50 protein-coding genes and 6 pseudogenes (2 of these 56 running past the window's edge) are annotated in these 56,140 nt (G+C 71.0%); 34 read left to right on the plus strand and 22 right to left on the minus strand.

Translation table 11 applies throughout. The features are described 5' to 3' along the window. The 4 genes in view from RNB18_RS03200 to RNB18_RS03215 are tightly spaced (at most 4 nt apart) and all read left to right on the plus strand, a layout consistent with a single transcriptional unit that may run on beyond the window. On the plus strand, positions 1-170 hold the end of the coding sequence (locus RNB18_RS03200; protein WP_311712589.1) for an FAS1-like dehydratase domain-containing protein. 283 nt of this gene lie to the left of the window's left edge; 170 of the gene's 453 nt are visible here — the last part of the coding sequence; its start codon lies beyond the left edge, outside the window; its stop codon occupies positions 168-170. Next, positions 167-589, plus strand: a complete 423-nt coding sequence (locus tag RNB18_RS03205) for a MaoC/PaaZ C-terminal domain-containing protein (RefSeq protein WP_311712590.1) — start codon at positions 167-169, stop codon at positions 587-589. The genes RNB18_RS03200 and RNB18_RS03205 overlap by 4 nt, the downstream gene beginning before the upstream one ends. A 4-nt stretch (positions 590-593) precedes the next feature. Beyond that, positions 594-2,066, plus strand: a complete 1,473-nt coding sequence (locus RNB18_RS03210) for a class I adenylate-forming enzyme family protein (RefSeq protein WP_311712591.1) — start codon at positions 594-596, stop codon at positions 2,064-2,066. Continuing rightward, on the plus strand, positions 2,056-3,183 hold the full coding sequence (locus tag RNB18_RS03215) for a serine hydrolase domain-containing protein (protein ID WP_311712592.1): 1,128 nt from the start codon (positions 2,056-2,058) through the stop codon (positions 3,181-3,183). The genes RNB18_RS03210 and RNB18_RS03215 overlap by 11 nt, the downstream gene beginning before the upstream one ends. A 15-nt stretch (positions 3,184-3,198) precedes the next feature. Here the strand turns inward: RNB18_RS03215 and RNB18_RS03220 are convergent. Together RNB18_RS03220 and RNB18_RS03225 are read right to left on the minus strand one after the other, a co-directional pair. After that, positions 3,199-3,850 (minus strand): annotated as a pseudogene (locus RNB18_RS03220) (IS5 family transposase); the annotation flags it as partial. A gap of 222 nt (positions 3,851-4,072) precedes the next feature. Continuing rightward, positions 4,073-5,482 carry a DHA2 family efflux MFS transporter permease subunit gene (locus RNB18_RS03225; RefSeq protein WP_311712593.1) on the minus strand — a complete coding sequence of 470 codons (1,410 nt, stop codon included), beginning with the start codon at positions 5,480-5,482 and terminating at the stop codon, positions 4,073-4,075. 64 nt (positions 5,483-5,546) lie between these two features. On the opposite strand from RNB18_RS03225, the gene RNB18_RS03230 reads away from it, so the two are divergent. After that, positions 5,547-6,134, plus strand: coding sequence for a TetR/AcrR family transcriptional regulator (locus RNB18_RS03230; protein WP_311712594.1), 588 nt, complete (start codon positions 5,547-5,549; stop codon positions 6,132-6,134). Positions 6,135-6,175: 41 nt separating this feature from the next. Here RNB18_RS03230 and RNB18_RS03235 read toward each other — a convergent pair whose 3' ends face one another. Then, positions 6,176-6,526: a hypothetical protein gene (locus RNB18_RS03235; RefSeq protein WP_311712595.1), complete on the minus strand. Its 351-nt coding sequence runs from the start codon at positions 6,524-6,526 to the stop codon at positions 6,176-6,178. A gap of 226 nt (positions 6,527-6,752) precedes the next feature. Next, positions 6,753-7,361: a sigma-70 family RNA polymerase sigma factor gene (locus RNB18_RS03240; protein ID WP_311712596.1), complete on the minus strand. Its 609-nt coding sequence runs from the start codon at positions 7,359-7,361 to the stop codon at positions 6,753-6,755. 163 nt (positions 7,362-7,524) lie between these two features. Here RNB18_RS03240 and RNB18_RS03245 point away from each other — a divergent pair, with 163 nt between their 5' ends. The 5 genes from RNB18_RS03245 to RNB18_RS03265 all read left to right on the plus strand — a co-directional run bounded on the left by RNB18_RS03245 (position 7,525) and on the right by RNB18_RS03265 (position 12,524). Then, a complete protein-coding gene (locus RNB18_RS03245) occupies positions 7,525-8,526 on the plus strand; it encodes a MerR family transcriptional regulator (RefSeq protein ID WP_311712597.1) in 1,002 nt (333 codons plus the stop codon). 134 nt (positions 8,527-8,660) lie between these two features. Beyond that, the gene (locus RNB18_RS03250) at positions 8,661-9,017 is read left to right on the plus strand and encodes a hypothetical protein (protein ID WP_311712598.1); all 357 of its coding nucleotides are present in this window, start codon (positions 8,661-8,663) and stop codon (positions 9,015-9,017) included. After that, positions 9,014-10,249 carry an FAD-dependent oxidoreductase gene (locus RNB18_RS03255; RefSeq protein ID WP_311712599.1) on the plus strand — a complete coding sequence of 412 codons (1,236 nt, stop codon included), beginning with the start codon at positions 9,014-9,016 and terminating at the stop codon, positions 10,247-10,249. Before RNB18_RS03250 ends, RNB18_RS03255 begins: the two co-directional genes overlap by 4 nt. Then, a complete protein-coding gene (locus RNB18_RS03260) occupies positions 10,246-10,974 on the plus strand; it encodes a class I SAM-dependent methyltransferase (RefSeq protein ID WP_311712600.1) in 729 nt (242 codons plus the stop codon). Before RNB18_RS03255 ends, RNB18_RS03260 begins: the two co-directional genes overlap by 4 nt. Continuing rightward, positions 10,971-12,524, plus strand: coding sequence for an FAD-dependent oxidoreductase (locus tag RNB18_RS03265; RefSeq protein ID WP_311712601.1), 1,554 nt, complete (start codon positions 10,971-10,973; stop codon positions 12,522-12,524). Before RNB18_RS03260 ends, RNB18_RS03265 begins: the two co-directional genes overlap by 4 nt. A gap of 73 nt (positions 12,525-12,597) precedes the next feature. On the opposite strand, the gene RNB18_RS03270 is transcribed toward RNB18_RS03265, so the two are convergent. From RNB18_RS03270 to RNB18_RS03295, 6 genes are all read right to left on the minus strand, one after another. Beyond that, entirely contained in the window at positions 12,598-13,602 is a 1,005-nt protein-coding gene (locus tag RNB18_RS03270; protein WP_311712602.1) for a DUF5914 domain-containing protein, read from the minus strand. Continuing rightward, on the minus strand, positions 13,599-14,594 hold the full coding sequence (locus RNB18_RS03275; RefSeq protein WP_311712603.1) for a phytoene/squalene synthase family protein: 996 nt from the start codon (positions 14,592-14,594) through the stop codon (positions 13,599-13,601). The genes RNB18_RS03270 and RNB18_RS03275 overlap by 4 nt, the downstream gene beginning before the upstream one ends. Continuing rightward, a complete protein-coding gene (locus RNB18_RS03280) occupies positions 14,581-16,152 on the minus strand; it encodes a phytoene desaturase (RefSeq protein WP_311712604.1) in 1,572 nt (523 codons plus the stop codon). Before RNB18_RS03280 ends, RNB18_RS03275 begins: the two co-directional genes overlap by 14 nt. After that, complete coding sequence (locus RNB18_RS03285) at positions 16,149-17,291, minus strand: polyprenyl synthetase family protein (RefSeq protein ID WP_311712605.1); 1,143 nt, start codon at positions 17,289-17,291, stop codon at positions 16,149-16,151. The genes RNB18_RS03280 and RNB18_RS03285 overlap by 4 nt, the downstream gene beginning before the upstream one ends. A 169-nt stretch (positions 17,292-17,460) precedes the next feature. After that, positions 17,461-18,642, minus strand: a complete 1,182-nt coding sequence (locus RNB18_RS03290; protein WP_311712606.1) for an amidohydrolase family protein — start codon at positions 18,640-18,642, stop codon at positions 17,461-17,463. Between the two features lie 110 nt (positions 18,643-18,752). Next, positions 18,753-19,556 (minus strand): FadR/GntR family transcriptional regulator, encoded by an 804-nt coding sequence (locus tag RNB18_RS03295; protein WP_311712607.1) that lies wholly within the window; start codon positions 19,554-19,556, stop codon positions 18,753-18,755. A gap of 177 nt (positions 19,557-19,733) precedes the next feature. Between RNB18_RS03295 and RNB18_RS03300 the strand changes: the two genes are divergently transcribed. Beyond that, positions 19,734-20,573, plus strand: a complete 840-nt coding sequence (locus tag RNB18_RS03300) for an enoyl-CoA hydratase-related protein (RefSeq protein WP_311712608.1) — start codon at positions 19,734-19,736, stop codon at positions 20,571-20,573. After that, entirely contained in the window at positions 20,570-21,160 is a 591-nt protein-coding gene (locus tag RNB18_RS03305; RefSeq protein ID WP_311712609.1) for a DUF2889 domain-containing protein, read from the plus strand. Before RNB18_RS03300 ends, RNB18_RS03305 begins: the two co-directional genes overlap by 4 nt. A gap of 171 nt (positions 21,161-21,331) precedes the next feature. On the opposite strand, the gene RNB18_RS03310 is transcribed toward RNB18_RS03305, so the two are convergent. The 3 genes and pseudogenes from RNB18_RS03310 to RNB18_RS03320 form a co-directional block, all read right to left on the minus strand. Further along, positions 21,332-22,021: a TetR/AcrR family transcriptional regulator gene (locus tag RNB18_RS03310; protein WP_311712610.1), complete on the minus strand. Its 690-nt coding sequence runs from the start codon at positions 22,019-22,021 to the stop codon at positions 21,332-21,334. Between the two features lie 98 nt (positions 22,022-22,119). Further along, positions 22,120-22,548, minus strand: coding sequence for a hypothetical protein (locus RNB18_RS03315; protein WP_311712611.1), 429 nt, complete (start codon positions 22,546-22,548; stop codon positions 22,120-22,122). A gap of 131 nt (positions 22,549-22,679) precedes the next feature. Beyond that, positions 22,680-22,977 (minus strand): annotated as a pseudogene (locus tag RNB18_RS03320) (IS5/IS1182 family transposase); the annotation flags it as partial. A 322-nt stretch (positions 22,978-23,299) separates the two neighbouring features. Here RNB18_RS03320 and RNB18_RS03325 point away from each other — a divergent pair. Further along, positions 23,300-23,755 carry an NAD(P)H-binding protein gene (locus RNB18_RS03325; protein ID WP_311713009.1) on the plus strand — a complete coding sequence of 152 codons (456 nt, stop codon included), beginning with the start codon at positions 23,300-23,302 and terminating at the stop codon, positions 23,753-23,755. Further along, positions 23,704-23,916 (plus strand): Rossmann-fold NAD(P)-binding domain-containing protein, encoded by a 213-nt coding sequence (locus RNB18_RS03330; protein WP_311712612.1) that lies wholly within the window; start codon positions 23,704-23,706, stop codon positions 23,914-23,916. Before RNB18_RS03325 ends, RNB18_RS03330 begins: the two co-directional genes overlap by 52 nt. Before the next feature lie 159 nt (positions 23,917-24,075). On the opposite strand, the gene RNB18_RS03335 is transcribed toward RNB18_RS03330, so the two are convergent. Then, positions 24,076-25,437 carry a 6-phospho-beta-glucosidase gene (locus tag RNB18_RS03335; protein WP_311712613.1) on the minus strand — a complete coding sequence of 454 codons (1,362 nt, stop codon included), beginning with the start codon at positions 25,435-25,437 and terminating at the stop codon, positions 24,076-24,078. Further along, positions 25,434-26,363 (minus strand): DeoR/GlpR family DNA-binding transcription regulator, encoded by a 930-nt coding sequence (locus RNB18_RS03340; protein WP_449657633.1) that lies wholly within the window; start codon positions 26,361-26,363, stop codon positions 25,434-25,436. Before RNB18_RS03340 ends, RNB18_RS03335 begins: the two co-directional genes overlap by 4 nt. A 189-nt stretch (positions 26,364-26,552) precedes the next feature. Here RNB18_RS03340 and RNB18_RS03345 point away from each other — a divergent pair, with 189 nt between their 5' ends. The 4 genes from RNB18_RS03345 (at position 26,553) to RNB18_RS03360 (ending at position 30,735) form a co-directional block, all read left to right on the plus strand. Next, complete coding sequence (locus RNB18_RS03345; RefSeq protein WP_311712615.1) at positions 26,553-27,833, plus strand: ABC transporter substrate-binding protein; 1,281 nt, start codon at positions 26,553-26,555, stop codon at positions 27,831-27,833. A 124-nt stretch (positions 27,834-27,957) separates the two neighbouring features. After that, the gene (locus RNB18_RS03350) at positions 27,958-28,842 is read left to right on the plus strand and encodes a carbohydrate ABC transporter permease (RefSeq protein WP_311713010.1); all 885 of its coding nucleotides are present in this window, start codon (positions 27,958-27,960) and stop codon (positions 28,840-28,842) included. Beyond that, a complete protein-coding gene (locus RNB18_RS03355) occupies positions 28,839-29,708 on the plus strand; it encodes a carbohydrate ABC transporter permease (protein ID WP_311712616.1) in 870 nt (289 codons plus the stop codon). The genes RNB18_RS03350 and RNB18_RS03355 overlap by 4 nt, the downstream gene beginning before the upstream one ends. Positions 29,709-29,736: 28 nt before the next feature. Then, on the plus strand, positions 29,737-30,735 hold the full coding sequence (locus RNB18_RS03360) for an alkaline phosphatase family protein (protein ID WP_311712617.1): 999 nt from the start codon (positions 29,737-29,739) through the stop codon (positions 30,733-30,735). A 24-nt stretch (positions 30,736-30,759) separates the two neighbouring features. On the opposite strand, the gene RNB18_RS03365 is transcribed toward RNB18_RS03360, so the two are convergent. From RNB18_RS03365 to RNB18_RS03375, 3 genes are all read right to left on the minus strand, one after another. Beyond that, positions 30,760-31,959 (minus strand): SPFH domain-containing protein, encoded by a 1,200-nt coding sequence (locus tag RNB18_RS03365; RefSeq protein ID WP_311712618.1) that lies wholly within the window; start codon positions 31,957-31,959, stop codon positions 30,760-30,762. A 2-nt stretch (positions 31,960-31,961) separates the two neighbouring features. Next, positions 31,962-32,219: a hypothetical protein gene (locus RNB18_RS03370; protein WP_311712619.1), complete on the minus strand. Its 258-nt coding sequence runs from the start codon at positions 32,217-32,219 to the stop codon at positions 31,962-31,964. 155 nt (positions 32,220-32,374) lie between these two features. Further along, positions 32,375-33,601, minus strand: coding sequence for an acyl-CoA dehydrogenase family protein (locus RNB18_RS03375; protein ID WP_311712620.1), 1,227 nt, complete (start codon positions 33,599-33,601; stop codon positions 32,375-32,377). Positions 33,602-33,714: 113 nt separating this feature from the next. Here RNB18_RS03375 and fabG point away from each other — a divergent pair, with 113 nt between their 5' ends. The 7 genes from fabG to RNB18_RS03410 all read left to right on the plus strand — a co-directional run bounded on the left by fabG (position 33,715) and on the right by RNB18_RS03410 (position 42,899). After that, positions 33,715-34,461, plus strand: a complete 747-nt coding sequence (gene fabG / locus RNB18_RS03380) for a 3-oxoacyl-ACP reductase FabG (protein ID WP_311712621.1) — start codon at positions 33,715-33,717, stop codon at positions 34,459-34,461. Positions 34,462-34,483: 22 nt separating this feature from the next. Beyond that, positions 34,484-35,734 carry an acetyl-CoA C-acetyltransferase gene (locus RNB18_RS03385; protein ID WP_311712622.1) on the plus strand — a complete coding sequence of 417 codons (1,251 nt, stop codon included), beginning with the start codon at positions 34,484-34,486 and terminating at the stop codon, positions 35,732-35,734. A 1-nt stretch (position 35,735) separates the two neighbouring features. Next, positions 35,736-37,172: an OB-fold domain-containing protein gene (locus RNB18_RS03390; protein WP_311712623.1), complete on the plus strand. Its 1,437-nt coding sequence runs from the start codon at positions 35,736-35,738 to the stop codon at positions 37,170-37,172. Beyond that, complete coding sequence (locus RNB18_RS03395) at positions 37,172-38,380, plus strand: acetyl-CoA acetyltransferase (RefSeq protein WP_311712624.1); 1,209 nt, start codon at positions 37,172-37,174, stop codon at positions 38,378-38,380. The genes RNB18_RS03390 and RNB18_RS03395 overlap by 1 nt, the downstream gene beginning before the upstream one ends. Positions 38,381-38,396: 16 nt before the next feature. Next, on the plus strand, positions 38,397-39,191 hold the full coding sequence (locus RNB18_RS03400) for an SDR family NAD(P)-dependent oxidoreductase (protein WP_311712625.1): 795 nt from the start codon (positions 38,397-38,399) through the stop codon (positions 39,189-39,191). Positions 39,192-39,324: 133 nt separating this feature from the next. Beyond that, a complete protein-coding gene (locus tag RNB18_RS03405) occupies positions 39,325-40,902 on the plus strand; it encodes an APC family permease (protein ID WP_311712626.1) in 1,578 nt (525 codons plus the stop codon). Further along, on the plus strand, positions 40,899-42,899 hold the full coding sequence (locus RNB18_RS03410) for a primary-amine oxidase (RefSeq protein ID WP_311712627.1): 2,001 nt from the start codon (positions 40,899-40,901) through the stop codon (positions 42,897-42,899). The genes RNB18_RS03405 and RNB18_RS03410 overlap by 4 nt, the downstream gene beginning before the upstream one ends. A 16-nt stretch (positions 42,900-42,915) precedes the next feature. Here the strand turns inward: RNB18_RS03410 and RNB18_RS03415 are convergent, their stop codons facing one another. Then, complete coding sequence (locus RNB18_RS03415) at positions 42,916-45,645, minus strand: branched-chain amino acid ABC transporter permease/ATP-binding protein (protein ID WP_311712628.1); 2,730 nt, start codon at positions 45,643-45,645, stop codon at positions 42,916-42,918. Positions 45,646-45,774: 129 nt separating this feature from the next. Between RNB18_RS03415 and RNB18_RS03420 the strand changes: the two genes are divergently transcribed. The 5 genes and pseudogenes from RNB18_RS03420 (at position 45,775) to RNB18_RS03440 (ending at position 50,984) form a co-directional block, all read left to right on the plus strand. Further along, the gene (locus RNB18_RS03420) at positions 45,775-47,019 is read left to right on the plus strand and encodes an ABC transporter substrate-binding protein (RefSeq protein WP_311712629.1); all 1,245 of its coding nucleotides are present in this window, start codon (positions 45,775-45,777) and stop codon (positions 47,017-47,019) included. A gap of 96 nt (positions 47,020-47,115) precedes the next feature. Then, positions 47,116-47,757: pseudogene (locus RNB18_RS03425) on the plus strand (ABC transporter ATP-binding protein); the annotation flags it as partial. Positions 47,758-47,767: 10 nt separating this feature from the next. Further along, entirely contained in the window at positions 47,768-49,108 is a 1,341-nt protein-coding gene (locus tag RNB18_RS03430; protein WP_311712631.1) for a phenylacetate--CoA ligase family protein, read from the plus strand. Continuing rightward, positions 49,108-50,496, plus strand: coding sequence for an acyl-CoA reductase (locus RNB18_RS03435; protein WP_311712632.1), 1,389 nt, complete (start codon positions 49,108-49,110; stop codon positions 50,494-50,496). Before RNB18_RS03430 ends, RNB18_RS03435 begins: the two co-directional genes overlap by 1 nt. Before the next feature lie 110 nt (positions 50,497-50,606). Beyond that, the gene (locus RNB18_RS03440) at positions 50,607-50,984 is read left to right on the plus strand and encodes a DUF6537 domain-containing protein (RefSeq protein WP_311712633.1); all 378 of its coding nucleotides are present in this window, start codon (positions 50,607-50,609) and stop codon (positions 50,982-50,984) included. 36 nt (positions 50,985-51,020) lie between these two features. Here the strand turns inward: RNB18_RS03440 and RNB18_RS03445 are convergent, their stop codons facing one another. Genes RNB18_RS03445 through RNB18_RS03455 form a run of 3 tightly spaced genes read right to left on the minus strand, consistent with a single transcriptional unit; the run spans position 51,021 to position 52,781 of the window. Further along, the gene (locus RNB18_RS03445; protein ID WP_311712634.1) at positions 51,021-51,317 is read right to left on the minus strand and encodes a nuclear transport factor 2 family protein; all 297 of its coding nucleotides are present in this window, start codon (positions 51,315-51,317) and stop codon (positions 51,021-51,023) included. Then, on the minus strand, positions 51,286-52,212 hold the full coding sequence (locus tag RNB18_RS03450; protein ID WP_311712635.1) for a helix-turn-helix domain-containing protein: 927 nt from the start codon (positions 52,210-52,212) through the stop codon (positions 51,286-51,288). Before RNB18_RS03450 ends, RNB18_RS03445 begins: the two co-directional genes overlap by 32 nt. After that, positions 52,209-52,781: an MmyB family transcriptional regulator gene (locus tag RNB18_RS03455; RefSeq protein WP_394817575.1), complete on the minus strand. Its 573-nt coding sequence runs from the start codon at positions 52,779-52,781 to the stop codon at positions 52,209-52,211. The genes RNB18_RS03450 and RNB18_RS03455 overlap by 4 nt, the downstream gene beginning before the upstream one ends. A 64-nt stretch (positions 52,782-52,845) precedes the next feature. Between RNB18_RS03455 and RNB18_RS03460 the strand changes: the two are divergent. From RNB18_RS03460 to RNB18_RS03475, 4 genes and pseudogenes are all read left to right on the plus strand, one after another. Then, positions 52,846-53,133: pseudogene (locus tag RNB18_RS03460) on the plus strand (FAD binding domain-containing protein); the annotation flags it as partial. Between the two features lie 92 nt (positions 53,134-53,225). Continuing rightward, positions 53,226-54,054 (plus strand): annotated as a pseudogene (locus RNB18_RS03465) (XdhC family protein); the annotation flags it as partial. Between the two features lie 119 nt (positions 54,055-54,173). Beyond that, positions 54,174-55,019, plus strand: coding sequence for an SDR family oxidoreductase (locus RNB18_RS03470; RefSeq protein ID WP_311712636.1), 846 nt, complete (start codon positions 54,174-54,176; stop codon positions 55,017-55,019). Between the two features lie 197 nt (positions 55,020-55,216). Continuing rightward, positions 55,217-56,140, plus strand: a pseudogene (locus tag RNB18_RS03475) (PQQ-dependent sugar dehydrogenase) (it continues 191 nt past the right edge of the window).

A 56,140-nucleotide genomic window follows, 5' to 3' on the forward strand; every position in this document is an offset into this window, starting at 1 on the left:
ACGCGCACAACAGCACCGGACGCAGCTGGGAGAAGCAGGGCCGCACCGGCCGCCTGCTCTTCAGTGAGCGCATCACCGAGTACCGGGACGCCGACGGCGAACCGGTCGTCAGCGCCGTGACCGTGGCCGTCGTCCCCGAGGGCCCGGCGACCCCGAAGGACGCCCGATGAGCCTGAGCCCGGACGACATCAAGGTCGGCGAGGTGCGCGAGAGCGTCCTCGTCGACGACCTCAAGCGCACCCGGATCGTGCAGTACGCGGGCGCCTCCGGCGACTTCAACCCCCTGCACACCGACGAGCGGTTCGCCGTCGAGGCCGCGGGCTATCCCGGCGTCTTCGCCCACGGCATGCTGACGATGGGCATGACCGGCCGGGTCCTGACCGACTGGGTCGGCACCGAGGCACTGCTGCGCTACGGCGTGCGCTTCAAGGCCCAGGTCTGGCCCGGAGACACCCTCACCGCCACGGCCACCGTCGAGTCCATCGAGGACACGCCGAGCGGCCCGGTCGCCCACTTCACCCTGCGCACCGTCAACCAGGACGGCGCCGAGGTGGTCAGCGGCACCGCGGCGGCCCGCCTGGAGCCCTGAGCCGATGGCCGCCGCGCAGGAAGGGATGCAGGCGGCCACCTGGACCGCCATGGTGAGCCGCGCCTACGACCATGCCCGCCCCGCCGTCCGTTTCGGCGACCTGACCTGGACCGGACGCGAACTCCTCGACCGGGCGGCCGGCGCGGCCGACTGGCTGGACACCCTCGGCCCGGAGCCGGGCGAGCCGGTGCCCGCGCTGGTCGCGACCTCCGCCGACGCCCTCGCGCTGGTGATCGGCGGCGCCGGATCCGGCCACCCGCTCGCACCGCTGGGCGTGCGGATGACGGCGTACGAGATCGCCGCCGTGGTCAAGGAGACACGGACCCAAGTCCTGCTGGCGCAGCCCGAGTTCGCCGACCTCGGCAGGCAGGTCGCCGAACTGTCCGGCCGACGGATCGCCATCGTGCCCGAACTGGCGCCCGGCGGAAGGCGGTTGACTGCCGGACCCGACGACCTCGCCGCCGTCCTGCACACCTCCGGAACAACGGGCCTGCCCAAACCCGTCCCCATGAGCCAACGGCGCCTGGCCGCCCGGGCCCGCGTGAACGGGCGGCTGTGTGAGCTCGGCCCCGACAGCTTCTACGGCGGCAGCGCGCCCTTCCACCACATCGCGGGCCTCGGCAATATCGCCGTCGCCCTCGCCGCGGGTGCGTTGATCACCGGCCTGCCCCGCTTCACCGTCGAGGGCTGGACCCTGCTGCGGGACCTCGGCACCACGCACACCAGCATGGTCCCCGCGATGCTGGAGACCCTGCTGGCGGCCGGACAGGCGCGCCATGAGTCGCTGCGGACCCTCCAGTACGGCGGCGCTCCCGTCCGCCCCGGCACCCTGCGCCGGACGTACGAGGCGATGCCCGGCGTCCGCATGCTCAACATGTTCGGACAGACGGAGGGCTCGCCGATCAGCGTGCTCACCCCGGAGGACCACCGGGAAGCGGTCGCCGGACGCACTGAGTTGCTGCGGTCGGTGGGGCGGCCCGCCCCCGGCGTCGAGCTGAAGGTCCACGACCCGGGGCCGGACGGCGTCGGCGAGATCCACGCCCGCGCCGAGCACCTCTTCCGGATCGACGCCGAGGGCTGGCTGCACAGCGGCGACCTGGGCCGCGTGGCCGAGGACGGCTATCTCTACCTGCTCGGCCGACGCACCGACATGATCATCCGTGGTGGCGAGAACGTCCACCCGCTGGAGGTGGAGACGGTCCTGTCCGCGCACCCCGGGGTGGCGGACGTCGCGGTCACCGGCGTGTTCGACGAGCGGCTCGGCCAGACCGTCGTCGCCTTCGTCGTCCCCACCGATCCCGACGCCCCACCGCAGCCCGCGGCACTCACCAGCCACACCCGCGCCCGGCTGTCCGGGTTCAAGGTCCCCGTCCGCTGGTGGTTCTTGGACGACCTGCCGCGCAACGCCAACGGCAAGGTCGTACGCCGAAGCCTTCGGGAACCCACCGCGCTCGAAGGAGAACCACGTGACGCTTGACCACTCGGTCGTCGCCCCGGAAACCGTCGGCGTCGACCCGCACCGGCTGGATGTGCTCCTGCGCCGGATCCGTCTGGAGGTCGAGCACGGACCGCTGCCGTCCGCGCAGGTCGCCGTGGCGCGGGGCGGAAGGCTGGTCGCCTTCGAGACCTGGGGGGACGCCGAACCGTCCACGCGATACGTCCTGCAGTCCGTCGGGCGGTCGATCGTCGCGGGCGCGGTCTGGAAGCTGATCGGCGAGGGCCTGCTGGACGTGGCCGAGCAAGTCGCCGCGATCATCCCGGAGTTCGCGCCCAACGGGAAGGAGGAGGTGACGGTGGAGCAGGTGCTCACTCACACCGCGGGCTTCCCCTTCGCGCCGCTCGGTTACCCGAAGATGCTCGACCGCGAGCAGCGCCTCGCCGCCTTCGGCCGCTGGCGGCTCGACCATCCGCCGGGCAGCCGCTTCCAGTTCCACCTCACCTCGGCGGCCTGGCTGGTCGCCGAGATCGTGGAGCGGCGTACGGGCCTGGAGTTCGCCGACTACCTGCACGAGCGGATCGCCGTACCCCTCGGCCTGTCCTCGCTCGAACTCGGCGTCCCGGTGGACCGCCAGGCAGGCTCCGTCGCCCCGATGACTGCCACCGACCGCACGAGCGACGAGCAGGAGCCCGACCCCTGGGGCCCCTGGTACCTGTCCGACCCGCGGGTACTGGCGGCCGGGGAGCCCAGCCACGCCCTGGTCGCCACGGCCGCCGACGTCGCCCTGTACTTCCAGGCGCTGGAACACTCGGGGCTGTGGAAGCCGGAGGCCGTGGCGGAGGGCACCCGGATCCGGCTGACGGACCACCCGCACGGGGAGCAGATCTACGGGGGCGGCTCCAGCCGCCGTACCAGCATGGGCCTGTTCGTCACCGTGGCCGGCCCGGACGCGGGCAGCAACCTGCCGTCCACCGGTTCGCCCGCCCTCTTCGGCAGCGCCGGAGCCGCCTACCAACTCGGCTTCCTGGACCCGGAGACCGGCCTGTCCTTCGCCTGCCTGAGCAACGGCTACCCCCTCGCCGGCTACGACCACTCCCGGCGCGGCACGGCACTGCTCACCAACATCGCTAACCTGGCGGCGGATCTCACGGGCTAGAGCCTGTCTCCTCGATCACGAGCGGAGCCAGATGAGGAGGGCCGCGGCGGTGACGGTTGCGAGGAAGACGTACGCCCTTTTGTCCTAGCGCGTTGCGACGGCTCTGAACTGCTTGAGCTTGTTCACGGCCCGTTCCACCGTGTTCCGCGCGGCATAGCGTTCGGTATCAAAGCCCGGTGGCCGCCCGCCGCGTGAGCCCCGACGCTCACGGGCAGCGATGGTGTCGCGCTTTTCCGGGATCGGATGGCTGATTCCCCGGCCTCGGAGGTAGGTGCGGATCTTGCTGTTGCTGTAGGCACGGTCCGCGCTGACGCTGTCCGGCAGCCGCCGTGGCCGGCCCGAACCCACGCGCGGGACGCGGATCTTGTCCAGGACGGGGATGAACTGAGTGGAGTCTGCCCGCTGCCCCGGGGTGACGAGCAAGGCCAGCGGACGGCACTGCCCGTCAGAGGCCAAGTGCACCTTCGTGGTCAACCCGCCGCGCGAGCGGCCCAGGGCCTCACCGGGTGCGCCACCGCCTCCCGGCGGCTGCGGCGCATGTGCGTGCGCACCTGAACTGATCTTCGCGCGGCCCCCTTTGCCCAGTCGGCAAGGCCGGTGGCGGCACCTTCGGTGCACCGGCCGCTTGCTGATGTGCGCGGATCGAGGTGGAGTCGACCGGGCACGTCATCCGCCGTGACCGGCCGAAGCAGCACCTGTTCCCCCCTCAGCGACGGCTTGCTGCGGAAATTCGGGCGTGAAGCATTTCGAACGTGATCAACCATGGCCGCATTGTGTCCGGCCGACCCGCCCGACGTCCTCCTGATAGTCGCCGCAGGAACCCGTCATCGGGGAGACAGGGCCTGGTTGCAGGAACGACGTTGCGCCCGCAGGCGGGGTTCGACGGGCGTCAGAGGCGCGTTGCGGTCCTTGGCGTGGCCGCCGGTTGCGTACGGCGTCGCGCGGGGACTCCCGTGCAGGGGATGAGGGCGGCCAGGGTCAGGCCGATGCTCCAGAAGAAGGCAGTGTGGAATCCGGCTGCAGAGCCCACCGCATCCGCGATGGTCGCCAGCAGCGCGGTGCCCGCAGCTCCGCCCAGTTGCTGGACGAGGCGGACGAGGGCCGAGCCGGCCGGGACCTCCTCGCGGGAGAGGTCCGAGAAGGCTCCCACGGTGATGGCCACGTTGACGGCGCTGAGAGCGCCACCACGAACGACCAGCGCAGCCCCCAGGAGTACCCAGCTGGTGCGAGTGGTGGCGATCGCGAAAGGGACGGTCGCTGCGGCGCACAGGAGGACGCCGACGACGGCGATGAGCCGGGCTCCGATGCGGTCTACGACGCCACCGACCCACCGGGTCAGCAGCGAGCCGACACCTTGCAGGGCGAGCACCACTCCCGCGGTCAGGGCGGTGAGGCCGCGCTGCTGCTGGAAGTAGAGCGGTATCAGGAACAGGGCGCCATAGAGGGCCACGCCGGTGAGGAACAGGGTCGCGGTGGCTGAGCCGAACGCCTTGTGCGCGAGCAGTCGGACCGGAATCGCCGAGCGCGTCCCGCGTACGAGGCTGCACGCCACGAACCCGGTCGTCAGCACCACGCCGGCGACCAGAGGTGTCCACACACGCACGCCTGCGTTGCCGTCCTGGGTGGCTGCATCGCTGAGCGCGTAGAGCAAGGCAGCGGTTCCGGTCCCCAGAAGGAGCACACCGGGGAGATCGAGCCGCTGCTCCGCCTGTGCCGGCGCGCTGGGCACGAAGCGCAGGGCAAGCAGGATCGCGGCTGCGCAAAGGGGCAGGTTGATCACGAACACCCACCGCCAACTGCCCGCGTCCACGATGGCACCCCCGACGAGAGGACCGGCGATCGGCGCGACGGTGCTGACGAGCATCACGACCGTGAGCACACGGCCGGTCCTGCTCGGCCCCGCCGCCCGGACCAGGATCGTCTGGAGGACGGGCAGCATGATCCCCGCCCCGGCACCCTGTAGGGCACGGAAGGCGACGAGCGAACCGAAGTCCCACGTCAGGGCGCACAGGCCGGAGCCGATCAGGAACAGCGCGAGACCGGCGATCCACAGGCGCCGTGAGCCGAAGCGGTCAGAGGCCCAGGCGGTGACCGGCACTGTCACGGCCAGGGCCAGCAGGTAGGCGGTCGTCACCCATTGGATCGCCTGTGTGTCGACATGGACGTCGCCGCTCATCGCATGCAGCGCGACGTTGACCACCGTGGTGTCCACCAAGGGGGCCACCCCGCCCACGACGACCACCAGAGCCAACCGGATCAGCGGCCACCCCAACGGCTCCAACTCGTCTCCGTCCGCCATTCCAAACCCCTTAAAGAGACACGTGTATCTTATCGCCATTAAGGTACACGTGTATCCTCTGGGTGTGGAAAAGGAAACCGATGCTCGCCCCGCTCGGCGTCGTCGTGGACACGCGCTGGACGACGCTCTGCTCGAGGCCGCGTGGGAGCAGCTGCAGCGCACGGGCTATGCGGCGTTCACCATCGACGCCGTGGCCCGGGCTGCGGGCACGAGCCGCGCGGTGATCTACCGCCGCTGGCCCGGCCGTGCCGCTCTCGTACACGCCGCCGTGCGCGCCCATACCGGTACGGTCATCGAGGACGTCCCCGACACGGGGAGCCTGGCCGACGACGTGCTCGCACTCGTGCACCGGCTCGCCGAGCGGATCGACCAGATCGGCATCGACGTCGCCACCGGCCTGCTCAGCGAACTGGAAGAGATCCCCGACGACGCCAAAGCTGTCGTCCCCGGTGTCTTCCAACAAGTGATCGACCGAGCGAGGGTCCGTGGCGAACTCGGCGACTCGCCCATCCCCGACGCCGTGCTCTCGATGCCCGGTGCACTGATCCGGTACAGCATGATCGCGGAGCGTGCGACACCATCCGATCGGGTGCTCGAAGACATCGCCAACCAGCTCTTCTTGCCCCTCGTGCGCCACCACGCCGCACTCTGACGGTCGGCAACAGCCGCGATTCCGCGGGGAGAAGCCCGTTTTCAGTCGTTCCGGCCCGCATGACCTGCCGAACGGTCCCGGCTCCACCACCAGATGAAGGCGACGCCGGCGAGGAGGCCGAGCGCGTAACGGATCGTCCGACCGTGGAGGCCGTGAGCCGGCTTCACGGGCGGTGCTGCGGGAATCTTCTCCCTTGCGGACAACTCCTCTGTGATGTGCTGCCATACCCGCTCTGGAGGGGCGGCCGGTAGATCTGACTCCTCAACGCCACGGGCGGAGACAACGACCCGCGTGATCTGGCTCAGTTCCTCCCGGCACCGGTTGCAGGCGGCGATGTGCTGCAGGGCGCCGGGGTCGTTGCTCGAGATGTCGTTTCCCAGTGCCAGTTCCATCAGGTGTGCGGGCTCGACATGTGGCACCGTCACCCTCCTGTTCCCGTGCTGTGCTTCAGGCCGCGAGTGGTTCGGCGGTGACGATCAGGTTGGCCTGGTAACCGCCCTTCGCCGGGCGGAACGGAGGCGCACACGTGACGAGGGTGAGGACCGGGGGGCCGCTCCGGCGGCTGTTTCGTGCGCCGGCGCCGCCCTGGATGCGCGCGGCGGCGGTTCCGGCGCGTGCCTACGCGGTGTTCTCGGCGGCGCGGCCTCGTTCGATCCCCTCACGCAGCCGATGCAGGCCACGTCGGGTGTGGCTCTTCACGGTGCCCAGGGGGATGCCGGTGTGCTCGGCGATCTGGGCCTGGGTCAGGTCCTCGTAGAACGCCATGCACAGCACCTCGCGTTGATGGCGCGGCAGCCGGGACAGGGCGTCGACCAGGAGCACCCGGTCCAGGACGTCGTCCGGGGCCGCCACCTCGTGGCGGTGCACGTCGGCGTCGGACACCATCGAGTCGATCAGCGTGAGACGCCGCGTCCTGGCCGACAGTGCGTCGATGATCTTCCGGCGCGCGATGCCGACCAGCCAGGCGCCCAGCGGTCCCCGCTCCGGGCGGTAGCCGTCCCGTCCGCGCCAGGCGCCGAGGAACACCTGCTGGGTCACGTCCTCGGCCTCATGGGCGTCACCGAGCGAGCGGGTGGCCATGGTGTGGACGAGTGCGCCCCAGCGCCGGTAGACGGCCGCGAACGCGGTCTCGTCCGCGGCGCACAGGCCGCGGGCCAGTTCGTCATCGCACGGCGTCTCCTCCGCAGCCTCGGTGCGAACACCGGCGGATCGCGTGTTCGTGGTCATGGGCTTGTCCCTCCTGCCGTGCGTCCCGTGTCGGGGCCGGAAAGCCGCCTGCCGAACCGGTCCGGTCGGCGGGCGCCGTAGCGGCCGAGCGCTTGCATGCCAGTCTTGTGAGCTGGAACGACGCATACAACATGCGTCGTTTGTGCGTCGTACTATGGGGAGTATGAGCCGGGACAGGGACGACGGTGATCACCAGGACGTGCCGCGTGTCGGCGGCGGGCTGACCACCGGTGAGGTGGCGAGGCGTCTGGGGGTGGCACCGACCACGGTCCGCTCCTGGGACCGCCGCTACGGTCTGGGCCCCACGGCGCACACCGGTGGCCGGCATCGTCGCTGGACCGCCGTGGACGTGGCGCGGCTGGAGCGGATGTGCGCGCTGACGGCGACCGGGTTGCCGCCCGCCGAGGCCGCCCGTCTGGCGCTGGACGAGGCGGGTCCGCAGGCGCCTGCCCCTCAGGTGGATTCCGTTCGGTCCCCATTGCCCGCGGCTCGCGGCCGGAGCCGGGCCGGCACCGGTCTTCGCCTCGGCGACGTGCGCCAGGAGTGCAAGGGAGTCGCCCGCGCCGCCCTGCGTCTCGACGCCGTCGCGCTCGACGGGTTGCTGAGCGCCGCGATCGAGGAACACGGCCTGGTCGCGGCGTGGTCGGAGGTGATCATGCCGACTCTGCAGGCGGTCGGCCGCAAGTGGGAGAGCTCGGGCGAGAGGTACGTCGAGGTCGAGCACTTCCTGTCCTGGCACGTGTCCGGTGTGCTGCGGCGCCATGCCCCGCCCGTGGTCGCCGACCGGCCCGGCGCCACGACGGTCCTCGCCTGTGTCCCCGCCGAGAACCACACGCTGCCGTTGGAGGTCCTGGCCGCAGCCCTGTCCGAACGGGGCCTGCCGGTACGCATGTTCGGTGGCGCGCTGCCCGTCGAGTCACTGGTGGCCGCGGTCCGCAGAACCGGTCCGGCCGTGGTGGGGCTGTGGGCGCAGTCGCGTACCACAGCGAGCCGGCCGCTGGCTCAGCACGTGGCCGCGATCGAATGGGGAGTGCGGGGTGCTCGCAGGAAGCCGGTCGTCCTGACGCTCGGGCCCGGCTGGGCCGGACAGACCGTGCCGGGGTCGCCGCATCCGCCCGGGCTGGCACAGGCGCTCACGGCGGTGGAGTCCATCGCGCTCAGGTGACGTGGTGCGTCCGTGAGGACAGCGCCAGGTCCACTCCGGTTGGTCTGTGTCCCGCGCATCCGCCGGCGGCCGGTTCACGGAAGAGAGGACAAGGAGAGGAAAGCCGTCGGCCTGCCTGCGATCAGGAGTGAGACGTGGACATCAGCGTCGCCCGGGTACTGGGGCCCGCCGCCACCCGCGGCGGCCTGTTCGACGCGTACGACCTCGCGTCCCGCGGCCTCGCTGCGGTGACGAGGCCGCCGACAATCCGATGGCCGTCGCCTGTCTCGCGCCCGCCACGGACTGTCGTCATACGGTGCCTGGCCGTCCGGCCCGGACACCGGGACGGAGGCTTCGCCGACCGTTCGGTCGCGGACACGGCTCCGCCGACGCCCGGGGGAGGCGATCCGCGCCAGAACGTCGGGGCCGTCGCCGACACGATGACGGCGGACACCGGACCGCCGCGCACGGCTCCGGACGGGGCACCCGCCGCCGAACGGCGTGCCCGGTGAGCCGACGTCCCGAAGCGCCCGGCGAAACCAACGACGACACCTGCGACGTGGTCATCGTCGGCGGCGGCGCGTCCGGGCTCAGTCTCGCGCACCACCTGGCGGCGACCGGTTCCTCCACCGTCACCGTGGTGGAGGCGCCGGACGGTCCGCGGCGTCCGCCCGAGCGGACCTGGTGCTACTGGGAGCGCGGATCAGGCGACTTCGCCGAGGCGGTCAGCGCCTCCTGGTCCCGGCTCCGCGTGCACGGCACCGACGGCCGGGCGAACACCGTGGACCCGTCTCCGCTGCGCTACCGCATGCTCCGGTCCACGGTGTTCGAACGGCTGGTGCATTCCCGGCTGGCCCGCTCATCCGGCTCGCGCGTCCTGCGCGCCACCGCGGACACCGTGCACGACACGGCCGACGGCGCGGAAGTCCACTGCACGACGCCCGACGGCCGGACGCTGACACTCCGCGCCCGCCATGTGTTCGACTCCCGCCCGCCGCGCTCCCTGCCACCGGCCCGGACACAGCTGATGCAGCACTTCCGCGGCTGGTTCGTGCGTACCGATGCGGACCGGTTCGACCCGGCGGTCGCCGATCTGATGGATTTCCGGGTGCCGCAGCCGCGCCACGGGCTCGCCTTCGGCTACACGCTGCCGCTGGCGCCGGACCGGGCGCTCGTCGAGTACACCGAGTTCTCCCGTGCTCCGCTGACCACGACGGCGTATGAGGCCGCACTGGCCCACTACTGTCGCGACATCCTCGGCCTCGGGGCGTTCACCGTCGAATCGGCGGAGCAGGGCGTCATTCCCATGACCGACGCACGCTTCGCCTGCCGGACCGGGCCCGCCGTCTTCCGGATCGGGGCCGCGGGCGGTGCCACCCGCCCGTCGACCGGCTACACCTTCGCTGCCGTGCAGCGGCAGAGCAGGGCCGTCGCCGCCGCCCTGCGCGACGGCCGCGCGATCGTGCCCGCACCGCACGGGCGCCGGGCGCTGGCCATGGACGCCGTGCTGCTGCGAGCGCTGGACACCGGGCGGATCGACGGTCCCGGCTTCTTCACCGGCCTGTTCCGACGCGTTCCGCCGGAACGTCTGCTGCGCTTCCTCGACGGTGACACCTCGCTCAGCGAGGAGTGGGGCATCGGCCTGTGCACCCCCGTGGGAGCCATGCTCCGGACCGCCGTCGAACTCCCCTTCCTGCCCCGGCGTTCCCAGCCCGACCCACGAATCGGAGAGAGCCCCCGATGACACTGCTGCGCGACGACGATCTGGCACGCGCCTTCGACCACGCGTCGCACGCCTACGACCGCCTCACGGCTCTCAACCCCGGCTACCGCACCGACCTCCTGCGCTCGGCCCGACGGCTCCGGCTGCCCCGGGACGGGGCCGGCCTGCACCTCCTCGACCTCGGTTGCGGCACAGGCGCCTCCACCAGGGCCCTCCTGCGGGCCGCGCCCCGCGCCCGGATCACGGCAGTCGACGCCTCGTCGGGGATGCTGCGGCGCGCACTGGCCAAACCGTGGCCGGCCCATGTGCGCTTCCTGCACCTGACCGCCGAGGAGGCGGCGGCCGGTGAGGAACCGTACGACGCGGTGTTCGCCGCCTACCTGTTCCGCAACGTCACCGACCCGGACGGCGTCCTCGGAACCGTCCGGTCGCTGCTCCGGCCGGGCGGACGGCTCGCCGTCCACGAGTACAGTCTCAGCGGCTCGCCCGCGCACCGCGCCGTGTGGACGGCCGTGTGCCGGGGGGTGATCATCCCGGCGGGCACCCTCAGCGGTGACCGTGCCCTCTACCGTCACCTGTGGCGAAGCGTCCTCGACTTCGACACGGCCCCCGCCTTCAGCGCGCGGCTGACCGACGCCGGTTTCACGGGCGTGCGCGCGGCACCCGTCGCCGGATGGCAGACCGGCATCGTGCACACCTTCCTGGCCCGCAACGGCTCCGCCGCGGCGGCGGGGGACGCCCGGTGAGCACACCGCCGCGAGCAGCCCGGCGGGGCCGGGACCGCAAGGCCGAGATCGTGCTGCCCGCGCCGGGCCGGGATCGTTTCGACCCTGCGGACGCGCCGGGCGTCGCCGTGGTCGGCGGAGGGATCGCCGGTCTCGCCGCGGCCACCCTGCTGGCCGAACGCGGCGCCCGCGTGACCCTCTACGAACATGACGAGTCGCTCGGCGGCCGGCTCGCGGGGTGGCGCACCCGCCTCGCCGACGGTTCCGAGGCGACCATGAGCCGCGGCTTCCACGCCTTTTTCCGCCAGTACTACAACCTGCGCGGCCTGCTGCGGCGTACCGATCCCGGCCTCGACCGTCTCAGGCCGCTGCCCGACTATCCGCTGCGCCACAGCGGCGGGCTGACCGACAGCTTCGCCCGCGTCCCGCGGACACCGCCGTTCAGCGCGCTCGGCTTCGTCGCCCTCAGCCCCACCTTCGGCTGGCGCGACCTCGCCGCGATGCACGCCCGGGCCGCGCTGCCCCTCCTGGACGTACGCGTGCCCGAGGTCTACGAACGCTTCGACGGCATGAGCGCGACGGCCTTCCTGGAGCGCGTCCGCTTCCCCGAAGCCGCGCACCATCTGGCCTTCGAGGTGTTCTCGCGCAGCTTCTTCGCCGACCCGAGTGAACTGTCCGCCGCGGAACTGCTGCTGATGTTCCACATCTACTTCCTCGGCTCCTCGGAGGGCCTGCTCTTCGACGTGCCGAACGAGCCCTTCCCCCAGGCCTTGTGGGAGCCCCTCGGCGACTACCTCCGCAGCCTCGGGACGGAGGTCCGCACCGGCACCCCCGTGCACGGCGTCCACCCGTGCGACGGCGGGGGAGTGGAGGTGCGGACCGACAGCGCCGCCGACCGGCACGAGGCGGCCGTACTCGCACTCGACCCCGGGGCGCTGCGAGGGGTCGTCGCGGCGTCACCCGGCCTGGGCACCCCCGCCTGGCGCGACGACATCGCCGCCCTCGTCACCGCCCCCGCCTTCCTCGTCTCCCGGCTCTGGCTGGACCGGCCGGTCCGCGCCGACCGCCCCGGATTCCTCGGCACCAGCGGCTACGACGGCCTCGACAACATCAGCGTCCTCGAACGCTACGAGGGCGAGGCCGCCCGCTGGGCCGACCGTACCGGCGGCTCAGTGGTGGAACTGCACGCCTACGCCGTCCCCGCCGGGACCGCACCGGAGGCGATGCAGAACCGCCTCGCCGACAGTCTGCGCCGGGTCTACCCGGAGACACGGCACGCACGGGTCGTGGACGCCCGGCACGAGTGGCGCTCCGACTGTCCGTTCTTCCCGGTCGGCTCCCACTCCCGGCGGCCCACCGTGGTGACGCCCCACCCCCGGGTGACGCTGGCCGGTGACGCGATCCGCTGCGACCTGCCCGTGGCCCTGATGGAGCGCGCCGCCACCACCGGCTTCCTGGCAGCGGGGGCCTTGCTCGCCGCCTGGGGCGTCCGGGGACAGGTGCTGTGGACGGTGCCCCGGACGGGCCGTTCACCCGTGCTGCGCGCACTCGGCGCGACCGGGAGACGCTGACCCCCTGGCCGGCACCGGCCCTTCCCGGCGCTCAACGCCCCACCGGCTGCCGGGGTGACCGTCCGCACCGCGCTCACCCCGGGAACCGTCCCGTGCTTCGCAGCGTCCAGCGCCGCTCCGCGTACGTCAGGTCGTCGCGCCACAGTCGGCCGGCCGTCCGCCGCATCAGGGGGCGCAGTACGGGCGCGGCGGCCCGCGCGAGGGCGAAGCCGCGCCGGTTCGAGGCGGCGACGACCGCCTCGACCACCGCGGTCCGTGGCCGCTCGTCCGCCTCGCGGGTCAGCGGCGTGGCATGAGTCTCCACCACGGACGTGGACCCCTCACCCTCGGTGATGCGCATGACGACCGTACGCGGCCCGGGCGCCGTGAACTCCGCCCGGACCGGCACCACCAGACGGCCGGTCACACGGAAGGAGACGTCGACGACGAAGGTGTCGTCCTCGCCCGTCGGCGGCCGGGCCACTGTCAGGTCGACGAACGAGTACGGGTGGAACCACGAGCCGTGCCACGGGTCGAGCCGGTTGGCGACCACGTCCTGCGGTTCGCACCGCCCGACCGCCGTGAACACGGCGTCGACCCCGCGGCCCGCCGCCGGCCGTTCCGCCACCACCGGACGCTCGGACGGCTCCTCGCCGCCGACCGCGTCCAGCCGGACCCACACCAGGACCCCGTCGTCGTGGGCCGGATAGGGATCCCAGCCGGCGAACGACCCACCGTCCAGGGCGAGTCCGTGCCAGTGGCACACCAGCGTGCCGCACACCACCCGGCTGTCACGCAGGGGCGCACCGAGGTGGGGGCAGGCGCCCGGGCCGGCGTGCAGCGCACCGGTGTCCGACCGCCACAGCACCACCTCGACACCGCCCACCGTCCTGCCGTACGGGCGGCCCCCGGCGCGTACGTCCCGGGAGGCACCGACGACGAACCAGTTTCCGGACCGGCGGGCCGACGCCCGTTTGAGCGCGTCGGCGATCAGCGCCGGACGTGCCTCCCGCCAGGTGGGCGTCTGCGTCGCCCAGTCCGACCGCCGGCACCGCCGCAACGGCGGTGTCCAGCCGGTTCGTTCCGCTCGGTCACTCATCGCGCCGGTCCTTTCGTCGGGATGGCCGCGCCATCCGCCCGGGGTGCTCCGCGCGCGGGGCGGGCACACCACCGAGCGGCCGCGATCTGTACGACTCCGGCGGCAGCCGTGGCCGCCCGGCGCCCGCGGGACACCACCGCACGCCGGTGCAGCACCGTGTAGTCCTGATCCGCGATCGCGTCGAGAATGCCGCCGTACAGGGTGAACGCGGTGCGGATGCAGGGGCGTGTCCGCGGGTCGAGCATGGCGATGCCGGGTTCCGCCGCCCGGTACACCTCTCTCGTCATGGCCTCGGCGGCGATCAGCGCCGCGCGGATCCGCGGGTCGCCGCGCCCGGTGCGGCGGCTCCACTCCAGCAGCGGCCGGTCCACGCCGTGGGCGGCGAGCAGGTCGGCCGGCAGGTAGACGCGGCCGCGGTCCAGGTCCTCGCCCACGTCCCGCAGGAAGTTCGTGAGCTGGAACGCCACTCCGAGGTCAGCCGCGTGGGGGGCGGCCTCCGCGCGGGGTACGACCGTGCCGAGGACGGGCAGCATCTGCAGTCCGATCACCGCGGCCGAGCCGTGCATGTAGGCCCGTAGGTCGGCGCAGGTCGGATAGTCCGTGACGTGCAGGTCGCTGCGCATCGAGACCAGGAAGTCCGCGAACAGCGCGGCCTCGACGCCGTACCGGTCGGCGGTGTCGGCCACGGCCCGGACCACCGGCTCGTCTCCGCCGCCGGTACGCAGCCCGTGCGCGAGATCGCTCTCCAGGCGGCGCAGCAGCCGGTCGCGCTCCGCGGGCGTCCGGTGCCCGTCGATGTCGTCCACGATGTCGTCCGCCCAGCGTGCGAAGCCGTACAGCGCGTGCACCGCCGAGCGGCGCTCCACCGGGAGCAGACGCGTGGCCAGGAAGTAGGTCCGGCCGTGGCGGGCGTTGAGCCGCCGGCAGTGCGTGTACGCGGCGCGCAGGGAGGGGTCGGTGATCCCGGCGGCGTCCAGTTCACGACGGGTCATGGGGGCCTTCCGCGGTCGAGGGGGTGGGGACATGTGCTGCGCGCGGCGCCGGGCGGGTGCGGGCGGAAGGGTGTCGATCGCCCCCCGTGATGCGCGCCGCGGCGAGTTTGCCGCTGATGAGCACGGTCGGAACGCCGACGCCGGGGGTGGTGCCGCAGCCGGCCAGTACGACGTTGTCGACGGCGCGCACCAGATTGCGCGGGCGGAACGGGCCGGTCTGGGCGAAGGTGTGGGAGACGGAGAAGGGGCTGCCCGCCGCGTGACCTTGGGCCGCCCAGTCCAGCGGGGTCACCAGCAGCTCCTCCTGGACGCTGTTGGCGAACCCGTCCAGGCCCCGGCGTTCCAACTCGGTGACCAGGCTCTCCCGGTAGCGCGGCCCCAGGTCGCGCCACGCGTCGGCGGAGGGGCCGACGTCGGTGTTGGGGCAGGGGGCCAGCACGTAGTGGAGGTGTCCGCCCGGCGGCGCCAGGGCGGGATCGTGGGTCGTCGGCCGGGTGATCAGCAGGGACGGGTCGCTCATCAGCCGCCCCGAGCGGGTCAGCTCGTCGAACGTGCGCTCCCAGGCCCCGCCGAAGGACAGGGTGTGGTGGGCGAGGCCGGGCCAGGTGCGGTCGGTCCCCGCGTGCAGGACCACGGCGGACGGTGAGTGCCGCAGCCCCACCGGGCGCCGGGGCGCGCGCCCCAGCAGCCGGTGCGCGGCGGACAGCTCGCAGGAGAGCACCACCGCGTCGCAGGCGATCCGCTCGCCGGAGGCCAGCCGCACGGCACGGGCCCGTCCGGCCGAGCGCTCCAGTGAGGTCACTTCGGCCGACCAGCGGAACTCGGCCCCCGCGTCGGTCGCCGCGTCCGCCATCCCGCGGGGCAGCGCGTGCATGCCGCCCTTGGGGAACCAGACGCCGGCCACGGTGTCCATGTAGGCGATCACCGCGTAGGCCGCGAGGGCCCTGGCCGGGGCGACTCCGGCGTACAGGGACTGGAAGGAGAAGACCCGGCGCAGGCGGGGGTCGGCCAGGAAGCGGGCGATGCTCCGGTCCAGCCGCCCGAAGCCGCCCAGAGTCGCCAGGCGGGCCAGGTCCGGGTGGAGCAGCTGGAAGGGCGAGTCGAAGTTCGTGTCGATGAAGCGTCGCATCTGCGCCCGGTACAGTCGCTCCAGCCAGTCCCGCAGTCCGCGGTAGCCGGCCGCCTCGGCCGCTCCGGCGAACCGTTTGACCTCCGCCTCCATCGCCTCGCCGTCGGTGTGCACGTCGAGGGATGTCCCGTCCGCGAAGCACGCCCGGTAGGCGGGGTGCAGGGCAGTCAGCTCGACGTGGCGGTCGAGGCTGTCGCCGACGGCCGCGAAGGCTTCGTCGGCCAGGTGCGGCATGGTCAGGACCGTGGGCCCGGTGTCCACCTCGTAGTCGCCGAGGCGTACGCGGCCGGCCCGGCCGCCCGGACCGGCGTCCCGTTCGACGACCGTCACCCGGCGGCCGGCACCCAGCAGGTGCAGGGCACAGGCGAGGCCGGACAGCCCCGCGCCCACCACGACGACATGGTCCGTCGGCCCCGGCACGGTCCTCACGCGGCCTCCCCGGCGCGCTCCAGTGCCACGCCCGCCGCCCGTTCGACGAGGGTGGCGAACTCCCGCCGTACGAAGGGCTCCGCGCCGGTCCGGTCGAAGTGCCGCAGACTCGTCGCCCCCAGCTGCGTGATCTTCGACTCCACGACGGCCCGCGCCCCGGTCCGCTCCAGCGCCGCCCGCATCCGCGCCACGGCCTCGTCCGACGGGAGGGGGGTGCCCGGGGCGAGCGCGTCGGCCGATTCCTCGTCACCGGAGGCGCCGGCGAGCCTGACACCGACGGCGAGCAGGTAGGTGAGCTTGCGCGTCCGCAGGTCGTCGTCGGCCGGCTTGCCCGTCACGGCCGGGTCTCCGAAGGCGCCCAGGAGGTCGTCGCGGAGCTGGAAGGCCAGACCGGCGCACCGTCCGGCGGAGCGCAGCGCGTCCAGGGCGGAAGCGTCGGCTCCGGTCAGTGCCGCACCGAGGGCCAGGGGCCGCTCGACCGTGTACAGGGCGCTCTTGAGCGTGGCGATGCTCACCGCCTCGTCGAGTCCGGATGTCCCGGTGGCCTGGGCGTGGATGTCCCGGTACTGCCCGGCGACCATCTCGCCGCGCATGGCCTGCCACTCGCGGTGCAGTGCAGGGCCGTGCGGTGAGCCGAGGGCCGTCTCGGTCAGCAGATCGTCCGCCCAGGCCAGGGCCAGGTCGCCGGCGAGCACCGCGGCGGACGTCGCGAACGCTTCGGGCGGGCCCGTCATCCGTGCCGACCGGTGCATGCGGGCGAGGTCCACGTGCACCGCCGGTGCGCCGCGGCGCAGGGGTGATCCGTCCATCACGTCGTCGTGGATGAGGGCGCACGCCTGGAGGAGTTCGAGGGCCGCGCCCGTACGCAGGACCGCTGTGACGTCGCCCGATCCGCCGGTGGCCAGCCATCCGCACCACGCGAACGCCGTGCGCAGCCGCTTTCCGCCGCGCCGGACGAAGGCGGAGACACGGTCGGCGACATCGCGGGCGAACACCGGATCGGTCTCCCGGGCCCGGCACATGCGTTCGTCGAGAACACGCCCGAGCTCCGCCTCGACGGCACGGACAGCCTCATGGGCCGTGAACGGCCGGTCGACCGACCCGGCCGGTTCGGCCGCCGTGGGCCGCGGTCCCCGCATGCGCCACCCCTTCTCACTCCCGGTCACCTGCACACCCATGCTTCTGCCGAGCGCCCCTGTACGGATGCGCCGATTCACCGCTGGGTGTGCGGGCCGTTTCGGGGGCGGCCACAGCACTGAGCCCGGTACCGAATCCGGTACCGGGCTCCACGTTTCTCTCCCGCGGCGCTCAGCGGGTGATCAGCTGCTGGGCGTTGTTGTACATGATGTCGTCCTGGGCGGACTCGTCGAGCTCGGCGATGAGCTTGCGGAAGTCGCCGGGGTTGGCCAGGCCCTCAGCGTGCGGGAAGTCGGAGCCCATGACGATGGACTCGTGGTAGCCGAGGCGCTTGACGACGTTCACGATGTCATCTTCGGGATAGGGCACCACGCGGACGTGCTTGCGGAAGACCTGGCTGGGTCGCTCGTCCAACTGCCCGCCGATCCAGGGGCCGTTGCGGCCCATGCCCCGGCTCTTGTCCATGTGACGCACGAAGTGCGGCACCCACTCGGAGCCGAACTCGGACACCAGGACGTTGATGTCGGGGAAACGGCCGAAGAGGTTGTCGAAGATCAGCGCGGACAGCGTCTCCTCGACGGGGCGCTGGCCGTAGGTGTTCTGCCACTGCCAGGCCGACATCCGGAAGTGGATGGGGTTCGGGTCGTAGCCCCAGGAGGGCGCCACCTGCGAGTTGTAGTAGAACTCGCTGATGTGGTAGCAGACGCTCGCCTTGGCTTCGTTGACCAGCTTCCAGAACGGGTCGAAGTACGGGTCGCCCGGCGAGCGGCCGTACACAGGGCCGGTGGGCAGCAGGATGAAGCGGGCGCCCTGGTTGAGGACGTACTCCAGCTCCTTGACGGCGCTGGGCAGATCGCGCAGTGACAGCAGCGCGGGGGCGTAGATGCGGCCCTGGTGGTTGAAGCCCCAGACCTCGTTCATGTACCGGTTGAAGGAGTGGTAGTTGGCGTAGAGCGGCTCCACGCCCTTCACGTACTCCTCGGCGACCAGCGCCCAGCCGCCCGGGTAGATGATCGTCTGGTCCAGACCCTGCTCGTCCATGACCCGCAGCCGGGCCTCGCGGTTCTGGTACGACTCGTGCATCGGCTCGAACTGGTAGGTCTCCTCGGGATTGCCCGAGGCCATCGCCTTGAGCATCTCCTTGAGCGAACCGGGACGGTAGACCTGCCCGAACTCCGGCTCCAGGCATACGACGATGCGGTCCCCGGCGAGGATCACCTCCCGCCCGTCCGGCAGGGTCACCGGGGCGACCGCCGAACCGAGGAACTCCTTCGGAAGGTAGCGGGTGAAGGAGTCCCGCTCCTCGTACATGTGCTGGTCGCAGTCGAAGATGGGCTTGCGCTGTTCGGCCATGGCGTCGCCTCCGGGCCCCAGGAACTATTCAGTACGCCTTCTATAATTATCTAACTGATTAGAGAGCGCAAGGGGGGAGTGGAGGCGGGTCCGCCGCGAGGTCGGGCCGGTCAGTCGAGGAGTTCGAGCACCGTCTTGGGTCCTGCGGCGTTGACGACGTCGTCCGCACTGGCGATGTGCCGCTGCCACAGCTTCTCGGCCTCGTCCGCCTTGCCGGACTCGATCAGGCCGACCATCCGCACATGCGCCCGGTGTCCCTTGAGGGCCTGCGTCTTCTGTGCCTCGGCATCGGCCGCGCCCGCCGTGTACGAGGCGTTGGCCCGGTCGATGATGTTGCGCAGCATGCCGCACAGCAGGATCAGGGTCTGGTTGCCGGTGAGCTCGATCAGCAGGGCGTGGAAGGCGTCCTGCGCGTCGACCAGGGCGAGCGGGTCATCGAGGACGGACTTCTCGGCCGCCACCGCGTCGCGCAGCCGCTTGATGTCGTCCGCCGTGTGCTTGGTGGCGAGCTGGCGGGCGCAGGGCGGCTCGATGAGGGCCGCGGCGCGATAGATATCGCCCAGGGTGGCGCCGCGGTACTCGAGGATCAGGCCGGCGAAGCGGGCGGCGACGTCCGCGTCCGGAGCGCTCACCCGGGCGCCGCCGTGGGCGCCGCGGCGCACCGTGATCAGGGACTCCGACTCCAGCACCCGGAACGCCTCGCGCAGCGTGGGCCGCGAGATGCCGAACTGCTCCATCAGGCCCGACTCCGGGGGCAGCGCGTCGCCGGGCTTCAGCTCGCCCCGTACGATCTGGCGACGCAGGTGTGCGGCGACCAGCTCGGCGGTCTTCGGTACCCGCACCTGACGTCCGACGCGGCTGCGGGCGGGGACGGGCACGGTCGCCGTTTCTGCGGTGCGGGCTGCCTCGGCCACGGTGGCTCCTCGTATAGCTAAATGAATCGTCTTAGTGCATCGAGGGTACCAGGTCAAGCCATCGGTGATCTTCTCCTTGCGCGACCTGATCTGGTGCCCTGGCGGTCGTTTGGTATATAGATGATTCATCTATCTATAAAGCCGGTCCAGCCGACGGATACCGCGGGAGTGACCTCGATGACCGAGAACCCGGCCCCGGAGATCCTCACCGATCTCACCGACGACGGGGTCATGCTGCTGACCCTGAACCGGCCCGAGCGGCACAATGCCTGGACGCTCGGGATGGAGCTGCTCTACAACGAACTGTTCGACCGGGCGGAGCACGATCCACGGGTGCGGACCGTCGTGCTCACCGGCGCCGGGCGCAGCTTCTGCCCGGGAATGGACATGAGCGTCCTGGACGCCGCCTCGTCGGGCGCCCGCCCCTGGCCGACGGACCAGCTGCCCCCGCGCACCCGACCCATGTCCTTCCCGAAGCCCGTGGTGGCGGCCGTCAACGGCGCCTGCGCCGGCATCGGGTTCAACCAGGCGCTGATGTGCGACGTCCGGTTCGCCGTACCGCACGCCAAGTTCGCCGCCGCCTTCAGTGCCCGCGGGCTGGTGGCCGAGGACGGCGTGTCCTGGATCCTGCCCCGGCTGATCGGCTACGGCAACGCCGCCGACCTGCTGCTGTCCTCGCGCCGGATCACCGGGACGGAGGCCCTGGCGATGGGGCTGGTCAACCGCCTGGTCGAGCCGGCGGAGCTGCTGCCGGCGGCCATCGCGTACGCGACCGAACTGGCCCGCTCGGCCAGCCCGTACGCGATGTCCCTCATCAAGCGGCAGCTCGCCGACGACCAGGCGAGGACCTTCACCGAGAGCCGCGACCACGCTGCCGCCCTGCTGGCCACGGCGAAACGCGCCCCGGACTACCGCGAGGGCGTGCGCAGCTTCATCGAGCACAGGCAGCCGGAGTTCGCCGGGCTGGGGGAGACTCCGGCCGTGGTACCGGCTCTTGCGCAGGACACGTCGTCATGACGCGCTCCGAACTCCCGCTGCACCGTCGCACGATCACCGTCACCGCGTACGCGGAGGGTGGCGACGAGATCTCGGTCGAGGCGGAACTGAGCGACGTGCGCCCCTGGGCGGAGCCGTCGGCCGACGTCGTCCACCGGATGGTGCTCGCCGTGCGTGTACGTCTGGCCGACATGGTCATCGTGCACGCCGACGCGGACATGCGGACCTTCCCGCACGCCGAGTGCCCGTTGATCACCCCCGTGTTCGACGGGCTGACCGGGCTCAGTGTCGCCGCCGGGTACAACCGGGCCATCCAGGAGCGGTTCCGTGGGGTGTCCGGCTGCTCGCACCTCCACGAGCTGGCCCGTGTCCTGGGCCCCGCGGTGGTGCAGGCGGCCATCTCGGCGAACGCGGGGCTGCGTTACGCCGGCGAGCAGTCCCACGACCCGCGCTCCACGGCCGGTGTGCTGAACAGCTGCCACATCTGGGCGCCGGACGGCGTGGGTCTGCGCAAGCTGGACACGGGCTGGGTCCCGGGCACCGGCCCGCGTCCGGTGCCGCCGCTCAGGACCTTCGAGGGGCGTGACCCGGGGACGACCGACACCTGAATGCTTTGCCGTGCGACGCCTGCATCCTCGCGGGCATCGCGTCGACGAGCGTATCTGTCCGGTTCGCGGCGGAGTGTGCGTCGCGCCAGGGTCATCGTCGACGACGCCTCCCTCGGCGGAGCGGTGGTCGAGACCTTGCCATCGCAGCCACCGTCGTAGCGCGGTGCTGGATCAGCGTCGCAGCCACTCGTCGAGAAGCGCGGCCTCGGCTTTGCTGAGACCGGGCAGTTCCGGCAGGAGGGTGCGGAAGGTCGCGACGACGGCCGCCGGGTCCTGGGTGGGGACAACAGCGGGCTCATCTACGAGGATGGCGCGAGCGATCGCGTCGAAGGCGGCGTCGGCCAGGCCCGGGTCGCTTTGCTCTGGTGGCAGGGTCAGCAGCGTGTGGACGGTTCCGATCCCCGCCGAGCGGATGAGGTTGACGGCGCGTTCCTCGCTCACCCGGAGCCGCCCGGCGGCGGCGATTCTGTGCACACGCTCGGCGAGGATCAGCACACCCTTGACCTGTGCCGGGGTGGCGCGTGCGCGGGCCGGGTCGAGCAACAGGCCGTAGACGTACGGGTTGGCCAGGCCGAAGCTGATCTGCGTGTTCCATCCGGCGCGGAGGTCTTCCACAGGGTCGTCCGAGGGCGCGGTGGTCTGCTTGCTCGCCACATGTTCGACGAAGACATGTTCCGCGGCGACGTCCAGCAGGTCGTCCTTGTCCTGAAAGAAGCGGTAGAGAGCGGGAGGCTGCAGCCCGGCCTCGTGCGCCACGCGGCGCGTGGTCACCGCGGCCGGACCCTGGTCGCGCAGCAGGCCGGCCGCAGCCTTCACGATGCGGTCCCGGGTGATGTCTCGCCGCTGCGTGTTCGGTGCCATGGACACGATGGTATCGCCGGTGCGTGACAGGTGATGTTATCGCTGATATCGCCAACGTGCTTAAGAACCCCTGACAGCAGGGACGATGCAAGAGGCGCTCAGGGCCTTCGCGTTCGGTTGATGAGAAGCAGGGCCAAGCAGACGACGGAGCAGGCCAGTCCTGCGTACAGCAGGAGTGTGGCCCAGAACCACACCTCTTCGGTGCTGTGGCCGCTGGTCCAGTGACAAGTGATGGATGGAGGGAAAGCGTGCACGTTCACCGATGTCAGGCTGTAGTCCCGTCCAGCATCCATGTACACGCCGTTGCCGGTCCTGGACCCGCACACGTCGAGCGGGTTCGTGAAAGCGAGCCCGTAGACGGTTCCGGCCCCGTACGCGGCGATGGTTGATGCGCTGCCGATCACGGCCCAGCGGGCCGGCTGCGAGGGCTTCTTCCTGGTCACCCACAACGCGTAGGGGAGTGTCCCGGCGGCGAAGAGGAAGATGGTAATCGCGGGCGGACCAAACAACGCGAACAAAGACACCATGCACCCTGACACTACTTCGAGCGGAGAGACCGCTGTTGGTTCGCTCCGTCCTCAGCTGGCCGGAAAGCCACTGGAGTCCGTTCAGACGCCGCCAGCAGGTAAGGACACATCCGAGAGTGAGGAAGGCTCCGGAATGTGCGCTCCACTACCCAGCGTTGGGCGCCCAGCCCGGAGCCGTGCCCTCGTGGTCGTAGCCGCGGTCGCCAAGCACCACGTGCGGGCGGTACCGCCCGAAGCAGCGGGATCAGCTGGGTGACGTCGTTGGGGTTGCCGCCGGTGAAGGTGGCGGCGAGCGGGATGCCGGTGGCGTCGGTGATCAACCGCCCGGGAGAAGTCCGGGGCGTCCACGCCGCGGACCTTGGCCAGGAGGACCTCGCGCAGCCGGGGCCACACCCCGGCCTCGGTCCACTCGGCCAGGCGCCGCCAGCATGCTCCCACGTCCGCGCGAAAAAGGGGCGCCGACACCGGTCCGTCGCCGGCAGACCGGCGGAAAGCAGGCAGCAAACACCACCTGATCTGTGACGGACGCGGCACCCGCTCAAAGTCATCACGACAGCGGCCAACGTCAACGAAGCCACCCAGACCCTCGCCCTCGTCGACGACATCCCGCCCGTCGCGGGCTGCCCCCGCCGGCCCCGCCGTAGACCGGAACTCTGCTCGGTGACAAGGGCTACGACTCCAACGCCCACCGCGACGAGTTGCGCCGCCGACAGACCCTGCCCGTCATCTCCCGCAAGGGATCTCCGCGCTGCTGGAGCGGGTACCGGCCGACACGATCGCCGTCAGTGTGCGCGACGTGAGAAAGGCCGCGGACCTAGCCGAGCGCGGCGTCCGAGTCCGAGTGGGAGACTTCACCGAACCCGACAGTCTCAAGCCCGCCTTCGAAGGTGCCGAGTGCGTCCTGGTCGTCTCGGCGGCTATTCGAGACGGCGGCGCGGTGACCGCCAACAGCGCCGCCATCGACGCCACCAGGCTGGCTCTCCCACCTCGCTCTTCCCCGCCGCAGAAGGTCCACGCGGCTACCGAGGAGCACCTCAAGGCAGCAAGGAGTCCCCTACACCGCTCTTCGCAATTGGTTCTATGCCGCCACCTTGGGCTCCTACATCGGCGCGGCGCTGGAGACCGGCACGCTCGCCGTTGCCGCAGGATGGCCCGGTGTCCTGGACGGCCCACGAGGACCTGGCAGAAGCCGCGGCCTCCGCCCTGACCGAAGACGGTGCGCTCGAAGGGATGGCGCCACCCCTGACAGCCCCCCCCCACACGCTGGACTTCGCCGACGTTGCCGAAGTCCTCAGCCGCATCACCGGCCGGACCATCACCCGAGTCGTCATGGACGACAACGAGTGGATATCCGCAGTAGTCGCCTGAGGGATGCCGCGGCCGGCTGCGGAGTTCCTTGACGGGTTTCGCGGCATCGCGCAATGGCGAGTTCAACGCCACCGACCCGACACTGGAAGCCATCATCAGGCACCCCGCGAAGACCGTCTACGCCCCCCTTCTGGGCGAGCATTCCCGGCGGTCAAAGCACTAGCGCCCCAGGTAGGCGAGCTCCGGGAAATGCCGCTGGTACGCGTCCAGCAGGCGCTTGGCGACGGTGTACGAGTCGATCAGCGGGTGGATGGTCAGTGCCTTGACCGCGTGGGCCCGCTCCGCGGTCGTGGCGGCGTGGATCACCGCGCGTTCGACCGCCTTGACGGCGCACACTAGGCCCTGGCCGTGGTCGGGCAACGGGGCGCCGGCGATGGGGCGTGCGCCGTTGGCGTCCACGTGGCAGGGGACCTCGATGACGGCGTCGTCGTCCAGGGCGGGGATCCGGCCGCGGCCCCGGACGTTGAGGATGAGCGTGGTGCGCTCGTCCCGGGCGATGGCCCGCATGAGAGCGAGGGCCACCTGCTCGTACCCGCCGGATTCCAGGTCGCAGGAGTCCCGTTCGCCCATGCCGACGGCGTCGCGGTTCTCCGCCATGTAGGTGGTCTCGCGCTCCAGCCGGGTGGCGTCCCAGGCGTTCCAGGCGGCCCGGGGCGCGGTCGGGCCGCCGCCCGCGGAGTCCAGCGAGTCGTAGAAGCGCTGCTGCTGCGTGTGGAGGAAGGCGCCCCGGGTGTGCTCGGCGGCCCGCGCGGTGCCGACCGACTCGCGGTGGAAGTAGTAGTAGTGCAGGTACTCGTTGGGCAGCGCGCCGAGCGTGCGCAGCAGGTCGGCGCCGAAGAGCTTGCCCTCCTCGAAGGAGGTCAGGGCGGCCTCGTCCGCGAACAGGGACGGCAGCAGGTCACGGCCGTCGGCGTACAGGCCGCACAGCCAGCCCAGGTGGTTCAGACCCACGTAGTCCAGGCTGGTGCGCGCCGGGTCGACGCCGAGCGCCCCGGCCACCCGGCGGCCGAGACCCACCGGGGAGTCGCAGATCCCGATCACGCGGTCGCCGAGGAGAGCGGTCATGGCCTCGGTGACCATGCCCGCGGGGTTGGTGAAGTTGATGACCCAGGCATCGGGCGCCAGGGCGGCGATACGACGGGCGATCTCGAGCGCCACCGGGATGGTGCGCAGCCCGTAGGAGATGCCGCCCGCGCCGACGGTCTCCTGGCCCAGCACGCCTTCCTCCAGGGCGATCCGCTCGTCCGCCGCGCGGCCGGCGAGCCCGCCGACCCGGATGGCGGAGAACACGAAGTCGGCTCCGGTGACCGCCTCGTCCAGGTCGGTGGTCAGCGTGACTCCGGGGGCGTCCGGGTGCCCGACCGCCTGGTCGGCCAGGACCTTGCCGATGGTCGTCAGCCGGGAGGCGTCCAGGTCGTACAGGGTCACGTCGGTGACGCGTCCCTCGCCGCGGTCGCCGAGCAGGGCCCGGTAGACCAGCGGGACGCGGAAGCCGCCGCCTCCCAGGATCGTCAGTCTCATACCTCGACCACCTCGACTCCCGCCTCACGCAGACGGCTACCGGTCTTCTCGTCCACCGGGGCGTTGGTCACCACGACGTCGAGTTCCTCAGGACCGCACACCCGGGCCATTCCGGTGCCGGGGAACTTGGCCGCGTCCGCCAGCAGGACCACCTGGGCGCTGGCGGCGATCATCGCCCGCTTGACGGGCACCTCGACGGCGGTGGTGTCCAGCACCTGGCCGTCGGGGCGGACCCCGCTGGTGCCGAGGAACAACCGGTCGGCGTGGACCTGCCGCAGGTTGTCCTCGGTGAGGAAGCCGACCAGCGAGCGGTAGTCGCGGCGGACCACGCCGCCCAGCAGGATCAACTGGACGTCCTTGTCGTCCTGGAGCTCCTCGTAGACGGCGAGGTTGCTGGTGATCACGGTCAGCGAGCGGCCGTGCAGATGGCGGGCCACCCGGTGGGCCGTGGTGCCGATGTCGAGCAGCACGGTCTCGCCGTCCCTGACGAGGTCCGCGCACCAGACGGCCAGCGCGTCCTTCGCCTCCACATGGACGCCGGCGACGTCCGCGAACGGGTCGTCCTCGCCCGTCACGGGGGCGGCACCGCCGTAGACGCGCTTGAGCAGTCCCTCGTCCTCCAGTTGTACGAGGTCCCGACGGATCGTGGCCTGACTCGCCCCGACCTTCTCGGCCAGGGCGACCACCGAGAGGGGGCCGTCCGCGCGCAGGGCGCGAAGGATCAGCTGGTGTCTTCGGTCAGCGAGCATGCCGCTGACCATACTCGCGAACTCTTCAAACTCAAGCAAAGTCACGCATGAATGTCTCGATACTCGCTTGACCCTTGTCAAAGTCGCGCATCGGGTGCACTCTCTTGCGTAATTCAAGCGAGGTCCGGACCCCACTCCGGTCGGCCGAAGCGGATGAACGGCGTATCCCGCCGCCATGGACGCGTCGGCACCGTCTGAGAGGACCAGCTCACACGCCCCGGGTGGCTGAAGGGTTCCCACCACGCCGATGCTCTTCAGCCACCCGGCCCTCCCGTCACACCCCTCCACGGCTCACGACTCACAGGTCCTGTCGGACATACCGGTTATGGCCGATGTGCAGAACCCGCCCAGAACTAGGAGAAGATCGTGGATCTTTCCCGCAGACGATTCCTTCAGGCCGCCGCCCTGACGGCTGCCGCGGCCGGCACCACCGCAGCGTGCGGCGGCAGTTCAGGATCGAGCGGCAGCAAGGACGGCAAAGACCTGACCCTCTGGTACTGGGGAGGCGCGCTCAGCGACAAGGTGGTCGCCGAGGCCAAGACGCACTTCAGCAGCCAGGTCAAGCTGACCACCAACTCCATCGGCGGCGACTTCAAGCAGAAGCTCACCACCACCCTCGCGGCGGGCGCGGCCGTGCCTGACATCACCGGCATCAAGGGGGAGGACATCGCCTCCTTCCTGCCCAACGGCAGCCGCTTCCTGGACCTCAACGACCTGGGCTTCAAGAAGCTCTCCTCCCAGTACCTGGACTGGAAGACCAAGCTCGCCCAGACCACCGACGGCAAGCAGATCGGTTTCCCGATCGACATCGGGCCCACCGCGCTCTACTACCGCGCGGACCTGTTCGACAAGGCCGGGCTGCCCTCCGACCCCGCCAAGGTCGCCGCCGTGACCAAGACCTGGGACGACTACTACGCGCTCGGCGCCGAGCTGAAGAAGGCGTTGCCCGGCACCTACCTGATCAACAACCTCGGCTCGGTGTTCAACATCGCTGTCGGTCAGGGCACCAAGCGGTTCATCGACGAGAACAACCACTTCATCGGCGACCAGGACCACATACGCGCCGCCTGGGATCTCTCCGTCCGCCCCTACCAGCTCGGCCTCGACGGAAAGATCAACGACAACACCCACAACGCCGCCCTCAGTAAGGGCACCCTCACCACCGAACTCGGCGCAGCCTGGCACGCGTTGGACATCGAGCAGGCCGCCCCCAACACCAAGGGCAAGTGGCATGTCAGCCCGAACCCCGGAGGGCCGGCCAACCAGGGCGGCTCCTACCTGGCCCTGCCCAAGCAGTGCCGCAACCCCGAAGAGGCATTCAAGATCATCAGCTGGATCCTCAACCCGGCCAACGACGCCCGAGGCTTCACCGACGCCGCCATCTTCCCGGCCTGTCCCGCCGCTTACGCCATGCCTGCCATGACGGGACCGGACGCCTTCTTCGGCGGGCAGAAGATCATCGAGGTCTTCGGCCCGGCCGCCGAGGCCATCCCGGCCAGCTACGAGGCGCCCGCCGACGCCGCCGTCATGGCCCCCTACCTGACCGAGTTGACCAACATCGAGGCCAAGGGCAAGAAGCCCGACGACGCCTGGAAGGACGCGGTCAGCCAGGCCAAGCAGATCGGCCAGCGGCAGGGAGTGAGCTGACATGTCCTCACCTCCGGTCACCGGACCCGCCGCGGTGCCCAGGCACCGCGGCGGGCCGGGCCCGACCCGGTTCCGCCCGCGGCGCACCCCGCCTCCGGGCGCCGTACGGGTCAGGCGTCGCGGGGTGCTGTCCCACTGGCGGCAGTACCTGGCGATCTCGCCCTTCTACCTGGTCTTCCTCGCCTTCTCGTTCTTCCCGGTCCTCTACTCGCTGTATCTGGCCTTTCAGCGCTGGGACGGCATCGGCGACATGCACTTCGTGGGGCTGCAGGAGTTCCGGTTCCTGTGGAAGGACCCCGTCTTCTGGCTGTCGATCCGCAACACCCTGGTGATCTGGGTGCTCTCCACCGTGCCCACGCTCGTCGGTGCCCTGGTGCTGGCGACGCTGCTGCATTCGGTGCGCCGCTTCAAGGGCTTCTACCGCATCGCCCTCTACGTGCCGAACGTGACCTCGATCGTCGCCGTGGCGATCTTCTTCGGCGCGGTCTTCAGCAACAACTTCGGCCTGGTCAACGCGATCCTGGACACGGTCGGCATCTCGCCCGTCCCGTGGTTGAGCAACCCGTGGCTGATCAAACTGGTCATCGCGCTGCTGATGACCTGGATGTGGACCGGGTACAACATGATCATCTACCTGGCCGGGCTCCAGACCATCCCGAAGGAGATCTACGAGGCGGCCAAGCTGGACGGCGCCGGCCCCGTCCGCACCTTCCTCCAGATCACCATGCCGATCATGCGGCCCATCATTCTGTTCACCGTCATCATCTCGACCATCAACGGCCTGCAGAGCTTCAGCGAACCCCAGATCCTCTTCGCCAGCGAGGCGGCCAACCCCAGCCTCGGCGGCCCCGGCCAGGCGGGCCTGACCACGCTGCTGTACTTCTACCAGTCGGCCTTCGTCAACAACGACTACGGCTACGGCGCGGCCATCGTGTGGGCCTTCTTCGTACTGATCATCGTGCTGGTCCTCATCAACTGGCGCATCGTGCAACGAGGGAGGAAGGCATGACAGCAGCGGGCACGACGCCGGGTCAGGTGGGCACGAGACGGTTCCGGCGCCCCAGGGGCCTGAGCGCGCACGTCTTCCTCATCGTGGCCGTCCTGATCTCGGTCTTCCCGTTCGTGTGGACGATCATCATGGCGACCAACACCACCCAGGACATCTACAAGAGTCCGCCGAAACTGACCTTCGGCTCCCACCTGCTGGAGAACATCCGGCACATGCTCAAGACCATCGACTTCTTCGGGTCGATGCTCAACACCATCGTCGTCGCGTCCGTCACCACCCTCCTGGTGCTGTTCGTCGACTCCCTGGCCGCCTTCGCCTTCGCCAAGTTCGACTTCCCCGGACGCAGGGTGCTCTTCGCCGCGCTGCTGGGGTTCATGATGCTGCCGTTGCAGCTGGGCATCCTTCCGCAGTTCATCCTCGTCTCCAAGATCGGCTGGGTCGGCACGCTCAGCGCACTGATCCCGCCTGCCCTCGCCAACGCCTTCGGCATCTTCTGGCTGCGCCAGTACATCCAGAGCGGCGTGCCCGACGAACTTCTCGACGCCGCACGCATCGACGGCGCCGGGTTCTTCCGCCAGTACTGGAACATCACGCTGCCCATGATCAAGCCGGGCTTGTCGTTCCTCGCCATCTACGCCTTCGTCAACGCCTGGAACGACTACATCTGGCCGCTCGTCGTGCTCACCAAGCCCGGCCACGTCACCCTGCAGGTGGCGCTCGCCCAGCTCAACGTCGCCCACAACACCGACTACAGCATGGTCATGGCCGGTGTGCTCATGGCCTCCGTCCCGATGCTCGTCGTCTTCTCGATCTTCGCCCGAGGCTTCATCGCGGGTGCGACGGAAGGGGCTGTGCAGGGCAGCTGAGCCGTTGAGGTATCGAGAGAGGTGAGGAATGACGGATGTCGATCCGCCGGGGCGGCCGGCGCCCGGTGACCACGCCGAGGAGGGGACGGCGGACGGCGAGAAGCGCGGCAAGGTGCTCGTAGTGGGCCTGGACGGGGTGCGCTTCGACCGGCTGACCCGCCCCCAGCCTTCGGCCGGGGGGACCCCCATCTCGCTTCGCTCGCCGTTCAAGGCGCCCGTGTTGCACGGCCTGATTGCCGCGGGTTCTCACGGCACCAGTCTGCTGCCCTACGGCGAAGTGGACGGGCAGGCGGAGGACGGGCCGTCGACCAGCATGGCCTACACCGACTCCGGACCCGGCTGGTCGAGTGTGCTGACCGGGGTGTGGCCCGACCGTCACGGGGTGACCGGCAACGACTTCACCGGTGCCGACTACTCCCGCTACCCCGACTTCCTCAGCCGCGCCGTCACCGCCCGACCCGGTCTGCGCACCGCGGCCGTGGTGTCGTGGCCCGACCTGGTCCATCGCGGCACGCTCGGCCCCGCCGTCGGTCGGCGGGTACTCCACGACGGCGAGGCGCAGGGCTACGAAGCCGCGGACCGCCTCGTCGCCGACACCGCCGCACACTGGCTCACGGACGGCGACCCGGACGTCATGTTCGTGTACTTCGGCGCCGCCGACGAAGCCGGCCATGCCACCGGCCCCCTCAGCCCCGCCTACGACCACGCCCTCCTCTCCCAGGACGCCCACCTCGGGCGGCTGTTGGACGTGATCGCCGCCCGACGCTCCCACCCCGGCCGTGCCGACGAGCACTGGACTGTGCTCGTCACCACGGACCACGGCCACCTCGACACCGGTGGCCACGGCGGCGACACGCATGCCGAGCGAGAGGTCTTCGTCATCCTCGCCGAGCCCGGCGTGCCAGGCGGCACGCTGCTCGACACCCCGCGCCTCGTCGACCTGGCCCCGACCGTCCTGGACCGTCTCGGCATCCCCATCGACCCCGCCTGGGGCCTGCAAGGCCGCATCCTGCCCAGACCCTGCTAGAGGCTCCTGATCGAGGGAACCCACTCAGTCGACGTCGACCGGGCCGTCGTCCGCCTTGCCGTCCTTGCGCGAGTGCAGCTGGAGCAGGCCGTTGCCGCTGCCGTTGCCGTTGCTCTCCGCGGGACGGCGGCCGTCGGAGGAGTCCTGGCCGCTCAGGTTCTGCCGGACCGAGTCGAGGATCGTCAGGCCCTGCGACACCAGACCGGCGGCGATCTCGCCGAGCCCGTCGGCGCCGTTGAGGACGTTGACGTTGGCACCGGCGAGGCCGCCCGCGGCCTCCTTCACGATCTGCGGGAGCTGGTCGATCAGCATCCGGTCGAGCGCGACCCGGTCGTAGGAGGCCGCGGCCTCGGCCTGGATCTTCATGCGCTGCGCCTCGGCGGCGGCGAGCACCCTGATTCGTTCGGCTTCGGCCTCGGCGGGCTTCACGATCTCCGCCACCAGCTGCTGCTGACGCAGTTTCGCCTGGCGCAGCGCCAGTTCCGTCTGCGCGTCGAGGACCTCCTGCTGGGCGTGGGCCTGTGCCAGCGGCCCGGCCTGCGCGGCCCTCGCCTGGGCACGGTCCACCTCGGCCGAGTACTCCGCCCTGACCACGGCGGTCTGCCGGGCGTACTCGGCCTGGTTGCGGGCCGCCACCTGCTCCGCCTCGACCGAGGCCTGGGTGGCCTGGGCCTGGGCGATCTGCGCCTGCCGCTGGATGGCGGCCTTGTGCGGCGCGGACATCGCGTCGATGTAGCCGGTGTCGCCGTCGTCGATCGACTGGATCTGCAGCGAGTCCACGATCAGGCCGATCTTCGCCATCTCGGTCTTGGAGGTGTCCAGGACCTCCGCGGCGAGCTTCTGCCGCTCGGTGACGATCTCCTCGACCGTCATCGATCCGATGATGGCCCGCAGGTGACCGGCGAAGATCCGGCCCGTCAGCACCGACATCTGGTCCTGGTCGGAGAGGAACCGCTGGCCCGCGTTGATGATGCTCTCGTGGTCGTTGCCGACCTTGAAGGCGATGACGGCGCGGACGTGCAGCGAGATGCCCTGCCTGGTCACGCAGGTCTCGGTGACCTCGGACTCGCACATCGACAGGGTGAGGAACCGGGTCTTGCGGAAGATCGGGAGCACGAACTTGCCGTGCCCCGTCACCACTCGGAACGGCGCGCCCCCCAGTCCCCGCCGTCCCCCCGAGATCAGCATCGCCTCGTCGGGAGCGGGAACCCGGTATCCGAACATGGTTACTCCTCAGCCGGCGCCGGCGGGATTGCCGCGAGCGCGTCCAATGGATCCGCCCACTCGATGACGCCGACCGCGCGGCATCCACGCGACTCGATCACGAGCACGGTCGCTCCGGTGGGCAGGGGATCCTCGGACCAGGCGAGGAAGGTCTCCGAGCCGCCTCTGACCCGCACGAGGATCTCGCCGGGGCCCGCGGAGCCGCGGGTTCCGATGAGCAGCTTCCCCGTGCAGCCGATCACGGCCTCGTCCTGCGGCATCGCGGCCGCCCTTCATCGTCTGGCCCCAGGATCCCGACGATAGACCTACTGCGGCCGGGGGCCCAACGGGCATGACGATCAGGCCCACTACGCTCCGCCCGTCCCGCCTCCGACGCGGTCCACCGCCGCAGCCGGCACAGGCACCCGGCCGGGTTCTAACCCGCCGCTGCCCTCGGCTCGCGCGGCAGCCCCAGCACCTTCTCCGCGAGGATGTTCCGCTGCACCTGCGAGGTCCCCGCGTAGATGGTGCCGGAGCGGGCGATCAGGTACGTCGTCGACCAGGACGCCGAGGAGTTCGCCGCGCCGGGGTCGTCGGTGCGGTAGGTGCGCAGGGGCGGGCGGCCGACCGGCACCTGGCCGTGCAGGCCCATGATGTCCATCGCCAGATCGGTGACCTTGGTGTGGTACTCGCTCCAGTACAGCTTGGCGATCGACGACTCGGGGCCGGGCTCGGTGCCCTTGAGCCAGCCGGTGAGGATCCGGTAGCCGAGATAGCGCATGATCTCGACCTTGGACCAGCACCAGGCGATGCGCTGCCGGATCACCGGGTCCTGGTCCTTGCCGTACAGCCGGGCCAGCTCGACGAGGCGTTCCACCTCCGCCTTGAAGAGGATCGGGTTGGTCGCCGCCTCCTCCCCGCGCTCCACGCCGAGCAGGCTCTGGGCGACGGTCCAGCCGTTGTCGACGCCGCCCACGACGAGGTCGGCGCGGGTGCGGGCGCCGTTGAAGAACACCTCGTTGAAGTGCAGCTGTCCGCTCATCATGCGGAAGGGCCGCACCTCGACGCCGGGCTGGTCGAGCGGGACGAGCAGGAAGGAGATGCCGCGGTGCCTGGAGGCGTCCGGGTTCGTGCGGGCCAGGACGAAGATCCAGTCACTGTGGTGGGCGCCGGAGGTCCACACCTTCTGGCCGTCGATCACCCACTCCTCACCGTCACGCACCGCGCGCGTCCGCAGGGAGGCCAGGTCCGAGCCCGCGTCCGGCTCCGAGTACCCCTGGCACCAGGTGTCCTCGCCGCTGAGGATGCGGGGGAGGAAGTGGGCCTTCTGCTGGTCCGTGCCCCAGCGCAGCAGTGTGTTGGCCAGCATCTTCACGCCGAAGGTGTCCTGCGGCAGCCCGAACGGCACACCGGCCAGCGCCAGTTCCTCCATCAGCACCACCTGATGGAGCTTGGTCAGGCCCCGGCCGCCGTACTGTTCGGGCCAGGTCAGCGAGAGGTAGCGGCGCTCGGCCAGCAGACGGCGCCAGTCCCGGGCGAAGGCCCAGGCCGCCTCCTCGTCGAGGGCGCCGATGCCCTTCCAGTCCGGCGGCAGTGTCTCGGAGAGGAACGCCCTGACCTCGGTGCGGAACGCCTCGGTCTCCGGGGGATAGCTGATGTCCACCTGCGTACTCTCCTCGTCCGGTCCCGTGCGCACAGCTCAGTCGCTGTATTGATTGTTTCAGCATAATAGGTTATCTATTTGAGAGGAATAGCGTCGAGCCAGGGCGGGCTGACATGGGACTGCTGGACGGCCGCAACGCGGTGATCACCGGCGGCGCACAGGGCATCGGCTTCGAGATCGCCGGAGTCCTCGGCGCCGAGGGGGCGTCCGTCGTCCTCGGCGACATCAACGAGGACGCGGCGGCGGAAGCCGCCGAACGCCTCGCCAAGAACGGCGTGGCAGCCACCTCGCTGCGCTGCGATGTCACCGACGAGGACGAGGTCGCCGCCCTCGTCGCCCACTGCGCCGACAGCTTCGGACCGGTCGGCGTCATGGTCAACAACGCCGGGATCACCCGGGACGCGACCCTGCGCAAGATGGCTCTCGGCGACTTCCGCGCCGTTGTCGACGTGCACCTGACCGGCGCGTGGAACGGCACCCGGTACGCCGCCGAGGCGATGCGCGCGCACGGTCAGGGCGGCAGCATCGTCAACATCTCCTCCATCGCCGGCAAGGTCGGCAACTTCGGCCAGACCAACTACAGCGCCGCCAAGGCCGGACTCGTCGGCCTCACCAAGGCCTCCGCCAAGGAACTCGCCCGGGCCGGGATCCGCGTCAACGCCGTCCAGCCCGGCCTGATCCGCACCGCCATGACCGAGGCGATGCCTCCGGCCGCCTGGGACGCGAAGCTCGCGGAGATCCCCATGGGACGTGCCGGAGAGCCCGCCGAGGTCGCCCAGGTCGTCCTCTTCCTCGCCTCCGACCTGGCGAGCTACGTCACCGGAGCCGTGGTCGAGGTAACCGGCGGCCGGTACATGTGACCCCTCATGAAAGGCAGTGCTGATGCCCGCCCTCCTGCGTGACGCGGTGATCTGCGAACCCCTGCGTACCCCCGTCGGCGGCTACGGCGGCGTCTTCCGCGACGTGACGGCGGCCGAACTCGCCGCCACGGTCGTACGCGCCGTGCTGGAACGCACCGGCATACCGCCCGCAGCCGTGGACGACGTCCTGCTGGGCCAGTGCTATCCCAACGGCGAGGCCCCGGCCATCGGCCGAGTGGCCGCCCTGGACGCCGGTCTGCCCGTGGAGGTGCCGGGACTGCAGATCGACCGCCGCTGCGGCTCCGGACTGCAGGCGATCATCACCGCGGCCATGCAGGTGCAGACCGGCGCGAGCGACCTCGTGCTGGCCGGGGGCGTCGAGTCCATGAGCCAGGCCGAGTTCTACACCACCGACGTCCGCTGGGGGGTACGCGGCGCGGGCACCACCCTGCACGACCGCCTGGCCCGCGGCCGGGTCACCTCCGGGGGCGTCAACCACCCCGTCTCCGGGGGCATGTTGGAAACCGCCGAGAACCTCCGACGCGAATACGCCATCCCCCGCGAAGAGCAGGACCGACTCGCCCTGCGCTCGCACGAGAAGGCCGTCGCGGCCCAGCGGGAAGGCCGGTTCGCCGACGAGATCGTGCCCGTCACCGTACGCACCCGGAAGGGCGAGACGGTCGTCGACACCGACGAACACCCGCGCCCCGGCTCGTCGTTGGAGAAGCTCGCGTCGCTGCGTCCCGTGCTCGGCCGCCAGGACCCCGAGGCGACCGTCACGGCCGGCAACGCCAGCGGCCAGAACGACGGCGCCGCGCTGTGCGTCGTGACCCACCCCGAGCGCGCCGCCGAACTCGGCCTGCGACCGCTGGGCCGCCTGGTCTCCTGGGCCGTCGTCGGCGTACCACCCGAGACGATGGGCATCGGCCCGGTCCCCGCCACCGCCAGGGCCCTGGAGCGAGCCGGACTGAAGCTCGCCGACATCGACCTGATCGAACTCAACGAGGCCTTCGCCGCCCAGGTACTGGCCTGCACCCGTGAATGGGGCCTGACCGAGACCGACTTCGAACGGTTCAACGTCAACGGCTCCGGCATCTCGCTGGGCCACCCCGTCGGCGCCACCGGCGGCCGCATCCTCGCCACCCTGCTGCGCGAACTGGACCGCCGTCAGGCCCGCTACGGCCTGGAGACCATGTGTCTCGGCGGGGGCCAGGGCCTCGCCGCGGTCTTCGAACGGCCGACCGACGCAACCCACGCTCTTGGAGGACGCTGACATGGCCGGACTGATCGCATACGGCGCCTACGTGCCGTACCACCGCCTCGCGAGGACGGATGTCGCAGCCGCCCTGGGCGGCAAGGGAGGCAAGGGAACCCGCGCGGTCGCGGGCTACGACGAGGACACCACGTCCATGGCCGTCGAGGCGGCCCGCGGCGCCCTGGCCAGCGACGGCCTGCGCGCCCGCGTCAGCCAGCTCTTCCTCGCCACCGCCGCACCCGCCTACCTCGACAAGACCAACGCCACTGCTGTCCACGCCGCGCTCGGCCTCGACCGGCACGTGCTCGCCGCCGACATGGCCGGCTCCGTGCGCTCAGGCCTCGGCGCCCTGGTCACGGCCGCCCGGTCCCCGGTACCGACCCTCACGGTCCTGTCCGACCTGCGCACCGGCCTGCCCGGCGGCAGCGACGAGGTCGCCGGCGGCGACGGCGCGGCGGCGTTCGTCTTCGGCGGACACCGCAACGGGGCCCCGGTCATCGCGGAGTTGCTCGCCCACGACACGGTCAGCGACGAGATCCTGGACCGCTGGAGGCTGCCGGGCACGCCCGTCTCCCGGGTCTGGGAGGAGCGCTTCGCCGAGGAGATCTACGTGTCCCTCGCGGACAAGGCGCTCACCGCGGCCCTCGACCACGCGGCGGTCGACATCGGCTCGATCGACCACTTCGTGGTCGCGGGCCTGCACGCGCGCGCGTGCGCGGCGGTCCGGCGCACAGCCGGTGTCCGCCCTGAGGCGGTGACCCCGGACCTGGCCGGAGCGATCGGCAACGCCGGCACCGCCCAGCCCGGACTGCTCCTCGCCGACGTCCTCGACCGGGCCCGGCCCGGCGAGCTCATCGCCCTGCTGGTGCTCGGCGACGGCGCCGGAGTCCTCCTGCTGCGCACCACCGACGCGCTCCCGGCCCACCGGGCGACCCGCCCGGTCGCCGCGCAGATCGCCCAGGGCAGCGCCCCGATGCCGTACGCCACGTATCTGTCCTGGCGCGGTCTCCTCGACCGCGAACCACCCCGCCGGCCGGACCCCGAGCCGCCCTACGCCCCGCCCGCACACCGACGCACCGCATGGAAGTACGGCTTCGTCGCCTCCCGTTGCGAGAAGTGCGCCACCCGGCATCTGCCGCCGGACCGGGTGTGCACCTCCTGCCACAGCGTCGACGCCATGACCGACGAGCCGATGGCGGACGTGCGCGGCACGGTCGCCACGTTCACCGTCGACCGCCTGGCGGCCACGCCGAGTCCGCCGATGCTCGTCGTGGTCGTCGACTACGACGGCGGCGGCCGGTTCCGCTGCCAGCTGACCGACGCCACCGAGGCGGACGCCGTCATCGGCGCCCGGGTCGAGATGACGTTCCGGCGCACGGTCACGGCGTCCGGCGTCCACAACTACTTCTGGAAGGCCCGGCCGGTGCGCACGGGCGAGACCGAGGGGACACACTGATGGGCTCGCACGGAATACGGGACCGGGTCGCGATCGTCGGCATGGGCTGCACGCCCTTCGGCGAGCACTGGACCCGCTCGGCGGACGACCTGCTGATCGACGCCGTCGGCGAGGCGGTCACCTCGGCCGGTATCACCCTCGACGACATCGACGCGTACTGGTTCGGCACCCAGGCCTCCGGCGTGTCCGGGCTGACCCTGAGCCGGGCGCTCCACCTGCCCAACAAGCCGGTCACCCGCGTCGAGAACATGTGCGCGACCGGCTCGGAGGCGCTGCGCAACGCCTGTTACGCCGTCGCCTCCGGGGCGTACGACGTCGCGATGGCCGTCGGCGTGGAGAAGCTCAAGGACTCCGGCATGTCCGGACTGTCCGGCACCGTCATCCCGGGCGCGGGAGACGACAGCCGCGGCGAGATCACCGCCCCGGCGAACTTCTCCCTCCTGGCCCCCGCCTACGCCGCCAAGTACGGCCTGGCGGGGGAGGAGATGAAGGACGTCATCACCCGCATCGCCTGGAAGAACCACGTCAACGGGGCCCGAAACCCCCGCGCCCAGTTCCGCAAGGAGGTCCCGCTGGAGCGCATCCGGTCGGCCCCGATCGTCGCGGGCATGCTGGGCGTGTTCGACTGCTCGGGCGTCTCGGACGGTTCAGCGGCGGCGATCGTCGTACGCGCCGAGGACGCCTACAAGTACACCGACAAACCGATCTTCGTGAAGGCGCTGTCCTTCGTCGCCGGTCCGGCCGACGGGCTCCTCGACCCGGAGTACGACTTCACCACCTTCCCCGAGGTCGTCGCCTCCGCACGGGAGGCCTACCGGCAGGCGGGCATCACCGACCCGCGCGCCGAGCTCGCCCTCGCCGAGGTCCACGACTGCTTCACGCCCACGGAGTTGGTGCTGATGGAGGACCTGGGCTTCTCCGAGCGCGGTCAGGGATGGAAGGACGTCACCAGCGGGGCGTTCGACCTGGACGGCCCGCTGCCCGTCAACCCGGACGGCGGCCTGAAAGCCTTCGGCCACCCCATCGGCGCCTCGGGCCTGCGCATGATGTTCGAGGCCTGGCTGCAACTGCGCGGCGAGGCACCGGCCGAGCGGACGGTGAAGTCCGTGGCCGAGGGACGTTCGCTCGCGCTGACCCACAACCTCGGCGGCGGACCCGGCGAGTGCGTCTCGTTCGTGTCGGTCGTCGGCAGCCAACTCACCGCATAGGGAAGGTGTTTCGACCATGGGGCGACTCGAAGACAAGATCGCCGTCATCACCGGGGCCGCGTCCGGCATCGGCGCCGCCACCGCGCGTCGCGTCGCGGCCGAGGGCGCGCTCACGGTCGTGGCCGACCTGAACCTCGAGGGCGCCAAGGCGGTCACGGAGGAGATCCGCGCCGCCGGCGGCTCCGCGACGGCGGTCCCGGTCGACCTCGGCGACATCGAGAGCGTACGGGCCATGGTGGCCGCTGCGGTCGAGACGTACGGCGGTCTCGACGTCCTGCACAACAACGCGGCGGCCACCCACCTGGCCGCCCGTCAGGACCTCGCCGTCGTGGAGGCCGACCCGGCGGTCTGGGACGACACGATGCGCATCAACCTGCGCGGGACGATGGTCGCCATCCAGGCCGCCGTCCCGCACATGATCTCCCGCGGCGGCGGCTCCATCATCAACACCTCGTCCGGGTCCGGGCTTTCGGGCGACCTGCGCAATCCGGCGTACGGCGCCTCGAAGGCCGCCCTCATCAACCTCACGCAGTACGTCGCCACCCAGTACGGCAAGCAGGGCGTGCGCTGCAACGCCATCGCGCCCGGCTTCATCATCACCCCGGCCAGCTCCGGTTCGGCGCACGGGGCGATCCGCGAGGCGATGCTCCGCCATCACCTCACCCCGCGCCTGGGACGCCCGGAGGACGTCGCGTCGGCGGTCGTCTTCCTCGCCTCCGACGAGTCGGAGTTCGTCACCGGGCACACCCTGCGCGTGGACGGAGGGCTGCTGTCCCATCAGCCGTACGTGGCGGACCTGCGCTCCGAGTGAGGACCTGGCTGATTTCTTTCCCTCGCTGGACGGGGCGGCGTTTTTACCGGGTGGCAATTGCAGAGAAATGAACCTTTCCTACGGTCCGGGCACCAGGTGTGATGGTTCCGCTTCTGATCCCCGCGAGGCCGCCGTGACCGATGTGCCCGTCTCCACCCGCCCGCTCGCCGAGCCCCAGGCCACCTCCGAATCCCAGCACGGCCGTCTGGACTCCGCCGCCCTCGGACTGCCGTCCGTGCTGTTCTGCATCGTGACCGGTGCGGCACCGATGACCGCCATGCTGTTCAACGTGCCCGTGGCCGTGATGGGCGGGGGCTACGCGGCGCCCGCCGCGTTCCTGCTGGCCACCGTGGCCCTGACGGTCTTCTCCGTCGGCTACATCGCGATGAGCCGCCGGGTGACGTCCACCGGCGGCTTCTACACGTTCATCAGCCGCGGTCTCGGCCGGATCACGGGTGTGGGCTCCGGCGTGCTCATCGCTCTGTGCTACATCATCTTCTCCGCCGCCGTCATCGGCGTGATGGGCTACTTCGCCGCCACCAGCGTGGAGGAGTGGACCGGAGTGTCCGTCCCGGTGGCGGTCTACATGTTCGGCGGGCTCGCGGTGATGAGCCTGCTCGCGTGGTTCCACATCGAGCTGACCGCCAAGGTCCTCGGCGTCCTGCTCGTGTCGGAGGTGCTGGTCCTGCTGGTGCTGGGGGTCGGCGTCCTGATCGACGGCGGAGCCCACGGCTTCTCGGCGGCCCCGCTCAACCCGGGCGAGCTGTTCGGCAACGACGACGCGACCAAGGTCTTCGGCTCGGCGGCCGCCGGCGTGGCACTCTTCGCCGCCTTCTGGTCCTGGGTCGGCTTCGAGATGGCTCCCAACTACGCCGAGGAGTCCCGCGACCCGCACAAGATCGCGTCGCGCGCGACCTACGGCTCGGTGATCGGCCTCGGCGTGTTCTACATGTTCGTGTCCTACGTCTACGTCACCGGATGGGGCCTGCCGGAGTCGGTGCAGGCGGTGAAGGACCAGTTCGCGGGCAAGTTCGCCTCCGCCTTCTATCCGCTGTCCGACCGGTACGTCGGCTCTCCGCTCACCACGGCCATGGAAGTGCTCGCGATCACCAGCTCCTTCGCCTGCGCCATGGCGTTCTACAACACCGGTGCGCGCTATCTGTTCTCGCTCGGCCGGGAAGGCGTCCTGCCGTCCGTCCTGGCCCGCACCTCGCGCCGGCACAGCCCGATCGTCGCGGCGATGACCGTGAGCGCCGTGGTGGGTCTGTACGTGCTGGGATTCGTGATCTACGACTCCAGCGCCGAAGGGGCCCTGCTGAAGCTCGGGACCTGGTCGCCGCTGCTCGGTGTGCTGGGCATCCTGGCCGTGCAGGCCCTGGCCTCGGCGGCGATCATCCGGTACTTCCTCACCACCGCGCGCGACGGCTTCCACTGGTTCGCCACACTCGTCGCGCCCGTCCTCGGCGGAGCGGCGATGGTCGGCGCCTGCTATCTGCTGATCGACAACCGGACCGTGCTGGCGGGCGCCGAGGACGTCCCGTTCATCACGTATCTGCCGTGGACCGTGCTCGCCATGTTCCTGGCCGGCGTCGTCATCTCCGTCGTACTGCGCTCGCGCAGCCCCGAGAAGTACGCGGCCCTCGGACACTTCACGCTCGCCGACCCCGACGTGGAAGACGCCGCGGGCGAGCCGGCCGTGGCCGTCTCATGACCACGATCACCGCCACCGGTGACCCTGCCGAGGCCATCGGCCCCACACGTCCCGCGCATCCCCTCGAACCGCTGTCGGCCCCGGAGATCGCGGCAGCCGCCGGACTGCTCCGCGAGGCCAGAGGACTCACCGATGCCGCGCGCTTCGTCTTCGTGACGCTGCACGAGCCGCCCAAGTCGGACGTCCTCGCGTGGCAGCCCGGCGAACCCCCGCTGCCGCGCGAGGCGTTCGTCCTGCTCTACGAGCGAGGGGAGCGGCGCACCTACGAGGCGGTGGTGTCTCTCACCGCCCGCGAGGTGGTCTCCTGGCGGCACATCGAGGGCGTTCAACCCCCGATCATGGACGAGGAGTTCAACGCCTGCGAGGACATCGTGCGCGACGATCCCCGGTGGCAGGAAGCGATGCGCCGCCGCGGTGTCGAGGACTTCTCCCTGACGATGGTCGACCCCTGGGCGGCGAGCTGGACCGGGCCCCAGGACGCCCCGACGGCCCGGCGCATCGCCCGCCCGCTCACCTGGGTCCGCTCCGCGCCCGGCGAGCACGGCTACGCGCGCCCCGTCGAGGGCCTGGTGGTCGTCGTGGACCTGGACGAGCGCAAGGTCGTCGAGGTCGAGGACCACGGCGTAGTACCGTTCCCGCCCCGTCCCGGGAACTACGAGCCGGAGTTCCAGTTCGCCCCGGACAACGTTCCCGCCTTCCCGGCGTACCGCGACGATGTGCGGCCCATCGAGATCACCCAGCCCGAGGGCCCCAGCTTCTCGGTCGACGGACACGAGGTGCGCTGGCAGAAGTGGCGCCTGCGGATCGGCTTCACGCCCCGCGAGGGCCTGGTACTGCACCAGGTCGGCTACGACGACCGGGGCACGCTGCGTCCCGTGCTCTACCGCGCCTCGCTGTCGGAGATGTACGTCCCCTACGGCGACCCGGCGCCGACCCACCGCTTCAAGAACGTCTTCGACCAGGGCGAGTACGGCGTCGGATGGCTGGCCAACTCCCTCACCCTCGGCTGCGACTGCGTCGGGCACATCCAGTACTTCGACGGGGTGGTGAACGACCAGGACGGCGCCCCGGTCACCATCCCCAACGCGGTGTGCATGCACGAGGAGGACGCCGGAATCGCCTGGAAGCACACCGACTTCCGTACCGGCGCCGTACAGGTGCGGCGCCGGCGACGGCTGGTCATCTCCATGATCGCCACGGTCGGCAACTACGAGTACGGCTACTTCTGGTACCTCTACAACGACGGCACCATCGAGTACGAGGTCAAGCTCACCGGCGTCATCTCCACCGGCGCACTGCCCCCCGGCGAGAAGCCCCGGCACGGCACGCTCGTGGCGCCCGGCCTGTACGGGCCGCACCACCAGCACTTCTTCTGCGTCCGGCTCGACATGAGCGTCGACGGCCCGGCGAACACCGTGGTCGAGATCGACTCGGTGGCCAGCCCGCCGGGGCCGGAGAATCCGCACAACAACGCCTGGGAGACCCGGCGGACCGTCCTGGCACACGAGTCGGCGGCCCAGCGGCAGATCGACCCGCTGAAGGCGCGGTACTGGAAGATCGAGAATCCTCAGAAGCTCTCCGGGCTCGGCGAGCCGGTGGCGTACACGCTGATGCCGGGAGGCAACACCGTACCGATGTACCCACCGGAGGCGCTGTTCGCCCCCCGCGCCGGATTCACCGCGAGCCATCTGTGGGTGACCGCCTACGATCCCGCCGAGCGCTACGCCGCCGGTGACTACCCCAATCAGCACCCGGGCGGTGAGGGGCTGCCCGCCTACGCCGCCGCCGACCGTCCGCTGGAGGACACCGACGTGGTGGTCTGGTACACCTTCGGCGCGCACCACGTCGTCCGCCCGGAGGACTGGCCGGTCATGCCGGTCAGCACCATCGGCTTCATGCTCAAGCCGAGCGGCTTCTTCGACGGCAATCCGGCCCTCGACCTGCCGCCGAGTCAGAGCGCGCACTGCCACACCGACGACGCCGCGGCCTGCTGCTGACCGCGCTCCACGCGCTTCAGGCGCTCACGGTGTCCTCGTCGGCGGCTTGGTCCGCCGCTTCGTCCGGCGTCAGGTCGCCCAGGTAGGCCGCCCGCACCGCCGGATCGCGTCGCACCTCCTCGGGGGTGCCGGCGCAGATCCGGCGGCCGAAGTCCAGGACGACGACCTGGTCGCAGACGCTCATCACCATGTCGACGTCGTGCTCGACAAGCAGCACGCCCATGCCCCAGTCCTCGGCCAGCCGCCGTACCAGATGGGCCAGTTCCCGGGTCTCGTCGTCCGACAGGCCCGCCGCCGGTTCGTCCAGGAGCAGCACGGACGGCGAGGCCGCCACCGCGCGGGCGATGGCCAGCAGCCGACGCTCTCCGTACGACAGGTCGTCCACCGGCCGGTCCAGGCTGTCCTGGAGACCGAACTCCCGTACCGCGACGAGCACATGGGCAGGGAGGGGGCGGCTGCCGGGACGGATCAGGTCCGTGAGGTACGCCCATCGGCCGGGGCGGTCGCAGGCCGCGTACAGGTTGTCCAGGACGGTCATGTCCTCGAACAACTCCAGCGACTGGAAGGACCGGCTCAGACCGGCGGCGGCCCGCCGGTGGACCGGCAGTCGGGTCGCGTCCCGATCCCCGAGACGCACACTGCCCGAGGCGGCCCGGGTGAAGCCGGTGATCGCGTCGATGGCGGAGGTCTTGCCGGCGCCGTTGGGACCGATGAGCCCCACGACCTGGCCCGGTCCGACGTCCAGTGAGAGCCCGTCGACGGCGACGACACCGCCGTAGCGGACGGTGAGGTCCCGTACCTGGAGGGGGAGTGGGGCGGCACGGGTCACGGCCTGGGCGGCGGACGGCTCGTCCCTCGGGACGGTCACCGGCCGCTTCGCAGGCAGCTTGCGCCGGCCCCCGACCGCCCGTGTGCTGAGCCCCTTCCCGATGCCGTCCTGGTTGCCCACCAGCGTCAGCACCAGGATGATTCCGCCGATCAGCGGCATCCACTCACTGAGCCCGGGCAGTACGAGGTCCCCGAACCGGGCGCCCACCGTGCCCGCGGCGAAGGTCGCGCCGAACAGCGGACCGACGAGGTAGCCGACACCGCCGATGACCGCCAGGCCGAGCGCGGTGATGGAGCCGAAGCTCGCGAAGTCGGACAGGACGACCGAGGTCGAGCGGAAGCCGGTGAGCACTCCGGCGAGCGCGGCGATGGCCGCGGACAGGCCGAAGGCGTAGAGCTTGGCGGCGCGGACGTCGATGCCGAGGGCGGCGGCGGCCCGCTCGTTCGCCCGTACGGCGATGAGCCGGCGGCCGGTGCGGCTGCGCCGCACGTTGGCGACCACGAGCGTGGTGGCGACGAACAGCACGAGCACCACGGCGGCGTACCGCTGCGGATGGTCGACGCCGGAGATGCTGATCCCGAAGAGAGTCTGCTTGCCCACCGCGATGCCGTCGCTGCCGGGGGTCGTCGACAGATCGGTGTTCTGGAAGACCATCGCCTCCAGCGTGGTGCCGAGGCCGAGCGTGATGATCGCGAGATTGACGCCGCGGGTGCGGACCGCCGGGAGCGCGAACAGCAGACCGATCGGGACCGTGCCCAATACCCCTGCCAGCAGGCAGAGTTCGAACGGCCATCCCCAGTCGGCCGCCGCGTGTCCGGCGAGGAAGGCGCCGGTCCCGGCCAGGGCGTAGGCCGCGAGAGAGACCTGTCCCGCGTACCCGGTGACCACGACGATCGACAGGATGATCAGTGACAGCACCAGGGTGGTGGTGATCGCGTCGGCCCACAGCGGCGTCGCCAGGCTCACCAGCGACAGCCCGGCCACGACGGCGAGCGCCAGCGGCAGGGGACGGACCTTCCCGGAGCCCAGACCGGGCAGCCGGTCCAGGAACGTGCCGCGCAGCGGCAGCGCCCGGCCGCTTGCGACCAGCACCAGGGCGATGAACAGGAAGGGAACCGAGGCGGCGAGCCCGGTGACGTCGGAGCCGAAGCGGGTCAGTTCGGACTGCACGACGCCGATGACCAGGCCACCCGCCAGGGTGACGGGGAACGACGAGAACTTGCCGACCAGGGCGGCTGCCAGGGCGCTGAGCAGGAGGGTGGTCAGCCCGGTCACCGACAGACCGATGACCGGGACGATCAGGATGCCCGTCAGCCCCGCGAGCGCCGATCCCAGCGCCCAGTTGCCCGTGGCGATCAGGTCCGGGGACCAGCCGAGCGAGGCGGCCGCGCCCTCGTTCTCCGCGACCGCGCTGGTGCCCAGGCCGAACAGCGTGCGCTTGTAGAGGAGGTGGAGGAGCACGGTCACGGCGACCGCGATGCCGATCAGCCACATGCGGTCCTCGGAGACCGTCGCCCCGGCGATCGTCAGCAGCTTGGTGGGCAGCTTGCCCAGCACCAGCTCCAGGCTGTCGCCGTAGCGCTTGACGGCGATCGCGGTGAGCACGATGAAGACCGCCAGGGTGCCGACCAGACGGGCCAGCGAGGAGGCTCTGCGCAGCGGGCGGAGCACCAACAGGTGGGTGAGTACGCCCAGCACCGCGGAGGTGAGCACGCCGCAGGCGGTGGCGGGCCAGTACGGCAGACCGTGCTGGGTGGCGAGCTCCCATTGGACGTAGGCCCCGGCCATTCCGATCGCGCCGTGCGCGAAGTTCAGGACGCCGGAGCCCCGGTAGACCAGCACGATGCCGTGCGCGGTGAGCGCGTACAGGGCCCCCAGACCCAGGCCCAGCAGCGCGAAACGCAGGACGTCGTCCATCGAGGAACCTCCCAGAGTGCGGGACCAGACAGTGCATTCATTTAAATAATTGTGCCGAGAGTACTTCACTAACTGGAAAACGCACCCCATGCTGTTCGGCATCTCGACGACGAGCACAGCGGAGGAACCATGAACCACTCACGCCGACGCAGAACCGCCGCAGCGAGCGCCCTCGCGGTCACCGGAGTCCTGCTCGCCGCCGGCTGCGGGGGAGAGGCGTCCGGCAGTTCGAAGGAGGAGACCTCCGCCCTGAAGGGCACACCGGTCAAGGTGATGGTCTGGGCGCCGGAGGACACCCAGGGCAGCGCCCAGCCCGGAGTCCGGCTCACCGCCCAGGCGTACGAGAAGTGGATCAACGCCAACGGCGGGATCAAGGGCGCCCCGCTGAAGGTGCTCACCTGCAACGAGAAGGGCAACCCCGACGAGGCCGAGAAGTGCGCCCAGCAGGCGGTCGCCGAGAAGGTGGTCGCGGTGGTGGGCTCCTACAGCCTCGCCGGTGACCGCTACATGCCCATCCTGCAGAAGGCCGGCATCCCGTACATCGGCGGCACCGGCGTCTCGGCGGCCGAGTTCTCCAACCCGCTGTCGTTCCCGGTCAACGGCGGCACTCCGGTGATCTTCGCGGCCCACGGCCGGCAACTGGTGGAGAACGGCTGCAAGAAGATCTCCGGCGTGCGCTACGACGTGGCCGCCGCCGCCGTCGTGTCGCAGTTCCTCACCGTCGGCGCGGTCTCCGCCGGAGCGCCGGCACCCAAGGACATCAAGGTGCCGCTCACCGCCACCGACCTCGCCCCGCAGGTCGCCGCCGCGACCAAGGGCAGCGACTGCGTGAGCGTCATCATGGGCACCGCCTCGGGCCTGTTCGTGAAGTCGTACGTGCAGTCGGGCGCCAAGACCAAGCTCGGCAGCGTCGTCGGCAACCTGACCCCGCAGCTCGCCGAGAGCACCGGCGGAGCCGGCGGCCCGCTGGAGGGCGCCGCGATCACCGGCTACTTCCCGCCGACCTCCGACGCCGCCTGGAAGGACTTCCTCGCGGCCACCGACGGCGACAAGGACATCGACACCAGCAACGGTGCCAACGAGACGACCTGGGTGGCCTTCAAGGTCTTCACCGAGGCCGCCAAGAAGCTCCCGACGATCACGGCGAAGGCCCTGGTGCAGGAGCTCGACACCGCCCCGGGCATCAGCACCGGCGGCCTGACCCCGCCGCTGAGCTGGAAGGCGTCCACGGCCCTGCCGATCAAGGGCCTCAACCGCATCCACAACACCACCGCCACCGAACTGACCATCCGCGACGGGAAGATCGAGTGGGCCAAGCCCGGATCGACCTTCGTCGACGTCCGCAAGGTCCTCACGGCCCTGCCGTCCAGCTGAGGGAGCAGGCCCGTGCCGGACACCGACGCACCCCTGATCGAAGCACGCTCCCTGTCCGCCGGATACGGCAGCCAGCCCGTCGTACGCGACCTCGACCTGGAGGTCCGGCCCGGCGAGGTCGTCGCCCTGCTCGGCCCCAACGGGGCGGGCAAGACCACCACCCTCAGAGCGCTCTCCGGCAGCCTCGCCCCGATGGGCGGCGAGGTGCGCTGGCTGGGCGAACCCGGCCGCTCACCGCTGCACCGCCGGGCCCGCCAGGGCCTGGCGTACGTCGGCGAGCGGGCGGTCTTCACCCGGCTCGACACCGCGGACAACCTGCGGGTCGGGCGGGTGAGGTCCCAGCAGGCGCTGGAACTCTTCCCCGAGCTCGAAAAGCGCCTCAGGACCGGCGCGGGCATGCTCTCGGGCGGCGAGCAGCAGATGCTGTCGCTGGCCCGCGCCCTGTGCCGCGCGCCCAAACTGCTCCTCGCGGACGAACTCTCGCTCGGCCTCGCCCCATTGGTGGTCGACCGCCTCCTGCGCGCGGTCCGCGAGGCGGCCGACCGCGGCCTCGGCGCGCTGCTGGTCGAACAGCACGTGCGCAAGGTGCTCGACATCGCCGACCGCGTGTACGTCCTGCACCGCGGCCGCGTCACCATGACCGGCACCCCGAAGGAACTGCGCGGCAACCTCGACGCGATCGAGTCGTCGTACCTCGCGCAGACCACAGCGGAAAAGACAACGTACGCAACTGATTGAGGTGAACGCTGTGCCAGGCGCACGCGAGCAGATCCGATCCCTCGTCCTTTCCGGCGACACCTTCGTCCAACCCGCCGCCGAACTGAGGGAGTTGCAGCTGGAGGCCGCCCGGGAGACCTTCACCGCCCACCGCGAGCGGGTTCCGCTGCTGCGCACCCGGGCGGCGGAGACCGGCGTGGAGGAGGTCACCGGCCTCGACGACCTGGTGCCGCTGCTCTTCTCGCACACCAGCTACAAGTCGTACCCCGTCTCCCTCATCACCGCCGGCCGCTGGGACCGGCTCCTGCGCTGGTACACGACCGTCTCGGCGGTCGAACCCGGCGACGTCGACATGGACGGCGTCCGCGACATCGACGAGTGGACCGACCGCATCACCGCCGCCGGCCACCGCCCGTACATCACCAGCGGCACCTCCGGGAAGGTCTCCTTCCTCAACTGCGACGCCAGTGACCTGAGTTTCCTGCACGACATCCTGGAGCACCTCACCTGCTGGCCCGACCCGCTGCCGGCGAAACCCACCCGCCGCGGCTATCTGCTCGCACCCGCGAGCGGCCCGATGCGCTCCATCGACGGCTTCCGCTGGCACGCCGACGTCTTCGCGCAACCCGGCGAGACCCGGCTGCTCACCGAGGACGCGATGCGGGTGTCCGAGCTGATGAGCAGCGCGCTGCTGCGCCGCCGGATCGCGGAGGGCGCCGCCACCCCACAGGAGATCAGCTCCTTCGAGACCGCCTCCGAGTCCCGCGAGGGGGAACTCGGCGCGGCCATGGCCCAGATCGTCGACGACATCGCCGCGCACCGCGACGAGCCGCTGCTGATCGCCGGCATGAACAACCAGCAGTTCACCCTCATCCAGGCCCTGCGCGCCCGCGGCGTGCCCGACGGGAGCCTGCACCCGGACACCCTGGTGCTCAGCGGCGGCGGCAACAAGGGCCGCGCGCTGCCCGACGACTACCAGCAGCAGCTCACCGCCTTCTACGACGGTGTACGCCGCGTACGCAGCTACGGCATGACCGAACTCCAGGGCTCCTGCCTCGCCTGCGAGCAGGGCAACTACCATGTGCCGCCCTGGGTGATCCCCCTGGTGCTGGACGAGCCCGGCGAGAAGCTGCTCAACCCCGAACAGGGAGTGGTGGAAGGGCGGTTCGCCTTTCTCGACGTCTCCCTTGAGGGCCGCTGGGGCGGGCTGATCAGCGGCGACCGGGTCTTCGTGGACTTCTCGCCGTGCGGTTGCGGCCGCCCGGGCCCGGCGGTCCTGCCGGACATCCGGCGCTACGGCGACCTCGGCGGCGACGACAAGATCACCTGCGCCGCGACACTCGACTCCTACGTGCGGGGGATGATCCACTGATGAGCGGTACGGCACTCGACGACACCGCGGCCGCCCCCGTGACCGTCGTCCACGTGATCCGGGGCGAGACCGACCACAGCACCCCCGTCGACCTCGGCCGGTTCACCGCACCGGCCCTCGACCTGGACCGTCTGGTCTGGCCGCGCTCCGAACCGGGCCCCGCCTTCCACGTGCCCGTGGCGGAGATCGTCGACCTGCTGGTGGAGACCGGTGAGGCCCTCAAGGCGGACAGCGGAGGCCTGCTCGCCGAAGCCCTGGAGCGGATGATCCCGGTCAGCCCGCTGCCCGCGGAGGTGCTGGAGCGCGCCTACGCCGTGCTGTGGCGCAGCTTCCAACGCCCCGGCCTGTACGCCCAGATCGACCACGAACTCGGCGGTGCGAACGTGCTCGACGGCTGGCGCGAGGTACGCCTGCCCGACGACCGGATCGCGGCCACCCGCGCGTTCCCGCCCCGCCTGGTGCACATCATCGCCGGCAACGCACCCGGAGTCGCGGCGATGTCCGTCGTGCGCGGCGCCCTCACCAAGGGCGTCAACCTCCTGAAGCTGCCCTCGAACGACCTGTTCACCGCGACCGCGATCCTGCGCACCATGGCCGCGGTCGCCCCCGGCCACCCGGTGGTGCGGTCGTTCTCCGCGGTGTACTGGCGCGGCGGCGACGAGGCGGTGGAGAGCGTGCTGTTCCGCCCGCAGTTCTTCGACAAGCTCGTCGCCTGGGGCGGCGAGGCCACCATCCGCAGCGCGCTGAAGTACGTCGGCCCGGGGTTCGAGCTCGTCTCCTTCGACCCCAAGACCTCCATCTCGATGATCGGCCGCGAGGCCTTCGCGTCCGAGGAGAGCCTGGCCCGGGCGGCCGACGCGGGCGCCGCCGACGCCACGTTCTTCAACCAGCAGGCCTGCGTGGCCAGCCGCTTCCAGTTCGTCGAGGGCTCCTGGGACGACGCCGACCGGTACGCCGCCCTGCTGTGCGAACGCCTGGGCGTGGCAAGGGAGTTCAGCTCGGCCGGCGGCCCACGCGTCGCCTCGGAACTCCGCGAGGAGATCGACGTCCTGCGGTCCATGGAACCCGAGTACCGGGTGTGGGGCGGCTACGACGGCCAGGGCCTGGTCATCCGCTCACCGGAACCCGTGGACTTCCACCCCGACGGGAAGATCGTCGACGTCGTCCCGGTCGCCGCCCTGTCCGAAGCCGTCACCCATGCCGGGGTCGCCACCCAGACGGTCGGCGTGTACCCCGACACCCGCAAGGCGGAACTACGCGACGCCCTCGCCTGCGCCGGCGTGCAACGCGTGGTCTCCCTCGGCAGGGCGGGCGGCATGCCGCCGGGCCTCTCCCACGACGGCTTCTACCCCCTGCAACGGCTCATGCGCTGGGTGAACGACGAGTGACGCCTTCCCCCGCGGCGAACCCGGCGACCCGCGTTCCGCCGGGACCGCGAGACCGGCCATCCGGAAGACCGCGGACATCGGAGCCCGTCTGACCTCGGGCGGAGCTCCAGATGACCGCAGGACGGGCACCGGTGGGCGTCGATCCGGTGGCGAGGACGCCCCCTGCGCTTAAGCCGGCACTCCTGCCGCAGCTGTGGGCGGTCTGCCCGTCGGCCCACCGCCGGGTCCCCGTCGAACGGCGCGACGCCACCTCGTACTCCCTGGCGCAGGGGCGCAAGCGGAAAATCTCGTTCGGCACGAAGGCCCGTCCGATGGTCCGCCTGCTGTACGCCGCACGGCGCCTCCGCGGCTCTCGGCTGGACCTCTTCGGCTACCACCCGGTGCGCCGCATGGAGCGCGAACTCGTCGTGCAGTACCGGCGAGAGGTCGAAGCACTGCTGCCCCGGCTCAGCCCTCTCACCCTCTCGACACGCTCGACAAGACGGTGAGCGGGTCGCCGGAAAGGTGAACCAAGGGCCTGTTGCTCACCAGGTCGTGGCGGCTGAGCGGATCACGGACCACGTGTCGCCTTCGCGGGCGTAGTCCATGGTCATCTGCAGCCGCCACTTCGCGCGGGTGCCGTGGTAGAGGAACTGGCCGGCACGCGTCTGCGACAGCCATTCGTCCTTGGGCTGTACGTAACCGGTGATGTGGGTGAGGGTGCAGCCGTCGGCGAGCAGGTTGTCCAGGGCGTGGGTGTCGCCGTCGAGCATTGCTTGCAGGTAGGCGCGGAAGGCCGTGGTGACGTCGTCATGGGCGTTCTGGTCGGGGGACGGTTGCACGGTGGCTCCTGTTGTTCGGCAGATCGGTCGAGCTCTGAGCCCCTGTTGTTGTCAGGAGGCGGCCCGTCAGCAGCGACATGGCTTTCCGGGACGTCGAGCCGGGTTCGGCGTGATAGGTGACGAGGGTCTGGTCCGGGTCGCCGTGCAGCCCCATGGCTTCGAAGGAGAGGGTGAGTTCGCCCAGCACCGGGTGCCGTAGCCGCTGGACGCCATGGCCCCGGCGACGCGCGTGGTGCCCGGCCCACAACCGTCGGAAGTCATTGCTCCGTTCCGTCAACTCTCCGATCAGAGCGGCGAGTTCCGTACCCTCCGGGTGCGTGCCCGCTTCCACGCGCAGGACGCTGACGATGTCCAGCATCGTGGCTTCCAGGTCGTTGAAACGGTCGCGTGCCGCGGGGGAGAGGAAGACCAGCCGGGACAGGTTGCGCTCCCGAGGCGGTAGCCGGGACCAGTCGCCGAAAACGGTGGTGGCGAGCCTGTTCCAGCCCAGGACGTCCAGGCGTCGCCCGCAGACGTACGCGGGGACCCCGTCGAGCGCGTCCAGCAGTCGCTGAACGCCTGGCCGCAGCCTCTGTCGCCGGGGCACGGCGTGCCGATTGCCGTGAAGTTCCGGCCGGGCAAGGCGGAACAGGTGGGCGTGCTCGTCTCCACTCAGGCGCAGGGCACGAGCGACGGCGTCCAGCACCTCGACCGACATGGTGTCACCGCGGCCCTGTTCCAGGCGCGTGTAGTACGCGAAGGACACTCCCGCCAGCCGCGCCAGCTCCTCGCGGCTCAGCCCCGGCACCCGGCGTCGCCCGGACGCCGACAACCCCACGTCCTCGGGCCGGAGTCGGGCCCGCCGGGACCGGAGGAACTCCCGCAGCTCGGTGCGCCGGTCCAGTCCTGTGCTCATGCGTTTTGGATGGGCTGCCAGTCGGGTGAGCGTCTCGCGGCGCGCTCGGACTCGGTGGCGGCCAGGTCGAGCAGGGCCAGCTTGTCGTGTTCGGGCGTTCCGGACTCGGCGTAGTACACGACCATGCACTGACCCGGGGTGCCCTGCAGTTGCATGGTCTGGTAGCCCAAGGTCAGGTCAGCGACCTCGGGATGGTGGAAGGTCTTGCGCCCGTAGGTGTGGCCCTTGACGTCGTAGCGCTCCCACATGCGCGCGAACTCGGGGCTCTTGAGCAGGAGTTCGCCGACCAGTTGGGTCAGGTCCGGTGCGTCCGGCTCCATGCCGGCGAGGGCGCGCAGTCCGTTGACGCAGCTGCGGACCTGGTGGTGCCAGTCGTCGAACAGGCCTCGGGCGGCGGGATGCAGGAAGACGTAGCGCGCGATGTTGCGCTGCTTGGCCGGCCAGTCGTCCATGCCGGGGAGCAGCCGCAGACCGGCCGGGTTGTAAGCCAGCACGTCGCCGGTGCGGCTGAACACGTGCGCGGGGTAGGGGCGCAGGCTTTCCAGCAGCAGTTTGACGCCGGGCCGCACGGTGCGGTTGGGCGCTGACGGCGGTTCGGGTGCCGAACGGGCGGCGAGAGCCGCGAGAGCGCGCCGGCAGTCGTACGAGTTCGCGCTGACCTCGGCCGCCGTCGCCCTGCACATTCGCGGCGGCGTGATCCGCGAGGCGAAGGTCGCCGTCGGCGGCGTGGGCACCGTGCCCTGGAAGCTGCCTACCGTCGAGCGTCACCTCATCGGCGAGCGTCCCTCGGACGCGCTGTGGGCCGAGGCGTCCAAGGAGGCGTCGGACGGGGCCCGCCCGCTCCAACACGACGGTTTCAAGGTCGAGTTGCTCCAGCGGACCGTCGAACGCCAGCTGCGCATCGTAGGAGGTACCAAGTGAGCCCGCAGCCGCAGGCAGCCGTAGGCGCACCGCTCTCCCGCGTGGACGGACGACTGAAGGTGACGGGTCAGGCGAAGTACGCCGCCGACCACGACCCTCAGGGGACCGTGCACGCGGTCGTCGTCGACAGCTCCGTCGCCCTCGGACGGATCACCGGCATCGACACCCGCACGGCCCTCGCCCAGCCCGGCGTCCTGACGGTGATCAGCCACCTCAACGCACCCAAGCTGGCCTATCGCGACAACCCGGGCGGGTACAAGGACAGGGCGGTCGCGGCGCAGGCCCACGCTCTGCGCCGGGCGGGCCGCGCCGGGCTGGTCGAGGTCGGGGGAGATGCCGACACCTGCCCCGAACGGCTGTCCGTCCTCGTCCACATCAGCGCGCCCCGCCCCCGCATGCTGATCTTCGGCGCCGTCGACTTCGCGGGCGCGCTCAGCCGGGCCGGGCGCTTCCTCGGCTACCGGATCACCGTCTGCGACGCCCGCCCCGTCTTCGCCACCGCCGCCCGCTTCCCCTACGCCCACGCGGTGGTCGTCGACTGGCCAAGCGCTACCTGCGCGATACCGAGGTGGACGCTCGGACCGCCGTATGCGTGCTCACCCACGACGCCAAGTTCGACATCCCGCTCCTGTGTCTGGCCCTGAGCCTGCCGTGGGTTACGTGGGCGCGATGGGCTCCCGGCGTACCCACGACCACCGCCTGGGCTTGCTGCGGGAGGCGGGCGTACCCGAGGCGCAACTGGCCCTTCTCCACTCACCGATCGGCCTCGACCTGGGCGCCCGCACTCCCGAGGAGACTGCCGTCTCCATCACCGCGGAAATCATCGCCCATGTCCACCACGGCACCGGTCTCCCTCTCTCCCAGGGCACCGGGCCCATCCACGAGCCCATTGCCGCGAGGGGTGCCCTGACAGGTCACTGAACACCGCTCCAGGGCACAGACCGGTCTGCCACATCGCGACGCCGAGCAGCAGGCTGAATGGTCGTAGGAGGACTCTTCCTCGGCAAAGCCCCTTCTTTTGGATCACAGGAGTAATGACGATGGACAAGGACGTAGCGGTCATCATCGGCGCGGGCGGCATCGGCCTGGCGATCGCCCGGCGTGTGGGCATCGGCCGCATCGTGCTGCTCGCCGACTACAGCGAGAAAGCCCTGGGCGTTGCCGCCGAGCAGTTTCGCGGGGCGGGCTACGACGTGACCACGCACGTCGTCGACGTGTCCGACCCCGACGCGGTGGCCCGGCTCGCCGACGCGGCCGCGGAGCTGGGTCCGGTCACGCAGGTCGTGCACAGCGCCGGGGTCTCGCCCGTCCAGGGCACCACGGAGCAGGTCCTGCACGTCGACCTGCTCGGCACCGCGCTGGTCCTCGACGAGTTCGCCCGCGTCATCGCGCCCGGCGGCGCCGGTGTCGTCATCTCCAGCATGGCCGGCCACATGGCGGGCGCCCACCCGTACGACACCGAGCACGCGCTGGCGAGCACCCCCGTCTCCGAGCTGCTCGCCCTGCCGTTCCTGGCCCCCGACGAGGTAGGCAACTCCGGCGCCGCCTACGCCCTGTCCAAGCGGGGCAACGCGCTGCGCGTGCAGGCCGCCGCCGTCGAGTGGGGCAAGCACGGCGCCCGCATCAACTGCATCAGCCCCGGCATCATCTCCACGCCGCTGGCTCAGGACGAGATGTCCGGCCCCGGTGCCGAGGGGTACCGCCAGATGATCGAGACGTCGGCCGCCGGACGCATCGGCACCCCCGACGATGTCGCCGAGGCAGCGGCCTTCCTGCTCGGTCACCAGGCCGGCTTCATCACCGGGTCCGACCTCCTGGCCGACGGCGGCGTGATCGCGGCGCTGCGGGCCGCGCAGGCCTGGCCCGTGGGCCGGGCGCAGAGCTGACGCCAAGGGCTCCGCCGGAAACGCGTGAGGGCCCGTCGTTCGTCTGCGGCATCGTCGTGGCTGGTCGCGCAGTTCTCTGCGCCCCTTTGGGCGCTGCCCAACCGTAGTCGGCAGGCGCCCGCTGTCTCACCGCCCCTCAAACGCTGCCATCCGCGCCCCTCGAGAGGAACCCCGCCGTGCCCCGTCCCACTCCCAAAATGCCCTGGGCCGCGGCCTGCGCCGCCACCGTACTGATGCTCGCGGGCTGCACATCGGGGAGCTCGGGCGGGGAGGAAGAGCCCGCGTCGGCCGCCGGGACCGACAACGCGGGCGCGGGTTCCTCACGCGTGCGAGTCCTGCGCACCGTGACGCAGGGACTGAACACCCCGTGGGGCCTGGCCGCGCTGCCGGACTGCGACCTGCTGGTCTCCTCCCGAGACGGCGGCACGATCACCCGTGTCGACGCGGGCAACGGCCGGAAGACCGAGGCCGGCACCGTGCGAGGAGCGCAGGACCTGCCGGGCGAGGGCGGTCTGCTCGGGCTCGCCGTCTCCCCGGCCTTCGCATCCGACCGCCTGGTGTACGCCTACTTCACGACCGCCTCGGACAACCGCATCGTCCGCATGCGGTACGACACCTCGCGCCCACAAGGCGAGCAACTGGGCCGTCCGGAGACGGTGTTGGAGGGAATCCCCACCGGGACGTACCACAACGGCGGCGGATCACCTTCGGTCCGGACGGCATGCTCTACGCCGGCACCGGTGAGACGTGGGACAAGCCCATCGCACAGGACAGGGACTCGCTCGGGGGCAAGATCCTGCGCATGACCCCCGAGGGCCGCCCCGCCCCCGGCAATCCCGAGTCCGGCTCGACGGTGTACTCCTCAGGTCACCGCAACCCGCAGGGCTTGGCCTTCGACGACGACGGGCGGCTGTGGGCCTCGTAGTTCGGCCAGGACACCTGGGACGAGCTGAACCTGATCCGGCCCGGCCGCAACTACGGTTGGCCGGAGGTCGAGGGCACAACTCACCGTGCGGGCTTCACCAACCCGGTGGCCCAGTTGCGCCCCGCCGACGCTTCACCCAGCGGCATCGCCTACGCAGAGGGCGCGATCTGGATGGCGAGTCTGCGGGGCGAACGCC

This window comes from Streptomyces doebereineriae, from assembly GCF_031845645.1.
GTDB classification, from domain to species: Bacteria; Actinomycetota; Actinomycetes; order Streptomycetales; family Streptomycetaceae; genus Streptomyces; species Streptomyces canus.

What these genes read in the sequence shown, in the direction of transcription:
- RNB18_RS03300 (WP_311712608.1), top strand. Translation starts at nt 19,734, where the DNA reads ATGACCGAGAACCCGGCCCCGGAGATCCTCACCGATCTCACCGACGAC.
- RNB18_RS03240 (WP_311712596.1), bottom strand. Translation starts at nt 7,361, where the DNA reads ATGACCACGAACACGCGATCCGCCGGTGTTCGCACCGAGGCTGCGGAG.
- RNB18_RS03270 (WP_311712602.1), bottom strand. Translation starts at nt 13,602, where the DNA reads ATGAGTGACCGAGCGGAACGAACCGGCTGGACACCGCCGTTGCGGCGG.
- RNB18_RS03440 (WP_311712633.1), top strand. Translation starts at nt 50,607, where the DNA reads ATGACCGCAGGACGGGCACCGGTGGGCGTCGATCCGGTGGCGAGGACG.
- RNB18_RS03470 (WP_311712636.1), top strand. Translation starts at nt 54,174, where the DNA reads ATGGACAAGGACGTAGCGGTCATCATCGGCGCGGGCGGCATCGGCCTG.
- RNB18_RS03370 (WP_311712619.1), bottom strand. Translation starts at nt 32,219, where the DNA reads ATGCCGCAGGACGAGGCCGTGATCGGCTGCACGGGGAAGCTGCTCATC.
- RNB18_RS03275 (WP_311712603.1), bottom strand. Translation starts at nt 14,594, where the DNA reads ATGACCCGTCGTGAACTGGACGCCGCCGGGATCACCGACCCCTCCCTG.
- RNB18_RS03310 (WP_311712610.1), bottom strand. Translation starts at nt 22,021, where the DNA reads ATGGCACCGAACACGCAGCGGCGAGACATCACCCGGGACCGCATCGTG.
- RNB18_RS03305 (WP_311712609.1), top strand. Translation starts at nt 20,570, where the DNA reads ATGACGCGCTCCGAACTCCCGCTGCACCGTCGCACGATCACCGTCACC.
- RNB18_RS03365 (WP_311712618.1), bottom strand. Translation starts at nt 31,959, where the DNA reads ATGTTCGGATACCGGGTTCCCGCTCCCGACGAGGCGATGCTGATCTCG.
- RNB18_RS03390 (WP_311712623.1), top strand. Translation starts at nt 35,736, where the DNA reads ATGGCCGGACTGATCGCATACGGCGCCTACGTGCCGTACCACCGCCTC.
- RNB18_RS03340 (WP_449657633.1), bottom strand. Translation starts at nt 26,363, where the DNA reads ATGGCGGCGGGATACGCCGTTCATCCGCTTCGGCCGACCGGAGTGGGG.
- RNB18_RS03335 (WP_311712613.1), bottom strand. Translation starts at nt 25,437, where the DNA reads ATGAGACTGACGATCCTGGGAGGCGGCGGCTTCCGCGTCCCGCTGGTC.
- RNB18_RS03290 (WP_311712606.1), bottom strand. Translation starts at nt 18,642, where the DNA reads ATGGCCGAACAGCGCAAGCCCATCTTCGACTGCGACCAGCACATGTAC.
- RNB18_RS03420 (WP_311712629.1), top strand. Translation starts at nt 45,775, where the DNA reads ATGAACCACTCACGCCGACGCAGAACCGCCGCAGCGAGCGCCCTCGCG.
- RNB18_RS03415 (WP_311712628.1), bottom strand. Translation starts at nt 45,645, where the DNA reads ATGGACGACGTCCTGCGTTTCGCGCTGCTGGGCCTGGGTCTGGGGGCC.
- RNB18_RS03245 (WP_311712597.1), top strand. Translation starts at nt 7,525, where the DNA reads ATGAGCCGGGACAGGGACGACGGTGATCACCAGGACGTGCCGCGTGTC.
- RNB18_RS03260 (WP_311712600.1), top strand. Translation starts at nt 10,246, where the DNA reads ATGACACTGCTGCGCGACGACGATCTGGCACGCGCCTTCGACCACGCG.
- RNB18_RS03385 (WP_311712622.1), top strand. Translation starts at nt 34,484, where the DNA reads ATGCCCGCCCTCCTGCGTGACGCGGTGATCTGCGAACCCCTGCGTACC.
- RNB18_RS03210 (WP_311712591.1), top strand. Translation starts at nt 594, where the DNA reads ATGGCCGCCGCGCAGGAAGGGATGCAGGCGGCCACCTGGACCGCCATG.
- RNB18_RS03450 (WP_311712635.1), bottom strand. Translation starts at nt 52,212, where the DNA reads ATGAGCACAGGACTGGACCGGCGCACCGAGCTGCGGGAGTTCCTCCGG.
- RNB18_RS03410 (WP_311712627.1), top strand. Translation starts at nt 40,899, where the DNA reads ATGACCACGATCACCGCCACCGGTGACCCTGCCGAGGCCATCGGCCCC.
- RNB18_RS03435 (WP_311712632.1), top strand. Translation starts at nt 49,108, where the DNA reads ATGAGCGGTACGGCACTCGACGACACCGCGGCCGCCCCCGTGACCGTC.
- RNB18_RS03205 (WP_311712590.1), top strand. Translation starts at nt 167, where the DNA reads ATGAGCCTGAGCCCGGACGACATCAAGGTCGGCGAGGTGCGCGAGAGC.
- fabG (WP_311712621.1), top strand. Translation starts at nt 33,715, where the DNA reads ATGGGACTGCTGGACGGCCGCAACGCGGTGATCACCGGCGGCGCACAG.
- RNB18_RS03235 (WP_311712595.1), bottom strand. Translation starts at nt 6,526, where the DNA reads ATGGAACTGGCACTGGGAAACGACATCTCGAGCAACGACCCCGGCGCC.
- RNB18_RS03355 (WP_311712616.1), top strand. Translation starts at nt 28,839, where the DNA reads ATGACAGCAGCGGGCACGACGCCGGGTCAGGTGGGCACGAGACGGTTC.
- RNB18_RS03395 (WP_311712624.1), top strand. Translation starts at nt 37,172, where the DNA reads ATGGGCTCGCACGGAATACGGGACCGGGTCGCGATCGTCGGCATGGGC.
- RNB18_RS03225 (WP_311712593.1), bottom strand. Translation starts at nt 5,482, where the DNA reads ATGGCGGACGGAGACGAGTTGGAGCCGTTGGGGTGGCCGCTGATCCGG.
- RNB18_RS03400 (WP_311712625.1), top strand. Translation starts at nt 38,397, where the DNA reads ATGGGGCGACTCGAAGACAAGATCGCCGTCATCACCGGGGCCGCGTCC.
- RNB18_RS03315 (WP_311712611.1), bottom strand. Translation starts at nt 22,548, where the DNA reads ATGGTGTCTTTGTTCGCGTTGTTTGGTCCGCCCGCGATTACCATCTTC.
- RNB18_RS03360 (WP_311712617.1), top strand. Translation starts at nt 29,737, where the DNA reads ATGACGGATGTCGATCCGCCGGGGCGGCCGGCGCCCGGTGACCACGCC.
- RNB18_RS03285 (WP_311712605.1), bottom strand. Translation starts at nt 17,291, where the DNA reads ATGCGGGGACCGCGGCCCACGGCGGCCGAACCGGCCGGGTCGGTCGAC.